Genomic DNA, 57,671 nt, shown 5'->3' with positions numbered 1-57,671 from the left:
AACATTACTGGTAAATCCATGATCGCGATATCGTGGATCAGTTGGTCATAACCACGTTGCAAGAAAGTCGAATAGATAGCTACGATTGGATGATCGCCAGCAATTGCCATACCTGTTGCAAGTGTCACAGCGTGTTGCTCAGCAATCGCCACGTCAAAGTATTGGTCTGGATATTCTTTTGAGAAACGTACCATACCAGAGCCTTCGCGCATTGCTGGCGTAATTGCCATTAGCTTAGGATCTTGGGCCGCCATATCACATAAAAAGTCACCAAAGATCTTTGAGTAAGTTGGCTTACCGCCACTGCTTTTCGGTAGACAGTTATGCGTTGGATCGAATTTAGGAACACCGTGGTAGCCGATAGGATCTTTCTCGGCAGGCTCATAACCTTTGCCTTTCTTGGTCATGATGTGCAGGAATTGAGGGCCTTTGAGCTCACGCATGTTTTTTAGCGTTTTGACGAGTTCATTGACGTCGTGTCCATCAATCGGGCCAATGTAATTAAAGCCGAACTCTTCAAACAGAGTGCCTGGCACTACCATGCCTTTTAGGTGCTCTTCCGTACGGCGAACCAACTCTTTAATAGGTGGAACACCAGACAACACTTTTTTACCGCCTTCACGGATAGAAGTGTACAAGCTGCCAGAAAGTACTTTCGCAAGGTGGTTATTCAGGGCGCCGACGTTTTCTGAAATAGACATTTCGTTGTCGTTCAAAATCACCAACATATCAGGATGAACGTCGCCAGCGTGGTTCATAGCTTCGAATGCCATGCCGGCTGTAATTGCGCCATCGCCAATCACACTGACAATTTTACGACCTTTGCCTTCTTTTTGTGCGCTGATGGCCATGCCAAGACCTGCACTAATCGATGTCGAAGAGTGACCGACAGATAAAGTGTCATATTCACTTTCTTCACGCCAAGGGAAAGGGTGTAGACCATCCTTTTGGCGAATTGTTGGCATTTTATCGCGACGTCCGGTGAGGATTTTATGCGGGTAAGCCTGATGACCAACATCCCAGATCAATTTGTCGATAGGGGTGTTGTAAACATAATGCAGAGCGACAGTTAGCTCCACGGTGCCTAAGCCAGACGCTAAGTGTCCGCTAGATTGGCTCACTGAATTTAGCAGATACGTTCGCAGTTCATCACACAGATTTGGTAATGTTTCTTTCGGAAGGAGACGTAATTCTTCCGGTGTATTTGCTAACGCCAGTGTTGGGTACTTTGAAATATCAAGAGTCATATAAATGCGCGCTTATAGTGTTAATTTTTGCGCTCGATGACATATCGGGCGAACTCTTCGAGTAACTGAGTATTGTATGGGATAGCTTCCAATGCTTGAAGTGCTTCCTGTAACAGAGTGTGAGCTTTCTCAATGGCTCCCTCTAAACCCAGCAGGGAAGGATAAGTGCTCTTATTCAGACCTTGGTCGGAACCTTGAGGCTTACCCAGTGTTTCTGTGTCACTGATGATATCAAGAATATCGTCTTGAACCTGAAACGCCAAACCAATTGCTTTTGAGTAGCGCTCCAAGTGAGGTAGAACCTCAATACCTTTCTCACCAGCAGCTAATGCACCTAATTTTACCGCACAATCTATCAGAGCTCCGGTTTTTTTACGGTGTATCTCTTCCATTTCTTCAAGAGAAACTTGGCGATTTTCTGCGCCTAAATCTAAGGCTTGCCCAACACACATGCCGTTGGCGCCAGAAGAATGCGCCAACGCTTTGATCATGTTGATGCGTTGAGTCTCGGCTGCCGGGTTTAATTGACCATCGGCAATAATAGTGAAGGCGAGAGTTTGTAGTGCATCACCTGTCAGTATTGCGGTTGCTTCATCAAACTTAATATGACAAGTTGGTTGACCTCGACGCAGTTCATCATCGTCCATGGCTGGCAGATCATCATGAATGAGTGAGTAGGCATGTATACATTCGATAGCAGCGGCAGGAGTGTCTAAGTCTTCTGGTTTACAGCCGAGCATTTGACCTGTGATGTAAACCAGAAAAGGGCGAACGCGTTTTCCACCTAGCAAAAGGCCGTATTTCATTGCTTGAATCAATGGCTGCTCTTGATATGGAAGCTGATCGAGCCACAAGTTCAATTGCTGATTGTTTCTTTGTTGAAAAGACGTCAATGTCTGTTGCATCACATTGCTCACTACTGATGGTTATTCTGAATCTGGTTTGAAGTCACTCAGTGGTGCTTCATCATCTTCGCTGAGAAGAATACTTACGCGCTGTTCGGCGTCGCTAAGTTTAGTTTGGCCGGCACGAGCTAAGGCAATGCCTCGTTCAAACTTACGTAGAGCATCATCTAGGGCAAGATCGCCATTTTCTAATTGATCAACCAAGCTATCAAGCTCTTCAATGGTTGCTTCGAAGGTCATGTTTTCTGGTTTCTTGACCGCCATCTTTTTTCTGCCTTAATCAAGCCTTGGAGAAGATGCACGAAAGTTACCTTAGCCTAGTAACTTGGTCAAATTTAACCTTATATAATTGTCACAAAATTAGCGTTAAACGAGCCTAAGCGCTGAAACCCCATATTTTGGTTAAGGTTGTTAAGTCTAATTTGTGATCCATTAGCTAAGATTTTTCTAAAAATTCTGCGCGAGTTGTCGATACAGGTAATAATCCGCCCAATGGCAGTATTTGAGTATAGCGTGAGGAGTGCTTTGTGGATTTAGCAACCCTATTAGGTTTGATTGGTGGTTTTGCATTCGTCATTATGGCGATGGTGCTTGGTGGCAGCATCGGCATGTTTGTCGATGTCACGTCGATCCTTATTGTCGTTGGTGGCTCAATATTTGTAGTACTGATGAAGTTCACAATGGGACAGTTCTTTGGTGCAACAAAGATCGCAGGCAAAGCCTTCATGTTTAAAGCGGATGAACCGGAAGACTTGATCGCAAAAATTGTGGAAATGGCCGATGCGGCACGTAAAGGTGGTTTTCTTGCTCTTGAAGAGATGGAAATTAATAACACTTTTATGCAAAAAGGCATTGATTTGCTTGTTGATGGCCATGATGCCGACGTGGTAAGAGCAGCCTTAAAAAAAGACATCGCGCTTACGGATGAACGACATACTCAAGGCACTGGCGTATTTCGCGCCTTTGGTGACGTTGCTCCTGCGATGGGAATGATTGGTACCTTGGTTGGTCTTGTTGCGATGCTTTCAAACATGGATGATCCAAAAGCGATTGGACCAGCAATGGCGGTTGCACTCTTAACCACATTGTATGGCGCGATCCTGTCCAATATGGTGTTTTTCCCTATTGCGGATAAGCTTTCTCTGCGCCGTGACCAAGAAACGCTAAACCGCCGTTTGATCATGGATGGTGTATTAGCGATTCAAGATGGTCAAAACCCGCGAGTGATTGATAGTTACTTGAAGAACTACCTCAACGAAGGTAAACGTGCCCTTGAGATTGACGAGTAACTTGGAGAGTAGTGATGGATGATGAAGATAACAAATGCGATTGTCCGCCACCCGGTCTCCCGTTATGGATGGGGACATTCGCGGATTTAATGTCGCTACTGATGTGTTTCTTTGTTCTTCTGCTCTCGTTTTCTGAAATGGACGTACTGAAGTTCAAACAGATTGCGGGATCAATGAAATTTGCCTTTGGTGTACAAAATCAACTTGAAGTGAAAGACATTCCCAAAGGTACTAGCATCATTGCTCAAGAGTTTCGACCGGGCCGACCAGAACCAACGCCGATTGATGTCATCATGCAGCAAACCATGGACATCACTCAGCAGACGCTCGAGTTTCATGAAGGGGAGTCTGACCGAGCTGGTGGCACAAAGCGTGATGAAGGCAAGTTAACCGGTGGTCAATCGCCAGAAACGTCAACGCAAAACAATCAATCTTCAGAAGCGGATATGCAACAGCAGCAATCTGAAGAGATGTCGCAAGAGATGGAAACCTTGATGGAAAGCATCAAGAAAGCCTTAGAGCGAGAGATTGAACAAGGTGCCATTGAAGTTGAAAATCTTGGCCAACAGATTGTCATACGCATGCGTGAAAAAGGTGCATTCCCTGAAGGTTCGGCCTTCTTGCAGCCTAAATTCCGCCCTTTAGTTCGACAAATTGCAGAGTTAGTAAAAGACGTGCCAGGCATTGTGCGAGTATCCGGTCATACGGACAACCGACCGTTGGACTCAGAGCTTTATCGTTCTAACTGGGATCTCTCTTCTCAGCGCGCCGTATCGGTCGCACAAGAGATGGAGAAGGTGAGAGGCTTCTCTCATCAACGTTTGAGAGTGCGAGGCATGGCAGATACTGAACCATTGTTGCCGAATGATTCTGATGAAAATCGCGCGCTTAACCGACGGGTTGAAATCAGCATCATGCAAGGCGAACCACTATACAGTGAAGAAGTGCCTGTAATTCAATAACTAGACTTTAGTTTTAAGTCAGTAGAGAGATAAGAAAGCGAGCAGATTGCTCGCTTTTTTTGTTTTTCCAATCCGCTTGGGTGTATAATCTTGCGCCTTAAAAGTGAGCTCAGACTACTTTTTGTGACTGAAACGCGGTTTTACTGCGTAAGAAGCATTGAAGTTGAGTGTCACTCTTTGTTGATTGCGAAACTAACCTGCGAATTAGACTATGAAATTTATTGTAAAGCCCCATCCAGAAATTTTTGTAAAAAGTGAATCTGTGCGTAAGCGCTTCACAAAGATTTTAGAGTGCAACATTCGTAACATCATTAAGAGCCGCACGGAATCTGTCGCGGTATTCAACCGTCGTGATCACATTGAAGTGACCTCTGAGAGTAACGAATTCCACGCTGAAGTTCTTGAGGTTTTGACTCATACACCAGGCATTCACCACGTACTGGAAGTGAAGCAGACCGAATTTAAAGACTTGCACGATATCTTCGAACAAGTACTGGAGCTAAATCGCTCTGCACTCGAAAATAAAACCTTTGTTGTACGTGCGAAGCGTCGCGGTAAGCACGACTTTACCTCTATCGAACTAGAGCGTTATGTCGGCGGTGGTTTAAACCAAGCGATTGAGAGCGCAAGAGTTAAGCTGCAAAACCCAGACGTGACGATCAAGGTGGAAGTCTCGAACGATAAGCTAAACCAAGTGCTGGCTCGTCATAAAGGTTTAGGCGGCTTCCCACTGGGCACGCAAGAAGACGTGTTGAGCTTGATCTCTGGTGGTTTTGACTCTGGTGTTTCTAGCTACCTTCATATCAAGCGTGGCTCAAAAGTACATTACTGCTTCTTTAACTTAGGTGGTCCAGCACACGAAATCGGCGTTAAGCAGGTTTCTCACTACCTATGGAACAAATACGGTTCTTCTGCAAAAGTACGTTTCATTTCAGTTGATTTCGAACCTGTGGTTGCGGAAATCCTAGAGAAAGTCGATGACGGCCAAATGGGGGTTATCTTGAAGCGTATGTTCATGCGTGCAGCAGGCATGATCGCTCAGAAGATGAAGATCGAAGCATTGGTAACAGGCGAAGCGCTCGGTCAAGTATCGAGCCAAACGCTAACTAACCTCCGCCATATCGATAACGTAACGGACACGTTGATTCTGCGTCCACTTATCAACTGGGATAAAGAAGACATCATTAACCTAGCACGCGAAATCGGCACGGAAGACTTTGCGAAGACAATGCCAGAGTATTGTGGTGTTATTTCTAAGAAGCCGACAGTAAAAGCGATTAAAGCGAAGCTAGAAGCGGAAGAAGAGAAATTTGACTTTAGCATTCTTGAGCAAGTAGTTCGTGATGCACGCATGATGGACATTCGTGATATCGCGAAAGAGTCTGAGCAAGCAGCACCAGAAGTCGAGCAGGTTGAAGCGGTAGAAGAGCACGCGGTTGTGCTAGATATTCGTAGTCCTGAAGAGGAAGACGATAACCCGCTCGAAATCGAAGGTGTGGATGTGAAACATATCCCATTCTACAAGTTGGGTACACAGTTTGGTGATTTAGACCAATCTAAGACATATCTATTGTACTGTGACCGTGGGGTGATGAGCCGTCTGCAAGCACTTTACTTGCAAGAGCAAGGCTTCAATAACGTAAAAGTTTACCGCCCATAGTTGACTGATAAAAAGACGTTAAAAGGCGCAAATTGAGACATCAATTTGCGCCTTTTTTGTTTTTGATCGCGTTACAGCTAATCATTACTTAGCATAATGTTGAGGCTTATCGCAAAGCCATACACTTTGTGTTGATATAACGATAATTAATCCGAAAGAAGAGTAATAAAGTGATGTTGCTGCCAGATATACGGATGAGATTTTCGATAGATAAAAAAACACCGCCTAATTTAGGCGGTGTAACAAATTTGACAGACAGGTCAAAAATAAATACAGGAAGTATATGTTTTGTCACAGGGAGTGTCGACAAAACATTATGGTAGAAATCTACCTAACTCGAAATACGAGTTTGCAAACACAACATCGCAACAACGAAGCCAATTGATTTCCAAAGAAATCAAGCCGTTCAGGCTCGTGTTGCGGGGTGAAATATAGAATTTATCTGGCTGTTCGACAACGGACATTTTATAATGTTTCAGATTAAAAAAACTAATCCTATTTGAGGTCCCATATGTCTCGCAGATTGCCTCCATTAAATTCGCTTCGAGTCTTCGAAGCGGCTGCTCGCCATCTCAGTTTTACGCGAGCGGCAGAAGAGTTGTTTGTTACTCAAGCCGCGGTCAGTCACCAGATTAAAGCACTCGAAGAGTTCTTATCGTTGAAGCTCTTTCGTCGCCGTAATCGTTCGCTATTGTTGACAGAAGAAGGACAAAGTTACTTTCTCGACATCAAAGATATTTTCACCTCGATTGCCGAGGCGACAGATAAGGTATTGGAACGTAGTGAAAAAGGGGCATTGACGATCAGTCTACCGCCGAGTTTTGCTATCCAATGGTTGGTGCCTCGTTTGGCCGATTTTAATGCTCAAGAGCCAGATATCGATGTACGTATTAAAGCTGTGGATATGGATGAAGGTTCACTGACTGATGATGTAGATGTGGCTATCTACTATGGCCGTGGGAATTGGCCGGGTTTGCGAGCGGATAAATTGTACCAAGAGTTTCTGATCCCACTTTGTTCACCTTCGTTACTTTTAGGCAACAAACCATTAGAATCTCTAAGTGACCTCAAATTACACACTTTGTTACATGATACTTCGCGTAAAGACTGGAAGCAGTTTGCGCGTCATTACAACATCGAAGGTATCAATGTAAACCACGGTCCTATTTTCAGTCACTCGACGATGGTGCTACAGGCTGCTGCGCATGGTCAGGGGGTTGCGCTTGGTAACAACGTACTCGCCAAGCCAGAAATGGAAGCTGGACGACTCATCGCGCCATTCGACGAGGTGTTGATCTCCAAGAATGCATTCTACGTGGTGTGTCATGAACAGCAGGCAGATATGGGCCGAATCGCAACGTTTAGAGACTGGATGTTAGCGACCGCGAGAAAAGAGCAAGAGGAAGTACTAGATGAGCCAATGGATAGTTGAGGGACCTGAAAGCGGTCCTCTATTTATCTTTGCCCATGGCGCTGGAGCGGGGATGGAACATGATTTCATGGCCGCCGTTGCCAAAGGATTAGTTGAGCAAGGAATTCGCGTGGTGCGATTTAACTTCCCGTATATGATTAAGCGAGCGGAAGATGGGAAAAAGCGTCCACCAGATCGTGCGCCAAAACTGCTGGAAGCCTATGAAGAAGTGATTGCTCACTTTACCTCTCAACCTATTGTCATTGGTGGTAAGTCAATGGGTGGCCGCATGTCGAGTTTACTGGCTGAAAATGAGCTGGTGGCGGGCATTGCCTGTTTAGGGTTTCCATTTCACCCACCGGGAAAGCCAGAAAAGTTCAAAGGCGATCACTTAGCGAATATCGAGAAACCTACGCTGATTCTACAAGGGGAGCGAGACACCTTTGGTAAGCGTGAGGAATTCGATGACTTTGTCCTTTCATCGCAAGTTAAGGTGAGTTTTTTACCCGATGGTGACCACAGCTTTAAACCGCGCAAGAGCTCAGGCCATACCGAGGCGGGTAACATCGAGCTCGCGGTAGAGCAGTTAGCGGCGTTTATCAAAGAGGTGTACCGTGAAAAGTAAGTGGTTACTCTCATTTTCTGGTTTGTCTGGGCTGGTTTCTGTCGCTCTAGGAGCCTTTGCTGCACATGGGCTAAAAGCTCAGTTGGCTCCGTATTTACTTGGCGTATTTGAGACCGGAGTGTTGTACCAGTTTATTCACACGCTGGCGATTGTGTTTTGTGCGGTTTTATTGCTATTGAATTTGGGACAAAAAGCACAAAAATATTTTTTCATTGCAGCGATTTGCTTTATCATCGGCATCTTTTGTTTTAGCGGCAGTCTTTACGCACTGGCGCTGACAGGCATTAAGTGGTTTGGGCCGATTACTCCAATGGGAGGATTGCTGTTCATGATTGGTTGGTGTCTGTTCTTTTTTGCTGCGTTCAATATCAAAGAGGTCTCCAAGTGAAACAACTAATGCTCTATTGCCGTTCTGGCTTTGAGAAAGAGTGTGCTGGTGAAATTCAGGACAAAGCGACACAGTTGGAAGTGTATGGCTTCCCTCGTGTGAAGAGAAACTCAGGTTATGTTGTCTTCGAGTGTTACCAAGATGGAGATGCGGACAAACTTGCGAGAGGTTTGGACTTTAAGTCGTTAATCTTCGCTCGCCAAATGTTTGCGGTAGCGGCTGAGTTTCAATCGCTGCCAAGTGATGACCGCATTAGCCCAATTTTGAATGAGCTAGCAGACATTGAAGCGTTTCCTCGCTGTGGAGATTTGAGAATTGAAACTCCGGATACGAATGAAGCGAAAGAACTACTGAAATTCTGCCGTAAATTTACTGTCCCAATGCGTCAAGCGTTGCGCGGTAAAGGTTTAATGTTGAACAAAGACAACGCGAAGAAGCCAGTACTGCACATTTGTTTTGTGGAGCCTGGCCACTGTTATGTCGGTTATTCTTACACAGACAATAACTCTCAGTTCTTCATGGGTATTCCTCGCCTTAAGTTCCCAGCAGACGCCCCAAGTCGTTCAACGCTTAAACTGGAAGAAGCATTTCACGTCTTTATTCCACGTGAAGAGTGGGATGAGCGTTTGGCTCCAGGAATGTGGGGGGTCGATTTAGGCGCATGTCCAGGCGGTTGGACGTACCAATTGGTGAAGCGCTCGATGTTCGTTCACTGTGTCGATAACGGCATGATGGCAGACAGCTTGATGGAAACCGGCCAGATCAAGCATCATATGGTGGATGGTTTTAAATTCGAACCAGACCGTAAGAACGTAACATGGATTGTTTGTGACATGGTAGAAAAGCCAGCTCGTGTTGCTCACCTTATGGGCCAGTGGCTGTTAAAAGGTTGGGCGAAAGAGGCAATCTTTAACCTTAAGCTGCCAATGAAAGGCCGCTATGACGAGGTGCTGCAAGACCTTGAAAACCTGAAGCAGTTCCTGATTGATAATAAGGTAAAGTTCAGACTACAAGCTAAGCATTTGTATCATGATCGTGAAGAAATCACGATTCATATCCAGTGTCTATCGAACATTTCGCCGTACTAATTCTATCTCCTAGTCATTTGGGGATAGTCCCGAGAATAGAAAAAAGCGCCTTCAAATGGCGCTTTTTTATTGTCTGAGAGCTTTATGGTTTGAAACCATCATCAGACACTATTCCGCTTTATTTGGTCCTGTAAAGCGAATGTCCTGTAAGTTAAAGCCGAGTTCAATGTCGCACTTTAAAGCCGCGACGCGTTTACATAAGCGTGCAGACTCAATGTGCTCGTCTAATTTTTTACGGTATTTCGGTGCGAGGTCTTCACTGGCGTAGGCTGCTTCAATATTCTCAAACTGAGTAAGAATCTCTTTCGCCGCTTTTGGTCCAATGCCCGGAACCCCCGGCACTTGGCTAGAGCTGATCCCCGTTAACCCCCAATAATCGGCCAGTTGGCTCGGTTTTACGCCGAACTCTTTTTCGATAAACGGTTCATCTAACCAACGATGTTGGAAGTAATCACGGATCTGTAGGGTAGGAGAAAGCAGCTGACAGTAGCCTTTATCCGTAGAAACGATGGTGACTTTTTCACCATGACTGGCCACTTTCGTCGCGAGAGTAGCAACCAAGTCGTCCGCTTCATCGCCTTCAGAAAGCAATGAATCAATACCTTGTTCCCACCATGCTTGCTGAATCGCATCTAGACCTTGCATCAGTGGTTCCGGCATTGGTTTTCGATTTTGCTTATAGTCTGGGAGAATCTCAGCTCGCCATCCTCTGTCTTGTTCATGGTGATCGAAAACCGCGATGATGTGTGTCGGGTTGGCTTCTGACAGAATGCGAGTGAGGGTTCTTTGTGTCGTGGTGATGGTTCTTGCTATGTCGGTTGGATCCGGTTGTGCAGAGTGAACACGGCGGATCAGGTTTAGGGCATCAATAATAACAAGATGAATAGACATAATGACTTAGCAATAAAAAAGGGGCGTAATGCCCCTAGTGTAACGAATGCTAGCCTGACTATCGACCACCAATTTCTGGGTGAGCGATGCGATAACACGGTTCGTAGTCTGACCCGCCAGGTAATTTCATTCGGTGTTGTTCGACAAAGTCTTGTAGTAACTTATCGAGCTTTTTCATTAGCACAGGATCACCGTGAATGGTGAAAGGGCCTCGACGTTCGATTTCTCGAATGCCTTCGGCTTTGACGTTACCAGCAACGATACCGGAGAAGGCTTGACGCAGGTTGGCCGCTAAGACTTGAGGTTCTTGATCTAAGCTTAAATCCAATTGCTCCATCGACTCATGAGTTGGATCGAATGGTAACTGGAAGTTAGGCTCGATTTTTAATGACCAGTTAAAGCTATAAGCATCGCCTTTTTCTTTTCGGTGAAGGCGTACAGAGTCCATGGAGCGCTTCATGATACGTGCTACTTCTGCCGGATCGTCAATGACGATCTCGTAATGCTTTTGACCTTCTTCGCCAAGTGTATCGCGAACAAACTCGTCGATAGAGCGGAAGTACTCTTCACTCTCTTTTGGTCCTGTTAACACGATAGGCATTGGCTGATCGGCGTTGTCTGGGTGCATCATAATGCCAAGAATATACAGCAACTCTTCTGCAGTACCCGGACCACCAGGGAAAATCACAATGCCATGCGCCATACGTACAAAGGCTTCCAAACGCTTTTCGATGTCCGGCATGATAACCAGCTCATTCACGATTGGGTTTGGTGGCTCGGCTGCAATAATCGAAGGCTCGGTTAAACCAAGATAACGTTGCTGAGTATAACGCTGCTTCGCATGTCCGATAGCGGCACCTTTCATTGGCCCTTCCATCGCACCAGGGCCACAACCCGTGCAGATATTAAGTTCACGCAAGCCAAGCTCGTTACCGACTTCACGTGTGTATTGATATTCCACGCCATTGATAGAGTGACCACCCCAACACACGACGAGGTTTGGCTCGATACCTGGTGTGAGTGCTCTGGCATTACGCAGAATACCGAACACGAGGTTAGTGATGTGAATTGGGTTCGTCAGGTTGAGTCGTTGTGCGTCTGCTAAATGCATATTGACATAAACAATATCGCGTAACACGGAGAACAGATGCTCTTGGATACCTTTAATTATCTCGCCATCGACAAAGGCGTGCTCAGGTGGGTTAGTCAGCTCAAGCTTAATACCACGCTCGCGGCGCACTACGTTGATATCAAACGACTGGTGTTTATCGAGCAGCTCTTTCGAGTTATCGGTATGACTGCCGGAGTTCAACACCGCTAACGTGCAGTTGCGGTACAGTTGATAAAGTTCACTCGAGGCCGTGTTTTTTAAGCGCTCTACTTCTAATTGAGATAGCAAGTCCATGCTACCAGCGGGGCTTATATGGGTAATCATAACGCCTCCTTGTGTTGCATTATTTTGAGGGAAAGTACCAACTCACCTTTTTGGGTTATACGTATGGTTTGATGAAAGGCAGTTGGCCGATTTGGTTTTATGGTTATTGACTCCCAAGCAACCTCAAGATGGTACATTCGCGTTCTGTAAATGCATCATCTTGAAGTGACTTGGGTTTTTACAGCTTAGCAGACTGAAAGGGAAGAAATGTGATAACTCGTTGAAAATGGGTGGTTATAAAGCGTAAATTGCGCCAATTCTGGTTTGTTTGTTCGCTTTTTGTACGAAATCTAGCTCCAGTTAAGTTGATTTGTTCCACGTTTTTTAGCGTCCGCAAGCATCTTGCCGAGTCGATCGAGTACATACTCTGGTGTATCGGACTCTTTAAAAGAGGTCGACACAGCCGCTAGGGTGATCATGATATTTTGCTCACGGAACTTAAATGGTAATTGGCTAATATCACGCTGGATATGTTTAATGAGATCCAGTGTGTATTCTTCAGATTGTTCTGGAACGAGTAAAATAAACTCTTCACCACCAAAGCGAGCTACCGTCTCAGTTTCTGATACGCGTTTATTAATGGTGCGAGCGATGATCTTCAACGCTTTGTCACCAGCCGTATAGCCATAGCTGTCATTCACCGCTTTGAAGTTATCAACGTCAAACAACACTACACGCAGGTTCTGTTGAGAGCGAATCCAACGGCGATACTCTAGCTCTAGTCGATCATTAAATGCGGTGCGGTTATAGACTTTAGTCAGAGGATCTAGCAACATGCGCTGAGCTTGGTCATCTAAGCGTCGACGATGATCTTGGGTGGTTTCAAACACGGCTTCGAGCTGGTTCTTACTGTAATTCAAACGCTCTTGCAGCGCTTGTTCTCGTTCTTCCGTCATTTTAAGTCGCTCTGTCAGCGACGCCATTTTCGCAAGTAACGGGGCGATTTCTTTTTTTACATCCGCTAGATCTTGAGCTTGGTCGAGCGAAAGTTGACTCAATTCAACCAGACTGTTCATTTCTGTGTTGAGCTCTTGGCGGTGCTCAAAGTAGGTATGATGTTGGTCGACGTTCTGATGAACGGTTTTTAGGTTACTTGCGAGAGAAGTGTTCAGCTGATCAAGAAATTGGCTAGACGCTTCGCGCTCGAACTTTGTTGCTTCGACAACCAATTTCAGCGTTGAGAGCGTAAGCTCAATGAGAGACTCTGCACTCACGCCAAGAAGCAGCTTAGCCCGAATATCGAGCAACCTATCTCCCGTTTCTCCCTCAAAATCCAGCTCGGTGATGGTATGTTGTAGATCGCTGGCTAAGCACTCAAGTTGAGACTTATCAGGATTATTCTCAAACTCACTGAGATGCAAACGCGAGTTGGAAGTGATGATTTTCAGAGCGCGTTCGTAAATGCTCAGTAGCTTAGTGGCTTGATCGGCTTTATTGCTGGCATGAGCTTCTGAGAAACTCATTAAGTTCCGTAGTTCACGTTTTAACTGCGCAGGTAAACCTGTGACACGTTGGAGTGTTTCACCACTGTGTTTGATTTGTTCGTCTAGGTAGCCGTTCTGTTTGTCCATCGTCTTCGACTGCTGTTTGAGCATTCTCTCTAATACCGCTAAACGTGGGATAAGAGTACTGATATCTTTTTGATGTTGCAGCTCTTGTTGGATTTCAAACAGGTAATTGGATACCTGGGTATTCGAACCCTGGCAAGCTGAAGACAATGATGCCACAACGCGTTTAAGAACTTGTTGTTCACGTTTGAATTTGAGTGAAGTATCACGATGTGTCAGTCTGAGTTGGTCAAGTTGACAACTCAGCTGATGAAGCTGCGACTGAATATCGGATTCCAAGATTCCCATGAAGTGACTACGGTTAAGTCCATGTACTACTGACAATTATCCGATAATAACAAAAAACGTTATAGCGTCATTAGTTATTATGTCTAACAGGCGTTTAATTATCCATTTTTTAATATTTTCTTGATGTCGTCCTCATTCTTGTAGGACGAATGGGTCTTAATCAGGCCTTGGCTAATGGCATGCTGACAGGCAGTTCTTATGTTACCCGTTGCAAAGCTCGCGGCGGGTGCGTTATCGATGGCTTTCAAGAAAACCCAGTGGCTTTGCTTATCCTTCAAGCTGACTTCTCGCGCAATGTGAGTCGCAAGCAGCAACAGATCGAGTAATTCCTCGTCGTTAATTGCAGTGTAGGCTCGGGGTAAGAACGGATAATCGCTGATACCCATGCGAATAATACTGTTGACGTTGTGTTGTTGAGCGAACTCATCCACCCAAGTCTGGAATTTCTCGAACATGACTTCGGCAGAAGCATCACGGTCAGCATTCGGTTCTATGTAGAGTAGGTTTGCATCTGAGAAATGGTAAAGACGCGACGGTTTTTCTATCTTTTCCGCTAGGAAGTCACCAAATGCGCGCTCCAGCTCCAGGCCTGCTTTATAACCGTTGTGGACGTACATGCTTCGTAGGAATGGCAAGTCGATCATGACAAAGCGCAGGCGGTCGTTAAGTGGCTCGTGGATCAATTCGCCCATTTGCCATTGCTCGAAAGTTTCGCTCGACTTTTTCAATGAGCGAGACAGCTTCACGTTCAGCATACGCAAGTTACGCAAACGGGAACGAGAGTGAGTGAAGAGATCATTACGCAGTTTTTCGATTTCACTTGCTTGGCGTTGCATGATCACGCCGCGGCGCATAATGAACAAAAACATCACCAACACAGTAATAAACAATGCGAATGAGATTTTCTGGAATTTGCGGTGTTCCCTTTCCACTTGTTCAAGGCGTTCCGATTGGCCGATATAGTGGATGGTTTGTTCAGCAAACTCTTTTTGTTGGCGGAATGCATCCTCACTGATTTGGTTGAGCTGCTTTTGCTCTAAACGCACAAGGTTGGTGTATTTCTTATAAGCCTGCAGAGAAAGTTGGTATTCGCCTGCCTGCTCGTAACCAAGCCCGAGTAAGCGGTAAGACTGCTGCTTAATGAAGTTGTTATTTTCAGGTGACTTTTCAGCAAGTGCTAACGCCAGCTTTGCATTGGTAATGACGTTTTTACTGTCGTTTTGATGATAAGCCAGGCCTGACTGAAGCAACGCTGCCTTTGCTTCAAGCTTAGGAATGTCAGTGTATTCTAAAAGCTCTTTAGAACGGTCTAGGTATTGTTCAGCTAGCGCGTAGTTGTAGAGTTGCAGATAGGTAGCCGCTAAGCTTAAGCGAATCTTAATGATCCGATTAATGTTCTTACTGGTGCTTTCATGGTCCAGCACGTTGAAGTAGTGCACTAAGGCAAGGTTAAACTTGCCTTGGTAAAAATAAATGTCACCCATTTGCTCAAGGACATCCGCTAGGATGGGAGAGCTAGGGTAGGAGTCATAGAAGTCTGCGGCTTGAGATAAGTATTCGATCGCTTTGTCGTAAACTCGACGCTCTTGGAAGAGTCTCGCCAACAGGCGATTAACTTTTGCTAACCTTGCGCCACTGTCACTCTCAATAGATTGCCAATAACCGTAAAGCAGTTCCGACAAAGCCAAATTGTATTTCTTGCTATTCAGATAAAACTCGCCGACGGCTGTGTAATAGTCGATCAAGGCTAAGTCAGATCGGCTGTCTTCAAGCATAGTTTTGGCTTGAGAATACAAACTTTCCGCTTTAATCAGATCGCCACTATGTGAAGCGAGGAGCGCTCTTTGCATCACTAATCGATAGCGGACGCTGTCGGTACGTTGCAATACCGCATCGGCTTCATCGAGTTGCTGCTCAATTTGGTTAAGCGTATCTTCCGCTTTTGAATAGTTTTTGTCGTACATCCAAATCATTTGGTTGCGCATCAGCTGGAGATCTAAATCCATGTACGGCAATTGATATTCTTGCGCTAAGCGCTCGGCTTTGTTTAGGTGTTCGATAGCCGAACGAACGTTACCCATGGCGTAGTCTGCCTGAGCGATAATCTTGTGTGCTTCGATGGTGCTGCTTGGTGTGCGAACGCTACGATCGGTCTCGTCACGAGACATAGCCGAAGGGCTGTCACTCTCTTTGCGTTCCGTTAGCTCACGTTGTGACAAGTAGTTGGTTGCCGCTTGTTTTGCTTGTGATGGCTCTATTTCCGCCAATTGTTGTGCTTCGTTGAGTAACGCGGACGATAAAATGGTCGCGTGAAGCGGCTGTACAAACAGCAAGCAAAGAAAGCCAATCAACTTGAATAGACGCGAACTGTCCCAAAACATCCTTTCGTTCCCTCGAACTGTTTTTAGATATGGCGGATAACGGTAAAAGACTTCAACAAGCCCCTTAAATGCAGGTTGAAGCCATTTGATATAGTAACATGCTTGGACAATAAAAACGTCCGGTAACCCTTTAGATTACCGAACTTATTTCTGTCACTAACGCGATTACTGACGAGCCATGCGGTGGTTGTGATCTGGCTTGTCTTGTTCCGTTGAGCGGTACGGGTTGATGTCCAAGCCACCACGGCGCGTGTAGCGGGCGAATACGGTCAGTTTGCTTGGTTGGCAGTATTTCATTATATCCGTAAAAATACGCTCAACACATTGTTCGTGAAATTCGTTGTGCTCGCGGAAAGATACCAAGTAACGCAGCAGTTTCTCGCGATCTATTTTCGCACCTTGGTAGCGAATTTCTACACTGCCCCAGTCGGGTTGATTGGTGATCAAACAGTTTGACTTCAATAGGTGGCTATGTAGGATTTCTTCCACTTGCTCTTCACCTGCTGCGCCTTCAAGCAAATCGGCATCAAAATCGTAACTGGTGATGTCAATGTCTTGGTCATCAATACATTCGCCTTCCATTGTCACAATAGGTTGATTGGTGTAGTGAGTAACCGGGTTCACCTCGACCAACACCTTTTCACCGGCACATTCAGATAGGTCTTGCGTTAAACGCTCTTCAACTTCTTCCCAGCTTGAAAAACGGGTTTGGTTGTAGCTGTTTAAGTACAGTTTGAAAGACTTCGACTCAATCAAGTTTGCACTGGTGGCTGGAATGTATACTTCGCCAACGGCCACTTGTGGTAAGCCTTTACTATTTAACCAAGAGAGCTCGTACAGCGTCCAAATGTCGTGGCCCATAAAAGGAAGGCTGTCGCCTAACTGAAGGTCATCTCGGTTTAGGCTACGAGGAACTGGTTGCAGCAAGCTTGGGTCGTATTGGTTCGCATACTCGGTCTTTTTACCTAATGTTAGGCCAGCAAGCTCTTTAGCGTCAGAATATTTGCTCATACTTTGTGGTCGTTTTCGATTAGAATGGCGAGAATTTTACTGAATCCGCTGGTCAATTGCCATCCGGCAAACACGGCTATCTGATAAATAAGGAATGAGGAGACCTTCATGACCCAAAACGTTACTCAGGCGCTACAAGAGTTCAGCCTGCGCTACCAACAAGCTTGGCAAGCTAAATATAATGAGTTGCCAAGCAGTGAAGAGCTTGCAGATCTTGTTTCTCCTTGTGTCGAAGAGAAGCGTGATGGAAAGGTGCTTTGGAAAGCGGTCGCACGTGATGAAATGGCCGATTTCACTAATGTGGAAAATGCGATTGAGTTGTCACTGCAAGATGATGTAAAAGCCTTTTATGGTTCTCAATACAGCGCCGATATGGAGGCAACTTGGCAAGGTAATTCGTTGACGCTGCTGCAAGTGTGGAGCGATGATGATTTTGTGCGCCTACAAGAAAATATTCTTGGTCATTTGGTGACGCAACGTCGCCTGAAACTTAAACCAACGGTATTTATCGCGGCGACAGATGAGGAAATGGATGTAATCTCTATTTGTAACCTCACTGGTAATGTGATTTTAGAGCGTTTAGGTACGTCTAAACGCGATCTGCTGGCGGATTCATTGGCTGAGTTCTTGAGCAAGTTAGAGGCCGCTGTCTAAATATGTACGTTGTTGAGTTGCAGTTTGAGTGTTTTGATAACACCACCGTCAGCGCGGTAGACAAAGCCATTAATGGCTTGATGGATGCGTTGCGTTACAACGGCCAAGTACTAGGCCGTGAATTCCCGATAGTGATGGGAGATGGCGAGTTTTATGTTCGTGTCGTTTGCCCAGAGCAAGACAGTTTGCATCCACGTTATCACTCAGATTTTGTCAAAGTGTGCATGAACCGTTTGTCAGACGCATCTTTGCTTGCACCGAAAATGCGTATGCTTGGCCGTGATTTAAATTCAGAACAAGCGGCCGAAGAAGAGACACCTAGCTGGCAAGTGTTGTACACGACTTATGTTCATACGTGTTCGCCATTGCGCAGTGGGGAAACGTTGTTGCCGATTCCTTTGTATCGCAATGAGCCGACGCTAAATGGTGACCATAAAGCCGTCATCAAATGGCAGACAGAATGGCAAGCGTGCGATGAAATCCAAATGGCTGGCGGGTGCCGCGCAGAGCATGCGGCGCTGCACGAGATTTGCGATGTAGACAGCGTGTTGTTCCGCCGCGGTTGGGATTTGCGAGGTCGTATCGAATACATCACCAAGGTTCCAACATACTATTACCAGTATCGCGTGGGCGGTCAGTCGCTGGAGAGCGAGAAAGCGCGCAAGTGCCCAAAATGCGGTGGAGAGTGGCTACTCGATGAGCCACTACATGACATATTTCATTTTAAGTGTGATGACTGCCGAATCGTGTCGAACATCTCTTGGGACCACCTTAAGTAGCGAATTGAAGTTACTTAAATGGGTGGATAGAGAAATAAAAAGGGCTGATGTTTTCACATCAGCCCTTTTATGTTCAGACTATTATTTTCAGTACGGTTTAGAAAAGTGGGATTACCAACCTTTCACTACGCCGCCTTTGAATAGCTCTTTTGCCGCTTCGTAAACTTCTTCCGTTTGGTAAGCTTTTACGAAGTTTTGTACGTTTTGCGCATTAACATTTTCTTCGCGAGCAACAATTAGGTTTACGTATGGTGAGTCTTTATCTTCAACAAACACACCGTCACGCTCTGGCGATAGGTCGATAGAGCTTGCGTAAGTGGTGTTGATGATAGATAGCGTTACGTCATCCAATGAACGTGGAAGTTGTGGCGCTTCTAACTCAATGATTTCGATATTTTTAGGGTTGCCTACGATGTCACGTACTGTAGCGAGTAGACCAACGCCATCACGTAGCGTAATCAACCCTTGTTGCTCAAGAAGCAGTAGTGAGCGACCTAGGTTTGTTGGATCGTTTGGAACTGCGATGCGTGCGCCATCTTGGATTTCATCGATTGACTTCACTTGCTTAGAGTAACCAGCAATAGGGTAAACGAATGAGTTACCCGCGATAGCCAGTTTGTAGCCGCGGTCTTTCACTTGTTGGTCTAGGTATGGTTTATGTTGGAACGCATTCGCGTCTACTGAACCATCATCCAGAGCGGCATTTGGCGTTACGTAATCGGTAAATGTTACTAATTCAACGTCTAGGTTGTACTTTTCTTTTGCTACTTTAGCTGCAACTTCGGCAACTTGTGCTTCAGCACCAGCAATAACGCCAACTTTTACTTTATTTACGTCTACTTCTTTGTCGCCACAACCCGCTAGAACAAGAGCAGAAGCGGCCGTTGCTACAGTCAAAAGACCTTTAAGGCTAAATTTCATCTTTATCTCCTTATAATTTGTATTTTCAATGCTTATCTGTGGTCTACACGGCGCACCACTGCGTCACCGATAGACTGAATAATCTGTACTAGAACAATCAGCATCACGACAGTCACAGCCATGATAGTTACATCGTAGCGGTGGAAACCGTAACGGATGGCTACGTCGCCGAGGCCGCCGCCGCCTACCGTACCCGCCATGGCCGAGTAGCTAACGAGAGTGACTAAGGTGATCGTTACTGAGTTAACAATAGTCGGCATTGCTTCAGGTAGTAGAACTTTTGTGATGATCTGTGTTGGTGTCGCCCCCATTGATTGTGCCGCTTCCACCAAGCCTGTTGGTACCTCTAACAAAGCACCTTCAATAAGACGGGCAACAAACGGAATGGCACCAATAGTCAGTGGGACGATTGCTGCGGTTGTACCGATAAAGGTTCCAACTAGCATTTTTGTCACTGGAATAATCGCAACCATCAGGACGAGGAATGGCACAGAACGACCAATGTTAACGACAGCGCCTAAGCTGCTATTTAGTTTGGTGTTTTCAAGTAGGCCGCCTTTCTTCGTAATATGGAGGATTACGCCTAATGGAATACCCACGGCAAAGCCGACTAATCCGGCAACCGCAACCATGTAAAGCGTTTCCCACGTTGCACCTAAAAGTAGTTTGCTGTTTAAACTCAGCCATTCAGAAATCGTATTAAAGGACATAACCAAGTACCTCTACTTTTACGTTGTGCTTACGCAGGTATTCCAATGCTGCGTTGTCATCTTCTTCGTTACCAAATAGCTCTGCGACCATCATGCCGAATTTCACGCCGCCAGCGTAATCAAGATCGGAGCTCAAAATACTCACATCAATATTGTATTTACGAGAAATTTGCGACATTAACGGTGCATCGACGGTTGCGCCAGTAAACTCTAAGCGAACCAACGGGTAGCTGCCATCAACACGCTCAGCTTGCAGACGTGCTTGGTAATCTTCAGGAATGGATAGATCCAACGTTGAGCGAATGAATTGGTGCGCCAGCTCCGTTTTAGGGTGCGCGAAAATATCGCCAACGGTGCCTTTCTCCACCAACTCACCACCACCGATGATCGCCACTTCGTGACAGATGCTTTTTACCACTTCCATTTCGTGGGTGATCAGTAGAATCGTGATGTTGAGTTTGCGGTTGATCTCTTTCAATAGCTCAAGGATAGATTGAGTTGTTGCAGGATCCAGTGCGCTAGTGGCTTCGTCACACAGTAGTACGCTTGGATCGGATGCCAATGCGCGAGCAATCGCCACACGTTGTTTTTGACCGCCACTTAGGTTGGACGGATAGCTTTCGTGTTTGTCGGCTAAGCCAACAAGTTTTAGTAACTCAGTGACTTTTGTTGTGATTTGCGATTTGTCTTTGCCTGCCAGTTCCAGTGGTAGCGCCACGTTATCAAACACAGTACGAGACGAGAGCAGATTAAAATGCTGGAAGATCATGCCGATGTTACGGCGCGTTTCGACCAACTGCTGTTTGCTGAGTTTTGTTAAATCAATGCCATCAACGATGATGAAGCCAGATGTTGGTGCTTCTAACATGTTTACGCAGCGGATCAGCGTACTTTTACCAGCACCAGATGAACCGATAACACCGAAGATGGTGCCCTTGGCGATGTGTAGGTTAATGTCTTTCAGGGCAAGGATTTCCTTACTGCCTTGGTAGAACACTTTATTGACGTTTTTTATTTCTATCATGTTTCAACCTGCCCAAAGATACGGGGAACTTCGCTGTCAAAAACGGCCTTTGACAGAACTTAATGTTGAGCTTTATCTCACTTCTCAGTTGATGCTATGGGTTAAGCAGAATGAAGTCAATAGATATTTTTACGTCTAGACGTCTAAATGTATGGATGTTCTGTTTTGAAGAGAATGAGGAGTAAGTTACGAGGAGAAGATAAGTGGAGAGACCCCTCAGAATTACCGATTCTTGCCCAACAAATCAACTGTTTTGTCGAGGCCTAGAACGAATTAGATAGTGTTGAAGTTTATAAGGTATGTAATAATCTGATTAAACCGAGTTAATAGAGAAATATGTTTTGGCAAAACCTGCTGTTTTTATCGATCGTGATGGCGTGATAAACGTTGACCACGGCTACGTTCATGACGAACATGATTTTGAGTACATTGATGGTGTGTTTGAAGCGACGAAAGCGCTGAAAGATCAAGGTTACCTCTTAGTGCTAGTGACGAATCAATCGGGCATCGCACGTGGTAAATTCAGTGAAGACCGTTTCTTGTCTCTGACTCAATGGATGGACTGGAACTTTGTTGATCATGGTGTTGAGTTTGATGGTATCTACTACTGTCCGCATCACCCTGAGCATGGCATTGGCGATTACAAGCAGGATTGTGATTGCCGCAAGCCTAAACCTGGTATGTTTATCTCTGCTCGCGACTTCTTGAAAATCGACATGGAAAAATCTGTGATGATTGGTGATAAAGCCGAAGACATGATGGCAGCAGAAGCCGCGGGCGTTGGTACCAAGATTTTGGTTCGCACAGGTAAGCCTATTACTGAGCAAGGTGAAGCATTGGCAACGGTTGTGCTTGATAGTGTTGCTGACGTGCCTGCATATCTAAAGAAATAATCTGCACAATTCGCATATTTAAGGGAAGCGTTTGCTTCCCTTTTCTCTTATTACTGTTAAAGTTCAGTCACCTAAGCATTCATCCATTCTAGTTTGATCACTTATGAGCAAAAAACTCACCATTCTTGATATCGCGAAATTGGCAGGCGTTGGCAAATCAACAGTAAGCCGTGTGCTTACCAACGATCCAAAAGTGAAACCTCAAACGCGAGAGAAAGTAGAGCAAATCATTCGTGAATCTGGTTATGTACCGTCCAAATCTGCGCAATCAATGCGTGGCGGTAGCCAAAAAGTTATTGGTGTTATCATCTCCCGTCTAGACTCACCATCAGAAAATCGCGCCGTTGGTACAATGCTCAATGCATTGTATTCCGCTGGTTATGATGCGGTGATCATGGAGAGTCAGTTTGACCGAGACAAAACCAATGAGCACTTGAGTGTGCTTAAGCGTCGCAATGTGGATGGCGTGATTGTATTTGGCTTTACTGGATGCGATGAGCAAGCCTTAGCCGAGTGGGGCAATCGCATTGTGGTGATTGCGATGGATACCGATAACGTCTCTTCCATCAATTATGATAACCAAGGCGTGATAGACATGGCTTTGTCTCACCTTGAGCAGCAATCTTTATCTCGCATTGCTTATATTGGTGTTGATCCTGAAGACAAAACCACTGGCTTAGCTCGTCTAAATGCTTATAAATCGTGGTGTAAACGCAAGCAACTTACGCCTTGCTTCCAAACCGGTAAGCTTAGCCATGAAAGTGCTTATCAGTTGGTGGACCACGTTCTGAAAGCAGACACGCAAGCCATTGTGTGTGCCAGCGATACCATTGCATTGGGCGTAATCAAGCGTCTTCAAGAGTTAGGTCGTGAAGACGTGGTCGTGACAGGCGTGGGTGGTAACGAGTTGCTTTCTTTCCTTTTCCCTAAAGTATTTAGTGTCGATCCTGGTTATACCCTTGCGGGTGAAAAGTCCGCTAAAATGCTGATTAATCAATTAAATGGCGATGAAGAAGTCGTTCACTTCACTCAACAACCTATTTGCCGCTAATCCACACTACAATGATTTGCTCTAAAATTATACTGTGATCATTCTCAATTAATGGGACTGTTCCCATTTTGTTTTTTGTCTTTGAGTGGCAATATTAAAATTAAGAAATGGGAATGTTCCCATTTATAAAAAAATAAAATGATGAATCGAATGTATCCAATACAGGGTGGACAAAGTTATGAGTAAGATTGCGCGTAAAGACGTGGAGCGTCTTATTGAGCTGGTCGGGGGGCCGGACAATATTGCCAGTGTAAGCCACTGTTTAACTCGCTTGCGTTTTGTTCTAAACGATACGGACAAAGCAGACACAAAACAGTTAGAAGCATTACCGATGGTGAAGGGCTGCTTTACCAACGCAGGTCAATTCCAAGTCGTCATCGGCACTGAAGTTGATGAGGTTTACAAAGTACTGATCGAGTTAAGCGGTAAAAGTGAAGCGAGCAAAGACGAATCCAAGAATGCTGCTCGTCAAAACATGAATATCGTTGAGCGTGGTATTTCCCACCTTGCAGAAATCTTTGTACCACTGTTGCCTGCGATCATTACTGGTGGTTTGATTCTTGGTTTCCGTAATGTGATTGGCGACATCAAAATGTTTGATGGTCAAACCCTAACGGAAATCAGTCAGTTTTGGGCGACTGTTCATTCATTCCTATGGTTAATTGGTGAAGCAATTTTCTTCTTCCTACCCGTTGGTGTGTGTTGGTCGACCGTGAAAAAGCTCGGCGGTACACCGATTCTGGGTATCACGCTTGGTGTGACATTGGTTTCGCCGCAGTTAATGAACGCCTACCTGATTGGTAAGCAAGTACCTGAAGTGTGGGACTTTGGGTTGTTTGCTATTGAGAAAGTGGGCTATCAGGCGCAGGTGATTCCCGCGATGTTAGCAGGTATCGCACTGGCGTTTATCGAAACACGCTTAAAACGCATTATTCCGTCTTACCTTTACCTAGTGGTCGTACCGTTTGTTTCTATCATTGTGTCTGTGATTCTTGCGCACTCAATCATTGGTCCATTTGGTCGCATGTTGGGTGATGGCGTAGCATTCGCAGCAAAAGCAGCCATGACGGGTGACTTCGCGATGATTGGTTCAACCATCTTCGGCTTCTTATACGCGCCACTTGTGATCACAGGTATCCACCACACAACCAACGCCGTTGACTTGCAGTTGATGCAAGAATTGGGTGGCACGCCGATTTGGCCTTTGATTGCACTATCGAACATTGCTCAAGCATCGGCAGTGGTTGGCATCATTATCATCAGTAAAAAGCAGGATGAGCGTGAAATCTCAGTGCCTGCGGCGATTTCTGCCTACCTTGGCGTAACAGAGCCGGCGATGTACGGCATCAACTTGAAATACAAGTTCCCAATGTTGAGTGCGATGATCGGTAGTGCATGTGCTGCTGCTATCTGTGGTAGTGCGGGCGTCATGGCGAACGGTATCGGCGTAGGCGGCTTGCCGGGTATCTTATCTATCCAACCGCAGTTCTGGGGCATCTTTGCTCTGGCGATGTTAGTCGCGATGGTGGTACCTGCCGCATTAACATTACTTCTTTATAAGCGTGCACAAGCCAAAGGTGAGCTTGAGGCGGCAAACGCGTAATTCAATTTGAGGCAGTGACTTGGCTGCCTTCTCCTATTTTTCTTTTCAAATTTTAAGTTTCCGATTACTGGTAAGTGAGTGTTAGAAATGGCTATGACCAAGCATGATGAGAGCTGGTGGAAAACCGCAACCATCTATCAAATTTACCCAAAAAGCTTTTGTGACAGCGGCAGTAAAGGCACGGGCGATATTAAAGGGATCATTTCTAAACTGGATTATCTAAAACATCTCGGTGTGGATGCGATTTGGCTGACGCCAGTGTATCAGTCTCCAATGGTTGATAACGGTTACGATATCTCCGATTACTACGCGATCAATCCAGAGTTCGGCACTATGGAAGATTTCGATACCCTGTTGGCAGAGGCTCATCAGCTGGGCATTCGAATCATCATGGACATCGTGGTCAACCATACTTCGACTGAGCATCATTGGTTCCAATCCGCATTAGGGGACAAAAACAGCCCATACCGTGATTACTACATCTGGAAAGATCCGGTTGATGGCGCAGAGCCCAACAACTGGCAATCGAAGTTTGGAGGCAATGCTTGGGAATTGGATGAAGTGACAGGGCAGTACTACTTGCACCTTTTTGCTAAAGAGCAGGCGGATTTGAACTGGGAAAACCCAGTGGTGCGTGAAGAAGTCAAAGAAGTCATCAGCTTCTGGGCAGACAAAGGCGTGGATGGTTTCCGTCTTGATGTCATCAATCTGATTTCTAAACAACAAGATTTCCCAAGCGATGATATTGGCGATGGCCGTCGTTTCTATACTGATGGTCCTCGCGTGCACGAATATCTGCAAGAAATCAGCGAAGCCGTGTTCCAAAAGTACGGCAGCGTGACGGTGGGTGAAATGTCTTCCACCACGCTAGAGCACTGCCAGCAATACTCTTCGCTAGACGGCAAAGAGCTATCCATGGTGTTCAACTTCCACCACCTGAAAGTGGATTATCCGAATGGTGAAAAATGGACCAAAGCGCCGTTTGATTTCATTCAGTTAAAGCAGATCTTCAACCATTGGCAAACGGGCTTGAATGGCAAAGGGTGGGGCGCACTGTTCTGGTGTAACCACGATCAACCTCGTGTGGTCAGCCGCTTAGGTGATGATAAACAATACCGCGTCGAGTCGGCGAAAATGCTGGCGGCGTCTGTACATATGATGCAAGGCACGCCGTATGTTTATCAAGGAGAAGAGATTGGTATGACCAACCCAGGTTACACTGAGATCAGCCAGTACCGCGACGTAGAAAGCACCAACATGTACGACATCATGGTTAACCGCGATGGTGTATCACACGAGGAGATGATGGCGATTTTGGCGCAGAAGTCGCGTGATAACTCACGTACGCCAATGCAATGGAATAGCCAAAAGCACGCTGGTTTTACCGAAGGCACACCGTGGCTTGAAGTGGCGCAGAATTACTCTGAAATCAACGCAGAAGCAGCGGTTGCTGATTTGAACTCGGTGTTCTACTTCTACAAACGTTTGATTGAGCTACGTAAACAGGTTCCGGTGATCACCGATGGCCGTTATGAAGATTTATTGCCAGATCATCAACGCATTTTTGCTTACGCTCGCCAGAACGACAAACAAACGCTGCTGTGTATCAACAACTACTACGCTGAAGAGGTGGAATGCGTTCTGCCAGAGCGTTTTGATATGAGTAAAGCGAAAAACTTGCTATCTAACTATCAAAACTCAGCGAGTGCAGTCGCGTCAAACCATCAAGTATTACGACCTTACGAAACTCGTATTTTATTGATAGAAGAATAAACTCGGGTGTCACCCCCTAAGATTGATGTTCGAGATAAAGGCTTTGGTGTGCTCCCCAAAGCCTTTTTTATTGAGATGCGAGATACTTGTGGAGTACAGGCTTATTTTGTTTCAATTGCTGTTAGCAGCACTTTCTCTTCATTGACTTGTACTTGTTGTACTTTTAGCAGTTCGATTTGCTCAATCAGACCTAAGCTCGGGTTAAACCAACGTTCTGCCGAAGTGGCGAACTCCATTGAGTCCATATCATCGCAGTTTAGGTTGTAAGTATTCTCTTCCGTCAGGTACGCCGCTTCAATTTTCTTGCTTGAAATTGAGAACGTTTTACGTAAGCCAGTCTCTCGGATTTGCTGCTGCCAAACCACTTGGCAAGATGCTGTCATTGGCAGGTTTTGCACCCACTCATGCTCTTCAAAACTGTCTAGTAGGTTGTGAACTGCGTAGCCTGTTAGAGTGGTTTGCAGAGATATGGTCTCTTCACCGATATCAATGTTCGGGCTTTTCTCTTTTACGTCGTCACCGTTGAGACGGAAAATAGGGCTGCTGTGCATCAGCATGGCAACAAACTGCTGGTTAATGGAATAAGCGTCGGTGACTTCATGAAGTGCGCCATCAGAGCCTGCAAAATAAAGCGTATTGCTCTCTTCATCGTCGTTGTACTGTTCGTCAGAATAGTAGAACTGTTTGGCGCCGTAGTTCACCAAGTCATTAACCAACTGGACCATTGCCTCGCTGTTTGGGATTTGTGCCAATGCTGCCAATATTTGCTCGCTATCCATCGCTTGAAAGCTCAGCTTCATGTCACCTTCAGATTGGCCATCCAAGCTAAACGAGTAGCTAAGTTGTGTGTTTGTCTCGGGAGCGAAAATGGAGTTTTGAATCGCGATGTCGAAACTTTCTTGAGGCACTTTGTTTGGATTAGCGCTGCCAGAAGACGAACCTCCGCCACAGCCGTAAAGAGCCAGAGTTGCGGCTGCGATAAGCGTCATTTTGTTTAGCATGGTTTACATTCCTGATTGATAAGGCCGCTTCATGTTGGGCCGTTGCTTGAATGCGAGCATGCTAAGTTCAGTGAGATAAAAAGGGCAAAAAACAAAAGCTAATAGCGCTTAACGAAAGCTTAATTTTATATTTAGGTCTTTGTTTTATTTGGGCTTATTTCGTTAGCTACGTTGGTGCAATACTCATTGATGAGCGCTTTCCATCGGCTGATAATTTCTTGATCGGTCAAACTGACATGCAAAGTTTTCCATGGTTGAAGGCAAGTTTCTTTCGATTCTGATTGAGAAAGACGTTCAAATAATGTCTCGGAGGGTAAAACGCGCAGCAGTGCCACCAGTGATTCCATGTAGTTGAGACGGAACTGTTCAAGTTTGTTTTGCTTATAAGCGATGTGAGACACAAACGTATAAATCAGCGCGTTTTGAATGCGTGAGTCGCCATCTGGAGTAGTCAACAGAACTTTTGCTCGGTCTAGGTTACCTAGTTTGAAATGCAACACGCCCAACCAGAGGCTTAGCTCATCTGGCAAAACATCGAACGACGACTGAACTTGCGTCAAATACGCTTCCAGCTTTTGAGGCTCTTGCTCGTATAACGCGAGATGCCTTGCGGTTGTGATAGCTGCAAACTCATCAGCTTGTTGGAGAGGTTGGTTAGAAAAGACATTCTCAAACAGCATTTTTTGGTGAACGTCTGACAGCTGCCATGTGCTTGCCGAAGGTGCAGGCAAGTTGAAGTATTGCGCGACATCTGAGTGAATTTGGAAGATATCCGATTGTAGGTCGGATAAGTGCAGTGTGTATTCGTTGCGAAACGCCAGTTTCCCTGTCGCAGGATAAATAAGGTTCATCTGAGCTTTCAAGGTGCCTTGCTCTGCGCCGTCTTTTAACTCTATGTTGAGTTCGTAATCACTGGTCTGCATGTTTCGCGCGCCAGGGAAATACGGCGTATGACCGATAGGATCAAGAAAGTAACTGGGAGCGTCTTGGTTGGCGATGTCGGTGTATGGATATTCGACCTGTTGTTGCAGCAAGATGGCTTTGACCAGTATGCGATATTTTCTTGCTTGGGAGCCAATCGCATCGACACGGTTGAGCAGCAACTCGACTTTGGGGATAAGTAACTGATGACGTGTTTGCTGCGTTGAAATCTCTTGGCGTTGCCATAACAAGCTTGCGAGCGTCACGCTACAAACCACAAGTACGGCACATAAGCTATAAGCCAAAATCAGCTTGATGTTCTTACGGTTCGCAACTTGAGCTGTAATAGCACGTCGATGGTTTTTCGCTGGTGGCACTAAACGGATATTCGCTGGGTTTAGAAAGTAACCTTTGCGAGGATAAGTGACCAAGAGCTTAGTCGCATCGTACTCGGGGAGATGCTGTTGTAGCAGCGCACGTAAGGTGCTAATGCGGTTAGTGAGTACATTCTTAGAGATGAATTTGCTCTGCCAAATGGTTTCGATAATGGTATCGGCAGAGAGCGGATGTCCCACGCTTGTTAGCAGCAGCTCTAATAACTCAATGGTACGAGGTTCGAGATCAATCGCGACAGTGTCTTGATGAAGAGTTTGTGTCTTCGGATTATAGACCAACTCGCCAATCGCAATACAACTGTGAGTTTGTTTGGCTTGTTGCAAAAAATCGCGCATACCGCACCGCGTTATTTGGAAATGGCGAAATATTATATAGCGATTGGAGCGCGAAATCTTATAAATTGCGCTCCAATTATCATCAAAAGTTTATGAACCGTAGGTCACGGAATAGCGATGAGGCTTGTGGTTCATCGCTAACACGACATTCAGTGCAAACGCGCCCAAAATCGAAAGACCAATTACTTCTGGAGTGACAAAGAAGAATGACGCAAACAGGATGCACGCATCGATTGCCATTTGGCTTTTGCCAACTGAAATGCCAAATTTGTCCTGAATAAATAAACACAGCACGTTAAAGCCACCTAAGCTGGAGCGATGTCGGAACAAGATCAGCATACCGAGTCCCATTAAAAGCCCACCTGCGACGGCACAATAAACTTCATTTACCGATTCGAGCGAGATTAGCAAATAAAGATGATCGGCAAAGATAGAAACCAAAGCGCCAGAAATGGCACTATTAATGGCGAAATGACGGCCGAAGCGTTTCCATGCTAGCAAGTAAAAGGGACTGTTTGCTAAAAAGTACAGCACACCAAACGTAAAAGGTGTAAATTGGCTAATAAGCAGAGCCAATCCTGTCGTCCCCCCTGTTAGGAGGTTTGCGGATTGGAGAAAGAAAACGCCTTGAGCTACCAAAAAAGTACCCGTGAGAATCGCTATCCAGTCTTCTTTTAATGAGTGTTTTTCCATCAATGTTGCAGTCATTAGTGATAAATAAGGCGTGCATAGTAGTAAAAAGATGATCTTTTCGGTAGCTAGAGGGTAAAATTTACGGTAAACCTATGTAATTGCTGTTTTACAGGGTGTAAAGCACAAAATTGACAGGCAATAGATCGTCGTTATGCAATTGCAATGCGGGCGTGATACAGATTGCTTGCCATCATGAAAAAACTGCATGAGAAAAATTGTAAATTTCTCTTTATGACCCAGATCAAATTATGTAGAATGCGCGCCATTAGGGTGACGAAAACGTTTGCGTAGGGTCATTCAACAGTTTTTTTGCAACTTTCAGTACTAATCTGAGTCAGGAGATACAGATGCTTAAGCGTGATATGAACATCGCAGATTACGATGCGGAACTGTTCGCAGCTATCCAGGAAGAAACTCTTCGCCAGGAAGAACACATTGAACTTATCGCTTCTGAAAACTACACAAGCCCACGTGTAATGGAAGCGCAAGGTTCTCAGCTAACGAACAAATACGCTGAAGGCTACCCAGGCAAGCGTTACTACGGCGGTTGTGAGTACGTAGATAAAGCGGAACAACTTGCTATCGACCGTGCATGCAAACTGTTCGGTTGTGAATACGCGAACGTACAGCCTCACTCAGGTTCTCAAGCAAACAGCGCGGTTTACATGGCGCTTCTTAACCCAGGCGATACAGTTCTAGGCATGAGCCTAGCGCACGGTGGTCACCTGACTCACGGTTCTCCAGTAAACTTCTCTGGTAAGCACTACAACGTTATCCCTTACGGTATCGATGAAGCGGGTCAAATCAACTACGACGAGATGGAACAGCTAGCGCTTGAGCACAAGCCTAAGATGATCATCGGTGGTTTCTCTGCTTACTCGCAAATCGTTGATTGGAAGCGCATGCGTGAAATCGCTGACAAAGTAGATGCTTACCTTTTCGTTGATATGGCGCACGTAGCGGGTCTTATCGCAGCAGGCGAATACCCAACACCTGTTCCACACGCTCACGTAGTAACAACAACAACACACAAAACACTAGCAGGTCCTCGCGGTGGTCTTATCTTGTCAAATGCTGGCGAAGATATGTACAAGAAATTGAACTCAGCAGTGTTCCCTGGTGGTCAAGGTGGCCCTCTAATGCACGTTATCGCTGGTAAAGCAGTAGCGTTCAAAGAAGCGATGGAGCCAGAGTTCAAAGCTTACCAAGCTCGCGTAGTGAAAAACGCAAAAGCAATGGTTGGTCAATTCCAAGAGCGTGGCTACAAAATCGTATCTAACGGCACAGAAAACCACTTGTTCCTTGTGGACCTGATCGACAAAGACATCACTGGTAAAGATGCAGACGCGGCACTAGGTGCAGCAAACATCACAGTGAACAAAAACTCAGTACCAAATGACCCACGCAGCCCATTCGTAACGTCTGGTATTCGTGTAGGTACGCCAGCGATCACTCGTCGTGGCTTCACTGAAGAAGACGCAAAAGAGCTAGCAAACTGGATGTGTGACGTTCTAGATAACATCGGCAACGAAGAAGTTATCGAAGCGACTAAACAGAAAGTGCTCGAAATTTGTAAGCGTCTACCGGTTTACGCCTAACTATTCTTCATAGAATGAGTCAATTTCGGTGTCGAACATACTCACTTGCTCGCGCAAACTCCGTGTGTTCTCCTAGAACTCGACTCATCTATTTTGAACATTGATATACTAAAGGTCCTCAATTGAGGGCCTTTTTGTTTGTCTGGCGTTTGGAATGAGATATAGCGAAGAGTGTGTGATAAGGAGATGGCTACCAACACTGTCCCTTTTCAATATATCCAAACCACGTCATTCCGACGAGCCTAGGCGAGATCAGGAATATTGTTGAGGCACACTCTTTTACTCAGAGTTTCCCTAAAAATCATCAGTACGTTGGAAACTGATTCTCAATCACGCTCGTTCCTCGCTGTTCAGAATGACAGTGGTAGAATGGCTTTTTATCATCATTTGCCAGATACAAAAAAGGTTGGCACTGAGCCAACCTTTTCTCTTCAAAATAAGCGAGTGCTTATTTAATCTCGATGCCTTGAGCCTGCATATCAGCATGGTAAGAAGAGCGAACAAATGGACCACACGCTGCGTGCGTGAAGCCAAGCTCTAGTGCAACTTCTTTTAGCTCGTCAAACTCTGATGGCGGAACGTAACGCTCTACTGGCAAGTGGTGACGGCTTGGCGCTAAGTACTGACCTAGAGTCAGCATCGTTACGCCGTGTGCGCGTAGATCTTTCAGTACTTCGATGATTTCTTCTTTGGTTTCACCAAGACCCATCATCAAACCAGATTTGGTCGGTACATCTGGATGCTGCTCTTTGAACTTCTTAAGAAGCTCCAGCGACCACTTGTAGTTTGCACCTGGGCGAGCTTTACGGTAAAGACGTGGCGCTGTTTCTAGGTTGTGGTTGAAGACATCTGGCGGGTTATCTTTCATTAGATCAAGCGCTACGTCCATACGACCACGGAAGTCAGGAACCAGAGTTTCAATCTTAATATGCGGGTTCAACGCACGGATCTCGCGGTTACAGTCGGCAAAGTGCTGTGCACCACCATCACGCAGATCGTCACGGTCTACAGAAGTGATTACTACGTATTTCAGCTTCATATCGGCGATGGTTTTCGCCAGTTTTTGAGGCTCTTCTGCTTCCGGTGGTAATGGGCGGCCATGAGCAACGTCACAGAAAGGACAACGACGAGTACAAATGGCACCTAGGATCATGAAGGTAGCTGTACCGTGGTTAAAACATTCCGCTAGGTTAGGGCAAGATGCTTCTTCACATACGGAGTGAAGTTTATTCTTGCGCATCGCCGCCTTGATGTCTTGAATTCGTTGGCTGTCGGCTGGTAGCTTGATCTTCATCCAATCAGGCTTACGTAGCACTTCTTTCTGCTCTGTAGGCATGTTCTTTACGGGAATCAATGCCATTTTATCGGCGTCACGATATTTAACGCCTTTTTCCATCTGGATTGGTTTGCTCATGCTTTATTACCTTGAGAAGGTGCTTCTGTGCTGAATTCTACTTGCTCATAGTCGAGCAAAGTAACGAGTTCTTCTATTAATTGTTTTTCTACGGCTTCTACATTGTCTGGGCCGCCAAATTGGCTGACCTGAACCATTTCCATACCTTCATAACCACAAGGATTAATACGCAGAAACGGTGTTAAATCCATATTTACGTTCAAGGCTAAGCCATGAAACGAGCATCCTTTACGAATGCGTAAACCGAGAGAGCATATTTTTTTACCGTCAACGTAAACGCCTGGTGCGTCAGGTCGCGCGGCCGAATCGATATTGTATGCTTTTAGCGTGTTGATCACGAGGTTCTCGATAGTGGTAACGAGATCTCGTACACCTAATTTTTTGCGGCGTAAGTTGATCAAGAAATAGGCGACCAACTGACCAGGGCCATGATACGTAACCTGGCCTCCGCGATCACTTTGTACAACAGGAATGTCACCAGTGTTAATAAGGTGCTCAGCTTTACCTGCCTGACCTTGCGTAAATACTGGATTATGTTCTACCAACCAGACTTCATCAGGGGTTTCTTCTGTGCGTTGGTCGGTGAACTCATGCATCGCCTTCCATACAGGCTCATAGTCTTGGCGGCCAAGTCGTTTTACAACAAGTTGGTGTTGCATGGGAATTCCTGTTGCTAATATATAAAGTTTTTGGATTATAAACCGGATAACCCTGATGCTCTACCGCTGAGTAACAGATTTTTAACTGAAAGCGATGTAAAGTTTTGTTATCTGGTTGATAAATAAAAAGAAAGCAGCCGAAGCTGCTTTCAAAAAAAATTTAATCTATCAAAAAATTATAGAACCATGCGCACGATGTCAATTTCACCTAACTCTTTGTATAGCGTCTCAACTTGCTCGATAGACGTTGCAGTGATGTTGATTGATACCGAGTGGTAGTTGCCCTTAGCACTTGGTTTAACGGTCGGGCTGTAGTCACCTGGAGCATGGCGCTGAATAACTTCAAGAACAAGCTCTGGAAGTTCAGGCTTTGCATGACCCATTACCTTGTAAGTAAATGAACAAGGGAACTCAAGCAGGTCTTTTAATTTTGCATCAGAGTTGATGGTTAGCATATCGATAACTCCAGTAGATATTCGTTGCGGTGCGAAATAGTACAGTCAAATTAGGGGGAACTCAAGACGAGGATCTCAAACTTAAAAAGCCGCCCTTTCAGGCGGCTTTGCGAATAAGTTTGCTACTCTAACGTTCTTCTTAGAAGAAGCTCTTGAATAACAATACGATGTAATCCCACATGCGGCTAAATAGACTACCTTGCTCTACGGTTTCTAGTGCCATTAGTGGGTATTCGGCAATATCTTCACCATCGATCTGATAGTATAGCTTACCAACTACATCACCTTTATTAATTGGGGCTTCTAGCTCTTTTTCAAGAACGAAGCTGGCTTTTAGGTTTTTCGCTTCACCACGTGGTAGTGTTACGTAAGTATCTTGGTCAAGGCCCAACGCTACAGTGTCTTTGTTACCCATCCACACTTTTTCTTCAACGAACGTTTCACCTGCTTTGTGCGGTGCTACTGTTTCGAAGAAACGGAAGCCGTAGCTTAGTAGCTTTTTGCTTTCTGACTTACGAGCATTGGCATCTTTCGTGCCCATAACGACCGCAACCAAACGCATTTGGCCTTCAGTTGCTGAACTTACTAGGCTGTAACCCGCATTGCTTGTGTGACCCGTTTTGATGCCATCAACGTTCATGCTCTTATCCCAAAGTAGACCGTTACGGTTGTATTGGGTGATGCCGTTGTAAGTAAATTTCTTCTCTGAGTACACGCGGTACTCATTTGGTACGTCACGGATCAGGGCTTTACCTAGCAATGCCATGTCGTATGGTGTCGAGTACAGCTCGGCGTTATCTAGACCATGAACGTTGGCAAAGTGCGAGTTCGTCATACCTAGTGTGTTGGCCCAAGCGTTCATTAGGTCAACAAACGCATCTTCTGAGCCTGCAATGTGTTCAGCCATTGCTACACAGGCATCGTTACCAGACTGGACGATGATACCGCGGTTTAGGTCACGTACTTTTACAGTTGTGCCCACTTCAATGAACATTTTTGATGATTCAGGGAAGTTTTTCGCCCATGCATTTTTACTGATGGTGACATCGTCATCTTCTGAGATATTACCACGCGCTAGTTCTTGGCCGATTACGTAGCTGGTCATCATCTTAGTCAGACTGGCTGGAGACAACTTTGTGTTCATCTCTTTCTCTGCCAGCACTTTACCTGAATGGTAATCCATCAGTACGTAGCCCTTCGCCGCGATTTGAGGGGCATCTGGAACAACGATAGGTGATGCAAGAGCAGATTGAGCGAAAGTTGCAGAAAGGGCAACCGAAGAAACGAGAATAGATTTCACAAACTTATTTTTATTCATGGTAATTCAAATTTTTGGGTTAACTGCGGACATCTTATCAGAATCCCCAGCTATGTAAGAGGGGATCGAGGAGAAATTCATGACACTAGGTCATTTGGCAGTGTTGTGTTTTTTAATAAATGCAGACGAATAGCCGAGCAACTTTACTTTATCTAGAGTGGCTTGCGTCAGGGAATAGTCAGTAAATGGCCCTAACAACAAGCGATAAGACTCTTTCGCATTTTCTAGGAAAGTTTCTGTATCCAGTTTTTGACCAAGCTCTGTCCCTAAAGTTCGTGCGCGTTCTTCACTTTTTGATGATGCCACCTGAATAACGTACTTAGGGTGCGCTTCTAAAGATTTTTTATCCGTGGGCTGATTGATACTGATTACTTCAATTTCCACGTTAGCTGTACCTGTTTTTATCACATCTAACTTATGTGCTGCGGCATAGCTTAAATCGATAATACGGCCATCGTGAAACGGACCTCGGTCATTAACTCGTACTACGGTGGTTTTGCCGTTGTCAGTATTGGTAACTTTTACGTAACTTGGTAACGGTAGCGTTTTATGCGCAGCCGTCATTGAGTACATGTCATAGATTTCGCCATTAGAAGTCAAATGACCTTGGAACTTCTTCCCATACCAAGATGCGCGGCCTTTTTCTTTAAAGCCTTTGGCATCGCGAACTATTTTGTAGTCTTTGCCACGCAAGTGGTAATCTTTGTTCCCACCTAGGCTGTACGGTTCATATTTAGGGTGCGCATCCTCGATGTGTTCGACTGAAAGCGGTGTATCCGGTGCAACATCGGATTCGAGTTCGTAACGGCCTTCTTGTTCTTTTTGGCTAGTTGATGAACAGCCTGCCAAAATAAGAGCAGAGAAAACCAAGGAATATAAAGCGCGTTTTTGCATGTCTAGGTCGCCTTAGAGAATGCTTTTCGGTGCGTATGAATTGACATCAGAATACCAAAGCCAGCCATCAAAGTTACCATTGATGTGCCGCCATAACTAATGAGTGGCAACGGTACACCTACTACAGGTAGGATGCCACTTACCATGCCAATATTTACAAAAATATACACGAAGAAGCTGAGTACAATACTGCCTGCCATCATTCGTCCAAATGCAGTTTGCGCTTGGCTGGCGAGGTATAAACCTCGTCCAATAATAAATAGATAGATGGCTAAAAGGCAAAGGAAGCCAATCATACCCCATTCTTCAGCAATTACTGCAAAGATAAAGTCAGTGTGTCGTTCAGGAAGAAATTCCAGTTGTGATTGAGTGCCTTGCAACCAACCTTTGCCTGAAATACCACCAGAGCCAATCGCGATTTTACTCTGAATAATGTGGTAGCCCGCACCAAGCGGATCTGACTCTGGGTTAAACAGAGTACGTACGCGAACTTTTTGGTATTCGCGCATCAAGAAGAACCACAAAATCGGAATGAAACCACCGAGTGCGATGGCGGCACCAGCGATGATTTTCCAACTAATGCCCGCGAGGAAGATAACAAAAATACCGGAAGCGGCGATTAGAATAGAGGTCCCTAAGTCAGGCTGTTTTGCAATGAGGATGGTTGGCAAGCAGACCATAATCAGTGCAACGATGAGTGTTTTTAGCGTTGGCGGAAGGGGCTGTCGACCAACATAGCGTGCCACCATTAATGGCACCGCGAGCTTCAATAACTCGGAAGGTTGAAAGCGCACAAAACCGAGGTTAAGCCAACGTTGTGCGCCTTTAGATGCTTCACCGAAAAACAGCACGCCAAAGAGCAGTATGACGCCGCCGACGAACATCAAAGGTGCCAAGCTCTCGTATGTTCGTGGAGAAAGCTGCGCAAGAACGATCATCACAACGAGTGAAAGCACCATCCGCATAGCTTGGCGATCCATCATCAGTAAACTTTGGCCACTAGCGCTGTACATGATCACTAGGCCAAACCCCATCAGCGCCAATATGCCAAGTAGGAGTGGTAAGTCGATATGGAAGCGTTCAAACAGGGCGCGATTTTTACCTGTAGAGGGATCCATCTTCATTACTGTTTTACCTCTTTCTTCGCATTGTTATCAGGCTCAATTTCTTCTGGGCCAAGTACGACTCGATCAAAGATCTTTCTCACTACTGGGGCTCCGTTGCTAGAACCACCGCCAGCGTTTTCTAGCACTACAGTGACGACCACTTTTGGATCGTCAAATGGTGCAAAGCCAGTAAATAACGCATGGTCACGTAAGTGTTCGGCGATCTCATCTGCGTTGTACTCTTCGTTTTCACCCAGACCGAAGACCTGTGCAGTACCTGATTTACCCGCTGTTTGATAACTCATTTTGTAGAATGAGCGTCGAGCTGTTCCGCGCGTGCCATGGTTTACACGACGCATACCTTCTTTCGCCATATCCCAGTACTTTTTCGGTACATTCTTGATTGGCGGGTAAGTCACGTATTCTGTTGTTTGTTGTTCTTCGAAGTCGTTGCCGTTCTCTATCGTCGCTTTTAGTAAGTGAGGTGCGATCACTTCTCCCTCATTTACTAATACGGAGGTCGCTTTGGCGATTTGCATTGGTGTTGCTGTCCAATAACCTTGGCCGATACCCACAGGGATCGTATCGCCTTTGTACCACGGGGTTTTATGGCGAGACATTTTCCAGTCACGAGTCGGCATATTCGCCTTACTTTCTTCGTAGATATCGATGCCAGTGTAATCACCAAAACCGAACATCATCATCCAATTCGAAATACGGTCAATACCCATGTCATAAGCGATTTGATAGTAGAAGGTATCAACAGACTCTTCGATCGACTTAATGATATCGACGCGTCCGTGTCCCCAACGCAACCAGTCACGGAATGGGCGAGTGTTGGAGTTTGGTATGCGCCAATAACCTGGATCATTTCGCGTAGTGTTCGGTGTGACGACACCTTCTTGTAGCGCGGCTACCGCCATAAATGGTTTGATGGTAGACGCGGGTGGATAAATGCCAAGTGTGGTTCGGTTGACCAAGGGACGGTTTTTATCGTTCAAAAGGGCGCGATAGTCTTTACCTGAGATTCCGTGCACGAACGAGTTAGGATCGTAGCTAGGGCTTGAAACCATAGCCAGTACGCCGTTGTCTCTAGGATCGATCACTACAGCACTGCCTCTGCGGCCATCCAATAATTGGTGTACGTACAGCTGCAAGTTGATATCAAGGTTTAAAACGATGTCTTTTCCGGGTACAGGTGGAACGTACTTTAACGTACGAATTACTCGGCCGCGGCTGTTTACTTCGACTTCTTGATATCCGGCCGTACCGTGTAAGAGGTCTTCGTAGTATTTTTCGATACCCAGCTTACCAATGTCGCGAGTGGCTTGATAGTTTGCGTCTTTTTCTTCTCGGATCAGGCGCTGCATGTCGCGATCATTGATTCGAGAAACGTAACCAATCACGTGGGTTAATACTTCGCTGAAAGGGTAATAGCGCTTTAAGGTCGCACTTATTTCTACACCAGGAAAGCGGTACTGATTGACGGAGAATACCGCTACTTGTTTTTCGTTCAGTTGGGTAAGCAGTGGGACTGACTTAAATCGACGAGTCCGTTTACGCTCTTGGTGGAAACGTTCAATCTGATCTGGGGTAATTTCCAGAATGGTTTGTAGTTCTTGGATGGTTGCATCAATGTCTTTAATTTTTTCTGGAGTCAGTTCTAAGTTAAAGACGGGACGGTTCTCTGCCAGTAAAACACCATTTCGGTCATAAATCAGACCTCGGTTAGGCGCGATAGGAACCACTTTGATACGGTTATCGTTCGAGCGGGTTTGATAATCTTGAAACTGGTTCACCTGAATGTTGTACATGTTGGCGACCAGAGCTCCCATCAAGAGAACAATGCCGATAAAAGCGACAATAGCGCGGCTGGCAAACAGACGCGCTTCGGCTTGATAATCTCGGATTTGACTGCGGCGCTTACGAATCATTAACGCTTGGCTCTAAAGTTAAACAACGATTATTCGCGGTGGTAAGGATGGTTCGCGGTGATGCTCCACGCTCGGTACAAGCTTTCTGCCATTACGATACGCACTAAAGGGTGGGGTAGCGTTAAGGCAGACAATGACCAGCTTTGGTCTGCTGCAGCTTTGCATGCAGGAGCGAGTCCTTCAGGACCGCCGATTAAGATTGATACATCACGGCCATCTAATTTCCAAGCTTCTAACTGCTCAGCAAGTTGAGGAGTGTCCCATTTTTTACCTGGGATATCTAACGTGACGATACGGTTGCCTTTTGGTACCGCAGCGAGCATCGCTTCCCCTTCTTTTTGCAGGATGCGAGCGATATCGGCATTTTTTCCACGTTTGCCAGCAGAGATTTCAATCAACTCCAATGGCATATCATGTGGGAAACGGCGACGATATTCTTGAAAGCCTTCCTCAACCCATTTTGGCATTTTTGTGCCAACAGCAATTAGTTGAATTTTCAAAAGATTAACCCCAGAGTTTTTCTAGCTGGTAGAGTTCGCGGTGCTCTTCTTGCATCACGTGAAGCATGGCGTCGCCCATATCTAGGACTACCCATTCACCTTCGTTTTCACCTTCCATTCCTAGTGGCTCAAGACCGGCTTTTTTCACTTCTGTTGCAACGTGGTCAGCGATGGATGAAACGTGGCGTTTGGATGTGCCAGTACAGATGATCATGTAATCTGTCACGCTTGATTTATCTTCCACATTTAGGACGATAATGTCTTCCGCTTTCATGTCGTCGGCTTTATCAGCTAAAAAGTCTTTCAGTTCTTCGCGAAGCACTCGGTTTTCCTCGGTTTGTCTCTTATCTCTACAGTGTTTTACATTCTTGCTTGCAAAACAGGTCGCGCACTATATCACGCTTTGATTTTTAAATTGCCAGCTTAATATCAGGAGAGCAGGTTTCTAAGCTCAACTGATGAATAGTTGGCCATACAGACTCGTCATATTGAGTTTTGGCTTTTATCTCTGCTTGAGCCAACAAGGAGAGCAATGCACAAATACGACTCGCCGATAAGCGGGTCAGTGCTGCGTTATAGAGTGGACGCTTGTTTTGCCAAACTCGATATTTCTCAAATACCTGGTTCATTCCCATTTGAGTTAAGTCTTGATGCATATTTAAAAGTTGGCTCAACTCTTTTTGTACACTTCGAATCAAGATCACGGTCTCGACCCCTTCCGCCTCAAGTTGGCGAAGAATACGTTGTGCACGGTTTGCTTTACCTGCCAGTAAGGCGTCGATCCAGTTAAACGTAGTAAAGTGATTATGGCGACTTAGGGCTTCCTCTAAACGTATGATGGTCAGCTCACCATCCGGGTAGAGTAGGGCCAATTTCTCTAAGCTTTGTGACAATGCAAACAGGTTACCTTCATGCCATTGAGCCAACATTTGCAGTGATTGTTGATCGGGTTTTAGGCCCAACGTGCGGCAACGTGCCTGAATGAACATAGGTAAGCGTTGTAGATCTGGCGACAAACAGCTTACCCAGTCGCCTTTTGAGCTTAATGCTTTGAACCATTTCGCATTTTCTTGGGCTTTGGTCAGTTTGCTACCAACAATGGCGAGCATGATGTCATCATGCAGCATATCACACAGTGTTTGCAGCTCTTTGCTGACGGCGGTTGTCACGCCACTTTCTGGGATTTCAAGCTCGATCAATTGACGGTTTGAGAACAGGCTCATCGCTTGGAAGCAATCGTAAACTTGATTCCAGTCGATGCTTGCGTCTACCGCAAAACGGTGTTTTTCCTCAAAACCTTGTTGAAACGCTGCCTTTTGGATTGCTTGGCGGCTCTCTTGAATCAGTAACGGCTCATTCCCAAAGATTAGGTAAACTTGTTTAACGTGTTTAGTTAAATGATCCGTTAATTTATCGGCATAAATTCGCATAGTGATTAAGAGTTTGTATTCGCTGGCTCAGAGATTTGTCCAGCTTCATATTCGGCGCGAATACGACCCAACTGGCGCATCATCTGTTTTGCAGCTTGCAAGCGCATCTCGTCTTCAATTACGTCACGTTCAACAGATTTTGCAAGTGCCGTTAACGGGTTGTCTAGGTAGTTGCGGTTTACTGTTGTCGTAAAGTTTTTAGAGCCATAGCCAGGAATCGTCACACGGTATTTTACTACGTATGTCAGCTCTTTTTCTGCTGCACGGCTATTTTGATACAGAGACAGTGTACGCTCATCGATAGTCGCTTCCGTCAAATGAAGGTTGGGTACAGTCGATGATGGTTGAACAAGTTCAACTTTGTTCAGTTCGAGTTGAGAGCGTACATAGCGAGTCAATTCACTGTATTCATCGTAGCTGGAGAAAGACATAGTGTGCAGCCCTTCCGGTACGGAATACTCGCCGCGAAGGTGAAAACCACAGGCAGAAAGAAGCCCCGCTAATACCAATACCACTGGTAGTTTAATCAAAGAGAAAAAGCGCATTGATTGTATTCATCCTAAATTGAAGGGGTTATTTACCTTAAACCACTCATGTGAATGGTTTGAGGTAAATAAACAGGGTAGCGAACTACCCTGTTTAATGACTCTTGGTTAACAAATAAGTTCGCTAAACAGAGACAAATTGCAAGCTGTGATTAGTTTGCAACGATGTTCAGCAGTTTACCTGGAACGTAAATGACTTTACGAATAGTCAGGCCATCAGTGAACTTAACCACGTTTTCGTCGTTTAGACCAAGCTGTTCGATATCGTCTTTAGAGATATCCGCTGGGACTGTTAGCTTCGCACGTAGCTTACCGTTAACTTGAACAACGATAGTTTTTTCGTCTTCAACTAGCGCTTTTTCGTCAAACGTCGGCCATGCCGCGTTATCAATGTCTGTTTCACCTAGTGCTGCCCATAGCTCGTATGAGATATGCGGAGTGATAGGGTAAAGCATGACAACAATAGCTTTCAGTGCTTCGTCAAGAATTGCACGATCTTGCACAGATTCTTGAGGCGCTTTCGCTAGTTTGTTCATCAGCTCCATGATCGCTGCGATCGCGGTGTTGAATGTTTGACGACGAGCGATATCGTCCGTCACTTTCGCGATAGTTTTGTGAACGTCACGGCGAAGTGCTTTTTGATCACCAGAAAGCGCTGCGGTATCTACTGTTTCTGCTGCGCCTTTCGCTGTGTGCTCTTTCACTAGTTTCCAAACACGTTTTAGGAAGCGGTTCGCACCTTCTACGCCAGACTCTTGCCATTCAAGTGTCATGTCCGCTGGAGACGCGAACATCATGAATAGGCGTACTGTGTCAGCGCCGTACTTGTCTACCATTTCTTGAGGGTCGATACCGTTGTTCTTAGACTTAGACATCTTGATCATGCCTGAGTGCGTTACATCGCGACCTTCAGTGTCTTTAGCAGAAGTAATGCGGCCTTTACCATCACGTTCAACGGCTACGTCTGTTGGAGCTACCCACTCTTTACCGCCTTTCTCGTTCTCGAAGTAGAACGCGTCTGCCAGTACCATGCCTTGACACAGTAGCTGCTTGAACGGTTCGTCAGACGTTACATAGCCCGCGTCACGTAGCAACTTGTGGAAGAAGCGTGAGTACAGTAGGTGCATACAAGCGTGCTCGATACCGCCGATGTACTGGTCTACTGGTAGCCAGTAGTTTGCTTTTTCTGGATCTAGGATGTCGTCTGCTTGCGGTGAACAGTAACGCGCGTAGTACCAAGAAGATTCCATGAACGTATCGAACGTATCTGTCTCACGTAGAGCAGGTTCGCCGTTGAATGTGGTCTTCGCCCATTCTTTATCTGCTTTGATTGGGCTGGTTACGCCGTCCATTACCACGTCTTCTGGAAGAATCACTGGTAGTTGGTCAGCGGGTACTGGGTGAACTTCACCGTCTTCAGTCGTTACCATTGGGATTGGTGCGCCCCAGTAACGTTGACGAGATACACCCCAGTCGCGTAGACGGAAGTTTACAGTCTTAGTGCCTTTGCCTTCTGCTTCTAGCTTTGCTGCAATTGCATCGAACGCCGCTTGGAATTCTAGGCCGTCGAACTCACCAGAATCGAATAGTACGCCTTTCTCAGTGTATGCTGCTTCAGAGATGTCTAGCTCGCTGCCATCAGCAGGCTTGATAACTGGCACGATGTCTAGACCGTACTTCGTTGCGAACTCGTAGTCACGTTGGTCATGCGCAGGTACTGCCATTACCGCGCCTGTACCGTAGTCCATCAATACGAAGTTTGCTACGTATACTGGTACTTCACGGCCGTTCAATGGATGAATAGCAGTAAGGCCAGTAGCCATACCTTTCTTCTCCATTGTCGCTAGCTCAGCTTCTGCAACCTTGTTGTTCTTACATTCGTCGATAAACGCTGCAAGCTCTGGGTTGTTCTCTGCAGCAAGAGCTGCAAGAGGGTGGCCGGCTGCGATGCCCACGTAAGTCACACCCATTAGCGTATCTGGACGTGTCGTGTAAACTTCTAGGTCTTGTTGACCCTTAACTTCAAACTTCAGCTCAACGCCTTCAGAGCGGCCAATCCAGTTGCGCTGCATGGTTTTCACCATTTCAGGCCAACCTTCAAGCTTGTCTAGGTCGTCTAGTAGCTCTTGAGCGTACTCAGTGATTTTGATGAACCATTGAGGGATTTCTTTTTGCTCTACAGGCGTATCACAACGCCAGCAACAACCGTCTTCAACCTGCTCGTTTGCAAGAACAGTTTGGTCGTTAGGACACCAGTTAACAGAAGACGTCTTTTTGTAAACTAAACCTTTCTCGTAAAGTTTAGTGAAGAACTCTTGTTCCCAGCGGTAGTACTCCGGTGTACATGTTGCGAATTCACGGTTCCAATCGTAACCAAAGCCTAGAAGCTTAAGTTGGTTCTTCATGTATTCGATGTTTTCGTAAGTCCAAGGTGCTGGCGCAGTTTTGTTTTTTACTGCTGCGTTTTCTGCAGGTAGACCGAATGCGTCCCAACCGATTGGTTGCATCACGTTTTTGCCTTGTAGGCGTTGGAAACGAGATACTACATCACCGATAGTGTAGTTGCGCACGTGACCCATGTGCAGTCGACCACTTGGGTATGGGAACATGGATAGACAGTAGAATTTTTCTTTATTTGGGTCTTCACTTACAACAAAGGTTTTGTTGTCATCCCAGTGCTTTTGAACTTTTTGTTCAATATCTTGTGGGTTGTATTGTTCTTGCATCGATGGTATCCGTTATCTTGGAATTTGTGAGTTCGGTTAGAACAGACTTAAATAGATCGTCATAGAATACCTAAAGCTAGGGATCACAACAATAGCCAATCTGTACCCATGCGCCCTTAAGTGACGCAGGTAGGAGAAAGATGGAGGTCAGTTATGCCTAAACGTAAAACAGGTTATGAGGAAATGCTCGAGGATGTGATTGAAACCTTGAAGCACAGTCCGGAAGAAGTTAACAAAGCGATTGAGACGTCGGGCAAAGTGGTGGATGCTGCTAATGACTTGACCAAAGATGAATTGGCTTTAATCAAAGCGTACCTTAAAGCAGACTTAAAAGAGTTTTCAGAGAGTTACGAGGATAGCAAAAGCGGACCGTTTTACTTAACGATTGCGGATTCGATATGGCAAGGGCTGTTAGAGATAACAGACCGAACTAAAGTTGAGTGGGTTGAGTTGTTCGATGACTTAGAGCATCAAGGGCTATATGAAGCAGGAGAGGTGATAGGCTTAGGTACTTTGGTCTGTGATGAGTGTGGTCACAAGACAACGTATAACCACCCAACTGTAATCATTCCGTGTATTAAATGTGGTCACAAAGGCTTTACTCGCCAGTCATTAAAGCCATAAATGGCGCGTAACGACTGTATAATGTAATGAATAAAAAAGAGGCTTGGTCGCCTCTTTTTGGTCTTTTCTACTTTCAAGCTGTTCTTAATACCAATCGTAGTAAATAACTGGTCATTCTAGCTTGTTAAAATACTCGATAACTGCGTTAAGAATTTTGATTGTAGAATAACTACTTATCGAAAATTTTTGCCTTGTTCTCAAGCATTTTTCCTACGCTATTTCTGATCACTTATTTACTGTGATTGGTATAACTCTGTTTTCTTCTTAAGCCGAAAGCCAGCGCTAAACTTAACCCAACCCAAATATACAATGGCCAAGTACCAACGATTCGATATGGCGTTTTCCCATCGGTTGGGGTGAGCTCTGCGCGCAGTACTGCAGTTTCAAACTGCGGTACTTGCTCAACGATTTTACCCTCGTGATCGGTTACCGCTGTTAATCCGTTGTTAGTCGAGCGGATGAGCGGTTTACCTAATTCTAAGGCACGCATACGGGCGATCTCCATATGCTGAAGAGGACCGATAGAGTGACCAAACCATGCATCGTTCGAAAGCGTTAGAATGAAGTCTGTTTCGTCAGTCACATTTTGACGCACTTGCTCATTAAAGATGATCTCATAGCAAAGCGCTGGTGCCATGTGCATGCCATTCGCAACGATGTTGGGCTGCACAAAAGCCCCACGGCTAAACGACGACATCGGCAAGTTAAAGAATGGCGCTAATGGGCGCAGAATATCCTCAAATGGAACAAACTCACCAAACGGTAATAGGTGATGCTTATGGTAGCGTTCGCTCAAGTCGAAACTGTAGTCACCGTATGGTGTGATGCCAAGGGACAGAATACTGTTGTAGAACTGTCGATCCTCAGCTTGGTTGACGACACCAGTGATGATTGCGCTATTATTCATTTTTGCTGCGCTGTCAATATTGCTCAAAAATGAAGGCACTTCAATTTCAAAAGCAGGAATTGCAGCTTCTGGCCAGACGATAATATCAGCGTCCCAGTTTTCACGAGTGAGATCGGCGTATTTCATGATGGTTGGCCAACGTTGGCTTGGCAGCCACTTAAGGTTTTGGTCAACGTTACCTTGAATCAGCGCGAGCTTAGTCGTGTCTTCTGGCCGAGGTGTTACCCAATCGTAGTTTCGAATCCCAAAGCCTGTGCTGAGTAATACCGCAGGAATAATCACCATCAGCCACTGTTTATGAACCCAAGCATAGGCTAATGCCCCCGCACTAATAAGGATAAACAGAGTGAGCAGTTCCACGCCACCGATAGGCGCAAAGCTTGCTAGTGGAGCATCAATCTGGCTGTAGCCTAGCCATAGCCACGGGAAGCCGGTCATCACCCAACCACGCAACCAATCGCTGATTAGCCATAAAGCGGGCGCAGCGAGAAGCGCTTTTGTGAGCGTAAATTGAGGAAAGAGTTTGTTGTTGAGCCAAGCAAATAAGCCGGAATAAACAGCCAAGTAGGCGACAAGCAAGCCCATTAAAAATAAATTAGCAATCAGTGGCATGCCACCAAAGCCGGAGATACTGACGTACACCCAGCTAACGCCAGTTGCAAATTGACCTAACCCCCAAGCATAGCCAATCCACAGTGCGCGTTTCGGTGTTTGGTTAGCAAGAAGAATCAGTAGAATAGCTGGGCTAAGAATGGCAACAGGCCACAACTGGTAAGGTGCAAAAGCGAGCGTAGTAGAGGCGCCAACAAAAGCGGCCACTAAGGGCCGCTTGAGGCGATGAAAGAGTTCATTCATCATTATAATTTTCTGAGATTCCCAATGGGTATCGCGTTACTCTTGAGTGGCTTCAACCAGGGTTTCTTCGTCTGGGATCGTCACTTGGAGTTGAATGACACGACGGTTATCGGCAGCGGTGACTTTGAAGTTGTAACCTTCAATTTCAACCAGTTCACCACGAGAAGGTAAGTGACCAAAGGCAGTCATGACCATGCCACCAACGGTATCTACTTCCTCATCGCTGAAGTTAGTTCCAAATGTCTCATTAAACTCTTCGATGGTTGTCAGCGCTCTGACAGCAAACGTATGCTTGCTAAGCTTACGAATGTCTGTCTCTTCGCTTTCATCGAATTCATCTTCGATATCCCCGACGATTTCTTCAAGGATATCTTCAATGGTCACAAGACCAGAAACACCACCGAATTCATCGACAACAATGGCCATATGATAACGTTCTTCACGGAACTCTTTCAGCAGTCGATCAACGCGTTTACTTTCCGGTACCACAACGGCTGGTCGAATAACTTCTTCGATATCAAATGGATTACTGCCTGAGCCTAAGTATTTAAGTAAGTCCTTCGCAAGAAGAATGCCTTCCACATGGTCTTTATCTTCGCTGATCACAGGGTAGCGAGAGTGTTGAGCATCGGTAATCAAGGCAACCAAGGTATCAAGGTCGTGAGTACGCTCAACCGTAACCATTTGCGAACGCGGGATCATAATGTCACGCACGCGCATTTCGGAGATTTCCATAACACCTTCAAGCATATCGCGGGTGTCATGGTCAATCAGGTCATTGACTTCAGAGTCACGGATAACATCCACAAGCTCTTGGCGATCTTTTGGTTCGCCCTGAAATAATTGACCTAGACGTTCAAAGAAGGACTTTCTACTCGGACCTTCTGCCTTTTCTTTCTTATCTTCGTTAGAAGAGGGAGAATTATCTTCGTTCATTGTTTCTCAATTAAGTAACGCTATCAGAAGTGTGATAGCACACATAGAGAGGCGAACACGAGAATCATTTTGGTGGTTCGCCTTTCCCTGCTGAATAGCCAATGGCTACTCTTTTTCAGCAATGTAAGGGTCTTCATAGCCCATACCTTGCATGATTTCGGTTTCGAGGGACTCCATCTCTTCGGCTTCGTCATCCTCAATATGATCATAACCTAGCAGATGCAAGCTGCCATGTACAACCATATGCGCCCAATGTGCTAACAGAGGCTTGTTCTGTTCAATTGCCTCTTTTTCAACGACTTGGCGGCAAATAATTAAGTCGCCAAGTAAATCTATTTCCATACCCGGAGGAGCTTCAAATGGAAAAGACAGCACATTAGTCGGTTTATCTTTACCACGATACTCATGGTTAAGCGTGTGACTTTCTTGTTCATCCACAATGCGAATGGTCACTTCGGCTTGTGGCTGGAAGAGAGGAATCGTCTTATCTAGCCACAATTGGAAATCTTGCTGCGAAGGCAGCCCTTCTTCATTTTCGACTGCCAGTTGCAGATCAAGTTCAATCGCCATGATTATTCCTTAGTGGAAGCAACTTGTGCATTCAGTTCAGCTTTTGCTGCTTCTAGTAACTTCGCATCGCGTTCTTCACGACGACGCTTCTCGAACTCTTTACGCTCTTTCTGGTCTTGTGCTTCCCACTTCTCATACGCGTTAACGATACGAGCAACCACTGGGTGACGTACAACGTCGTCTGCTAAGAAGAAGTTAAAGCTGATGTCGTCGACTTCGCTTAATACTTCAATAGCATGACGAAGACCTGATTTTGCACCACGAGGTAAGTCGATTTGCGTGACGTCACCAGTGATAACTGCGCGAGAGTTAAAACCAATACGCGTTAGGAACATCTTCATCTGCTCAACCGTGGTGTTCTGACTCTCATCAAGAATGATGAAAGCGTCGTTTAGAGTACGACCACGCATGTAAGCAAGAGGGGCTACCTCAATCACGTTACGTTCAATCAGCTTCTCTACGCGCTCAAAGCCCAACATTTCAAATAGGGCATCGTATAGCGGACGTAGGTATGGGTCGACTTTCTGGCTTAAGTCACCAGGTAGGAAGCCCAGTTTCTCACCGGCTTCAACCGCAGGGCGCGTCAATAGAATACGACGGATCTCTTGGCGCTCTAGTGCGTCAACTGCTGCAGCAACGGCAAGATAAGTTTTACCTGTACCAGCTGGGCCAATACCAAAAGAAATATCATGCGTGACCATATTAACCAAGTACTGCGCTTGGTTTGGCGTACGTGGTTTGATCACACCTTTCTTGGTTTTGACGAAGACTTCTTTACCATGCTCGATATTAGACTCAGTATTCTGCTCAAGAACACCAGACTCTTTAATCGCTAAATGGATCTGTTCAGGCTCAATGTCTGGGATCTCACCTCGTACAGGTGCGGTATCAACATACAGAGTTTTCAGGATATCCAGCGCAGCTGATGCGGTATGAGGTTTACCGACAATTGTAAAATGGTCACTACGGTGGTTAATTTCAACGCCTAGACGACGTTCTAAATGCTTGATGTTGTCATCGAATGGACCGCACAGGCTAGCAAGTCGGCGGTTGTCGGAAGGTTCTAGGTTAATTTCTAGAGTTACGATTTTATTACTCAATGTTGCCTCTCATTTTTTGCCACTTAATGAGAGCCTGATAACGACCAGGCTCTCCATGGCTATTTATACGAGCTTATGGCGTAAAAGTAGCTACACCCAGCTCATCTTCGCGACGTGTTTTCGCCATCATCTGCGTTGGGGAAATCACACTACGAAGATCCATGTCTTTTTCAGTACGTACTAGCTCACCACGCAGTGAGTTCGCAAATACGTCTACGATCTTCACATCAACGAACTGACCAATTAGGTCTGCACTACCTTCAAAGTTTACTACACGGTTGTTTTCTGTACGAGCGCGTAGTTCCATTAGGTTTTTCTTCGAAGGACCTTCAACTAGAACACGTTGTTCTGTGCCAAGCATTAAGCGAGAGTAACGCATCGCTTGAGCATTGATAGTTTGCTGTAGTTCGTAAAGGCGCTCTTTCTTCACTTGTTCTGATACATCACAAGGGTAATCCGCTGCTGGCGTACCTGGACGTGGAGAGAAGATGAAGCTGAAGCTCATGTCAAAGTCTACATCTTTGATTAGCTTCATTGTGTCTTGGAAGTCTTTGTCTGTCTCACCAGGGAAACCAACAATAAAGTCTGAACTGATTTGAATATCAGGACGAGCTTTACGCAGTTTACGGATGATCGACTTGTACTCGATAGCGGTGTGAGGGCGTTTCATCATAGTTAGGATACGGTCACTACCACTTTGCACAGGTAAGTGCAGGAAGCTCACAAGCTCTGGCGTATCTTCGTAAACCGCGATGATGTCGTCAGTGAATTCTAGCGGGTGGCTCGTTGTGAAACGAATACGGTCGATACCATCGATAGACGCAACCAAACGAAGCAGTTCTGCAAATGAACAGATTTCACCGTCGTGTGTTGGACCGCGGTACGCGTTTACGTTTTGACCCAGTAGGTTTACTTCACGTACGCCTTGTTCAGCAAGCTGTGCGATTTCGAACAGCACATCATCCATTGGACGGCTTACTTCTTCACCACGAGTGTACGGTACGACACAGTAAGTACAGTACTTCGAGCAGCCTTCCATAATAGAAACGAATGCTGTCGCGCCTTCCGCACGAGGCTCTGGTAGGCGGTCGAACTTTTCGATCTCTGGGAACGAAATGTCCATAACTGGTGCGTCATCCGACTGAGATTGTTTGATCATCTCAGGTAGGCGGTGCAGAGTTTGTGGGCCAAAAATAACGTCGACGTATGGTGCACGTTCACGAATATGGTCACCTTCTTGCGTTGCTACACAACCACCTACACCGATAACTACGCCAGGTTTTTTATCTTTTAGTGTTTTCCAACGGCCTAGCTGGTGGAAAACTTTCTCTTGCGCTTTTTCACGGATCGAACAGGTGTTAAGTAGAAGTACGTCTGCTTCCTCTGGCTCTTCCGTCAGCTCGTAGCCGTTTGCAGCATTAAGCAGGTCGGCCATTTTTGATGAATCGTATTCGTTCATCTGGCAGCCCCAGGTTTTAATTAGCAGTTTCTTACTCATCTCACTTTCGCTCGTTCAGTTGTACTTAAATTGGAGAGCTATTGCTCAAATTATAGCCGCCATCACGGCGGTAAGCGGCGTATTGTACTGCTTTAAAAAGCACCTGACTAGTGATCTGGCTAATTCTCTGCAAAGCCTGATGAAATCTAGTTTTTCGCCCTATGCAGAACAAGGTTTTTTGTTAAACAATTTTGTAAAAATAGCCATGGAAAGTACAATAAAAAACGCCAATTAATCAGCACGATGAAGAGTAAAAAATGAACAAGTATGACATCGCCGTGATCGGTGGCGGTATGGTTGGGGCAGCCGTCGCTGTTGGATTTGCCAAGCAGGGCAGAAGCGTTGTCTTGGTTGAAGGTGCAAAACCCAAAGCTTTTGATGCCGCTCAGGCGATGGATATTCGCGTATCTGCGATTTCGCACCAGTCGGTGGAGTTACTTGATTCACTCGGCGCATGGTCAGAAATTAAAAGTATGCGAGTTTGCCCTTATCGGCGTTTAGAAACTTGGGAGCACCCGGAGTGCCGTGCTCGTTTTCACTCTGATGAACTGTCATTGGAGCAGCTAGGTTATATCGTTGAAAACCGCCTAATCCAATTAGGTCTTTGGCAAGTCTTCTCTCAGTATGACAATCTAACCGTGATGTGTCCCGAGCGATTAAAAGACATTGAGTTTGCAGATGTAAACCTTGTGACACTAGAAAGTGGGGTGCAGTTTGAAGCTAACTGGGTAATTGGTGCTGATGGTGCAAACTCTAAAGTTCGTCAATTGGCTGGAATTGGTGTGACTGCGTGGGATTACCGACAACACTGCATGTTGATTAACGTGAAAACAGAATTGCCACAGCAAGATATCACTTGGCAACAATTTACTCCTTCAGGCCCGCGTTCATTTTTACCTTTGTGCTCTTTGACTAATGAAGACGGTCAAGAAGTAGGCCAAGGTTCGTTGGTTTGGTATGACTCGCCAAAACGCATTAAACAACTGTGTGCGATGGGTAAACCTCAACTAAGGGAAGAAATCTTACGTCATTTCCCTGTTGAATTGGGCGATATTGAAGTTTTACAGTTTGGCTCATTCCCACTCACTCGTCGTCATGCGCAAAGCTACTCAAGCAAAAATTGCGTATTAGTAGGTGACTCTGCTCATACGATCAATCCGCTTGCAGGGCAAGGGGTAAACTTAGGCTTCAAAGATGTAGACGTTCTCCTTTCGGTAACAGAACACCAAGAACAGCTGGAAGATGCCTTACTCGCGAAATACGAACGTGCACGTCGACCTGACAACTTACTCATGCAGACTGGCATGGACTTTTTCTATAAAGGTTTTAGCAACGACCTTGGGCCATTGAAGTTTGTACGTAATGCTGCATTGAAGTTTGCTGAAAACTCAGGACCGATCAAGGCTCAAGTACTGAAATACGCTTTAGGTATGTAGTAAGTTACTCAATCCACAGATAGAAAAAAAGCGATCCATGAGCTCGCTTTTTTAATTCGGCAAATCTAATGATTTCCCGAGTCCAGAACCAAAAAAAGAAAAAACCCAGCAAAATCATGCTGGGTTTTCCGATAATGGTGCGGAAGGAGAGACTTGAACTCTCACACCTTGCGGCGCCAGAACCTAAATCTGGTGCGTCTACCAATTCCGCCACTTCCGCAACTTGATCTGTAGATATCAAGATAATTGGTAAAATCTCAATATCGTTGTGTATGGCAGGGCTACCTGGATTCGAACCAGGGAATGGCGGCATCAAAAGCCGCTGCCTTACCGCTTGGCGATAGCCCTACAGCGTAAATAGTCAAAGACTACTTAACCTCTCTTATCGAGAGAAAGAATGGTGCGGAAGGAGAGACTTGAACTCTCACACCTTACGGCGCCAGAACCTAAATCTGGTGCGTCTACCAATTCCGCCACTTCCGCGTATTCTGATAGTGTAGATTAATTTAAGATGGTGCGGAAGGAGAGACTTGAACTCTCACACCTTGCGGCGCCAGAACCTAAATCTGGTGCGTCTACCAATTCCGCCACTTCCGCATCTTAAATCTACGTGACTGATAGCTTATGCTAGCAATCCAATCAATGGTGGCTACGACGGGATTCGAACCTGTGACCCCATCATTATGAGTGATGTGCTCTAACCAGCTGAGCTACGTAGCCATTTTAAACTTTTGATCAAGAATGGTGCGGAAGGAGAGACTTGAACTCTCACACCTTGCGGCGCCAGAACCTAAATCTGGTGCGTCTACCAATTCCGCCACTTCCGCAACTTATTCTATAGTTATCAAGGTAATTAGTAAAAACCTAAATAACGTTGTTTATGGTGGCTACGACGGGATTCGAACCTGTGACCCCATCATTATGAGTGATGTGCTCTAACCAGCTGAGCTACGTAGCCATTTTAAATTTTTGATCAAGAATGGTGCGGAAGGAGAGACTTGAACTCTCACACCTTGCGGCGCCAGAACCTAAATCTGGTGCGTCTACCAATTCCGCCACTTCCGCAACTTGATCTGTAGATATCAAGATAATTGGTAAAATCTCAATATCGTTCCTGTATTTCAAGGAAAATAATGGCAGGGCTACCTGGATTCGAACCAGGGAATGGCGGCATCAAAAGCCGCTGCCTTACCGCTTGGCGATAGCCCTACTTTGCTCTAATAAAAGAGACTTCAATAATGGTGCGGAAGGAGAGACTTGAACTCTCACACCTTGCGGCGCCAGAACCTAAATCTGGTGCGTCTACCAATTCCGCCACTTCCGCAACTTGATCTGTAGATATCAAGATAATTGGTAAAATCTCAATATCGTTGTATATGGCAGGGCTACCTGGATTCGAACCAGGGAATGGCGGCATCAAAAGCCGCTGCCTTACCGCTTGGCGATAGCCCTACATTGCTCTAATAAAAGAGACTTCAATAATGGTGCGGAAGGAGAGACTTGAACTCTCACACCTTGCGGCGCCAGAACCTAAATCTGGTGCGTCTACCAATTCCGCCACTTCCGCAACTTATTCTGTAGTTATCAAGGTAATTGGTAAAAACCTAAATAACGTTGTTCATGGTGGCTACGACGGGATTCGAACCTGTGACCCCATCATTATGAGTGATGTGCTCTAACCAGCTGAGCTACGTAGCCATCTTTTGGAGCGAGACAATATAAACCTTCACGCTCTCAGTGACAACCCCTTTTATAAAGGAATCTCACTTGAATAATGGCAGGTCTACCTGGATTCGAACCAGGGAATGGCGGCATCAAAAGCCGCTGCCTTACCGCTTGGCGATAGACCTGCAGGCAATAGTCACAATGACTATTCAAAATATGGTGCGGAAGGAGAGACTTGAACTCTCACACCTTGCGGCGCCAGAACCTAAATCTGGTGCGTCTACCAATTCCGCCACTTCCGCATCTATTCCTAATTGCTCTGATAAAAAGAACACTTAGGAATGGTGGCTACGACGGGATTCGAACCTGTGACCCCATCATTATGAGTGATGTGCTCTAACCAGCTGAGCTACGTAGCCAAAACCATATTTTTTGCTCTCAACGCTTTGTTGTCTTGTCGTTGGGAACGGCGCGCATTATGCGAAGTTGAGTGAGATCCGTCAACAGTTTTTTTTAATAAATTTCGGAAAAAACCTCGTTCGCTTCCTTTTTAAACAAAGAGGCGTGTTTATGATCTAAAACTGGAAATAAATTAGCTCGCAGTTAGGTAATTTATTTTTGCTCATTTACTTAAGGTATTAAAAAAGCCAGCTTAGCAGCTAGCTTTTAGTGTAAATGAAGTGTTTAAAATTCATTCATTTAATTAAACATTGAAGCGGAAGTGTACAACATCACCATCTTTTACGATGTAGTCTTTACCTTCTAGACGCCATTTACCTGCGTCTTTTGCGCCATTTTCACCATTGAATTGGATGAAATCGTCGTAACCGACTACTTCTGCACGAATAAAGCCTTTCTCGAAGTCAGTGTGGATCTTACCTGCAGCCTGAGGCGCAGTTGCACCAACAGGGATTGTCCACGCACGTACTTCTTTAACACCTGCCGTGAAGTAGGTGTGAAGAGTCAGTAGCTCGTAACCAGAGCGAATTACACGGTTCAGCCCCGGTTCTTCGATCCCCATATCCGCTAGGAATTCTTCGCGATCTTCATCTTCTAGTTCAGATAGTTCAGATTCGATAGCTGCACATACCGGTACAACGACGTTGTTTTCTTTTTCTGCGAACTCGCGAACCGCATCTAGATATGGGTTATTTTCGAAACCATCTTCGTTTACGTTTGCAATGTACATAGTTGGCTTCAGTGTAAGGAAGTTTAGGTAGCCGATTGCTGCTAACTCTTCTTTAGATAGCTCAACTGTGCGTGCCATGCCGCCTTCAGTTAGTACTGGTAACAGTTTTTCTAGTACTGTTAGTTCAAATTTTGCGTCTTTATCGCCGCCTTTTGCCTTCTTCGCGTTACGTTGAATCGCGCGCTCACAAGAATCAAGGTCAGCCATTGCAAGTTCAAGGTTGATCACTTCGATATCTTCGATAGGTGAAACTTTACCTGAAACATGAACAATGTTTTCGTTTTCAAAACAACGTACAACGTGGCCAATCGCGTCTGTTTCACGGATGTTAGCTAGGAATTTGTTACCTAAACCTTCACCACGTGATGCACCAGCAACAAGACCAGCGATGTCCACGAACTCCATCGTCGTTGGAAGAACTCTCTGTGGGTTAACGATCTTAGCTAGTGCGTCTAGACGTAGATCTGGCACAGGAACCACACCAGTGTTTGGTTCAATGGTACAGAACGGGAAGTTTGCTGCTTCGATACCCGCTTTAGTTAGTGCGTTGAACAGAGTTGATTTACCTACGTTAGGTAGACCAACGATGCCACATTTAAAACCCATGATAGTAACCTTATTCAGCTTTGAACGTGTGGAGGCGATTTTGTGCTTTAGATAGGCCATCCTTAATCAGGATATCTAGACAACGAACAGCCTCATCAGCTGCTGCATCTAAAAGCTCTTGCTCTTTAGCTGGCGCTTTACCTAATACAAAACCCGCCACTTTATCTTTGTGTCCCGGATGACCAATGCCAATGCGAAGACGATAAAAATCTTTGTTATTGCCCAGTTTGCTAATGGTGTCACGCAGACCGTTGTGTCCACCGTGACCCCCACCTTTTTTAAACTTAGCGACACCTGGCGGTAAGTCTAGCTCGTCATGAGCGACCATGATCTCTTCAGGTTTAATTTGATAAAATTTCGCAAGCGCTGCGATCGATTTACCTGATAGATTCATGAAAGTGGTTGGGATAAGCAAACGGAGATCCTGGCCATTGACCATAATGCGTCCTGTTAGACCAAAAAACTTTGGTTCGTTCTTCAGTGTAACGTTGTGAACGCGTGCTAACTCTTCTACAACCCAAGCGCCCGCATTGTGACGAGTTCTGGCGTATTCTGGTCCTGGATTAGCAAGACCAACAAGAAGTTTGATTTGTTGACTCAAGGTTAGGATCTCTCTGGAATCTCAAAAAGCGCAGTATGATAGCACAGAATTCTCGCAGTGGGCGACCAAGGGATTTTCTGGTTATCAGTACAAATAAAAAAACACCCCAAAGAGGGGTGCTTTTGAAATCAGTGTAACTGAAATGTTCGGATTAGTTGAACATTGCAGAGATTGACTCTTCGTTGCTGATACGACGAATCGCTTCAGCTAGCATGCGAGATAGGCTTAGTGTTGTCACTTTGCCTGTTGCAGCCATCTCTTTAGATAGAGAGATAGAGTCAGTTACGATAACTTGGTCAAGAACTGAGTTCTTGATGTTGTCCGCAGCGTTGCCTGAGAATACAGCGTGAGTAGCGTAAGCGAATACACGCTTAGCACCGCGCTCTTTTAGTGCTTCAGCTGCTTTACATAGTGTGCCACCTGTGTCGATCATGTCATCAACGATCACACAGTCACGACCTTCAACATCACCGATTAGGTTCATTACTTCAGAAACGTTTGCACGTGGACGACGCTTATCTACGATTGCGATGTCGATGTCGCCTAGTGCTTTTGCTGTTGCGCGAGCACGAACAACGCCACCTAGGTCAGGAGATACCACAACAGGGTTATCTAGACCGCGAGCCTGCATATCTTCAAGTAGCACTGGCGTGCCGAAGATGTTGTCTACAGGTACATCGAAGAAGCCTTGAATTTGCTCTGCGTGTAGGTCGATAGTTAGAACGCGGTCAACACCAACGTTAGATAGGAAATCAGCAACAACTTTTGCAGTAATTGGCACACGCGCAGAACGTACACGACGGTCTTGGCGAGCGTAGCCGAAGTAAGGGATAACTGCAGTGATACGGCCTGCTGAAGCACGGCGCATTGCATCAATCATAACAACCAATTCCATTAGGTTGTCGTTAGTCGGTGCACAAGTGGATTGAATGATGAAAACATCGCTACCACGAACATTCTCATTGATTTGAACTGCAACTTCGCCATCAGAAAAGCGAGAAACAGATGCATCACCAAGAGAGATGTAAAGACGATCAGCAATACGTTGGGCTAGTTCAGGTGTTGCGTTACCAGCAAATAGCTTCATATCAGGCACAGTGGAAACCTCGGGTTTGCGTCCAGTTTAAATAGGTCGGTGTGAGGCTGATTGGTATTCAGCCAAAGTCTCTTTTAATGGCGAAATATTGCGCCCTTGAGCGACA

51 protein-coding genes and 16 tRNA genes (2 of these 67 cut by a window edge) are annotated in these 57,671 nt (G+C 45.6%); 16 read left to right on the top strand and 51 right to left on the bottom strand.

The window, feature by feature from the left end; translation table 11 throughout:
• The 3 genes in view from dxs to xseB are tightly spaced (at most 21 nt apart) and all read right to left on the bottom strand, a layout consistent with a single transcriptional unit that may run on beyond the window.
• A protein-coding gene (dxs, locus tag B7360_RS06310; protein ID WP_085342981.1) for a 1-deoxy-D-xylulose-5-phosphate synthase crosses the window boundary here: on the bottom strand, window positions 1–1,247 show its 5' portion. The gene continues 619 nt to the left of window position 1, outside the view; the window shows 1,247 of its 1,866 coding nt (coding positions 1–1,247); its start codon is at window positions 1,245–1,247; its stop codon lies beyond the left edge, outside the window.
• A 20-nt stretch (window positions 1,248–1,267) separates the two neighbouring features.
• Window positions 1,268–2,152: a (2E,6E)-farnesyl diphosphate synthase gene (ispA, locus tag B7360_RS06305; RefSeq protein WP_005391389.1), complete on the bottom strand. Its 885-nt coding sequence runs from the start codon at window positions 2,150–2,152 to the stop codon at window positions 1,268–1,270.
• A 21-nt stretch (window positions 2,153–2,173) separates the two neighbouring features.
• Window positions 2,174–2,416 carry an exodeoxyribonuclease VII small subunit gene (gene xseB, locus B7360_RS06300; protein ID WP_005381566.1) on the bottom strand — a complete coding sequence of 81 codons (243 nt, stop codon included), beginning with the start codon at window positions 2,414–2,416 and terminating at the stop codon, window positions 2,174–2,176.
• Between the two features lie 263 nt (window positions 2,417–2,679).
• On the opposite strand from xseB, the gene pomA reads away from it, so the two are divergent.
• The 7 genes from pomA to rlmM all read left to right on the top strand — a co-directional run bounded on the left by pomA (window position 2,680) and on the right by rlmM (window position 9,575).
• Window positions 2,680–3,441 carry a flagellar motor protein PomA gene (gene pomA / locus B7360_RS06295; RefSeq protein WP_005381564.1) on the top strand — a complete coding sequence of 254 codons (762 nt, stop codon included), beginning with the start codon at window positions 2,680–2,682 and terminating at the stop codon, window positions 3,439–3,441.
• Window positions 3,442–3,455: 14 nt separating this feature from the next.
• Window positions 3,456–4,403: a flagellar motor protein MotB gene (locus B7360_RS06290; RefSeq protein WP_074190973.1), complete on the top strand. Its 948-nt coding sequence runs from the start codon at window positions 3,456–3,458 to the stop codon at window positions 4,401–4,403.
• Between the two features lie 211 nt (window positions 4,404–4,614).
• Window positions 4,615–6,063, top strand: a complete 1,449-nt coding sequence (thiI, locus tag B7360_RS06285) for a tRNA uracil 4-sulfurtransferase ThiI (protein ID WP_031780206.1) — start codon at window positions 4,615–4,617, stop codon at window positions 6,061–6,063.
• A 511-nt stretch (window positions 6,064–6,574) separates the two neighbouring features.
• Entirely contained in the window at window positions 6,575–7,495 is a 921-nt protein-coding gene (locus tag B7360_RS06275) for a transcriptional regulator GcvA (RefSeq protein WP_005391378.1), read from the top strand.
• Entirely contained in the window at window positions 7,476–8,099 is a 624-nt protein-coding gene (locus B7360_RS06270) for an alpha/beta fold hydrolase (RefSeq protein ID WP_065645098.1), read from the top strand. Before B7360_RS06275 ends, B7360_RS06270 begins: the two co-directional genes overlap by 20 nt.
• A complete protein-coding gene (locus tag B7360_RS06265; RefSeq protein ID WP_005391376.1) occupies window positions 8,089–8,487 on the top strand; it encodes a DUF423 domain-containing protein in 399 nt (132 codons plus the stop codon). The genes B7360_RS06270 and B7360_RS06265 overlap by 11 nt, the downstream gene beginning before the upstream one ends.
• Window positions 8,484–9,575 carry a 23S rRNA (cytidine(2498)-2'-O)-methyltransferase RlmM gene (gene rlmM, locus B7360_RS06260; RefSeq protein WP_005391375.1) on the top strand — a complete coding sequence of 364 codons (1,092 nt, stop codon included), beginning with the start codon at window positions 8,484–8,486 and terminating at the stop codon, window positions 9,573–9,575. The genes B7360_RS06265 and rlmM overlap by 4 nt, the downstream gene beginning before the upstream one ends.
• A gap of 108 nt (window positions 9,576–9,683) precedes the next feature.
• Here rlmM and xni read toward each other — a convergent pair whose 3' ends face one another.
• The 5 genes from xni to queF form a co-directional block, all read right to left on the bottom strand.
• Window positions 9,684–10,466: a flap endonuclease Xni gene (xni, locus tag B7360_RS06255; protein WP_005391374.1), complete on the bottom strand. Its 783-nt coding sequence runs from the start codon at window positions 10,464–10,466 to the stop codon at window positions 9,684–9,686.
• 58 nt (window positions 10,467–10,524) lie between these two features.
• Complete coding sequence (gene ppnN, locus B7360_RS06250; protein WP_085342979.1) at window positions 10,525–11,901, bottom strand: nucleotide 5'-monophosphate nucleosidase PpnN; 1,377 nt, start codon at window positions 11,899–11,901, stop codon at window positions 10,525–10,527.
• Between the two features lie 290 nt (window positions 11,902–12,191).
• Window positions 12,192–13,757, bottom strand: a complete 1,566-nt coding sequence (locus B7360_RS06245) for a diguanylate cyclase (protein WP_053808743.1) — start codon at window positions 13,755–13,757, stop codon at window positions 12,192–12,194.
• A gap of 98 nt (window positions 13,758–13,855) precedes the next feature.
• The gene (locus B7360_RS06240; RefSeq protein WP_085342978.1) at window positions 13,856–16,138 is read right to left on the bottom strand and encodes a hypothetical protein; all 2,283 of its coding nucleotides are present in this window, start codon (window positions 16,136–16,138) and stop codon (window positions 13,856–13,858) included.
• A 165-nt stretch (window positions 16,139–16,303) separates the two neighbouring features.
• Window positions 16,304–17,149 carry an NADPH-dependent 7-cyano-7-deazaguanine reductase QueF gene (queF, locus tag B7360_RS06235; protein WP_085342976.1) on the bottom strand — a complete coding sequence of 282 codons (846 nt, stop codon included), beginning with the start codon at window positions 17,147–17,149 and terminating at the stop codon, window positions 16,304–16,306.
• A gap of 108 nt (window positions 17,150–17,257) precedes the next feature.
• Between queF and syd the strand changes: the two genes are divergently transcribed.
• Window positions 17,258–17,803: a SecY-interacting protein gene (gene syd, locus B7360_RS06230; RefSeq protein WP_085342974.1), complete on the top strand. Its 546-nt coding sequence runs from the start codon at window positions 17,258–17,260 to the stop codon at window positions 17,801–17,803.
• 2 nt (window positions 17,804–17,805) lie between these two features.
• A complete protein-coding gene (locus B7360_RS06225; protein WP_048626099.1) occupies window positions 17,806–18,582 on the top strand; it encodes a Zn-ribbon-containing protein in 777 nt (258 codons plus the stop codon).
• A gap of 111 nt (window positions 18,583–18,693) precedes the next feature.
• Here the strand turns inward: B7360_RS06225 and B7360_RS06220 are convergent, their stop codons facing one another.
• Genes B7360_RS06220 through metN form a run of 3 tightly spaced genes read right to left on the bottom strand, consistent with a single transcriptional unit; the run spans window position 18,694 to window position 21,237 of the window.
• On the bottom strand, window positions 18,694–19,503 hold the full coding sequence (locus tag B7360_RS06220) for a MetQ/NlpA family lipoprotein (protein WP_005391357.1): 810 nt from the start codon (window positions 19,501–19,503) through the stop codon (window positions 18,694–18,696).
• Between the two features lie 32 nt (window positions 19,504–19,535).
• Window positions 19,536–20,213, bottom strand: a complete 678-nt coding sequence (locus tag B7360_RS06215) for a methionine ABC transporter permease (protein ID WP_005391355.1) — start codon at window positions 20,211–20,213, stop codon at window positions 19,536–19,538.
• On the bottom strand, window positions 20,203–21,237 hold the full coding sequence (gene metN, locus B7360_RS06210) for a methionine ABC transporter ATP-binding protein MetN (protein ID WP_085342972.1): 1,035 nt from the start codon (window positions 21,235–21,237) through the stop codon (window positions 20,203–20,205). Before metN ends, B7360_RS06215 begins: the two co-directional genes overlap by 11 nt.
• Before the next feature lie 341 nt (window positions 21,238–21,578).
• On the opposite strand from metN, the gene gmhB reads away from it, so the two are divergent.
• The 4 genes from gmhB (at window position 21,579) to treC (ending at window position 26,557) form a co-directional block, all read left to right on the top strand.
• Window positions 21,579–22,130 carry a D-glycero-beta-D-manno-heptose 1,7-bisphosphate 7-phosphatase gene (gmhB, locus tag B7360_RS06205; protein WP_005391350.1) on the top strand — a complete coding sequence of 184 codons (552 nt, stop codon included), beginning with the start codon at window positions 21,579–21,581 and terminating at the stop codon, window positions 22,128–22,130.
• Window positions 22,131–22,233: 103 nt separating this feature from the next.
• Window positions 22,234–23,181 (top strand): trehalose operon repressor TreR, encoded by a 948-nt coding sequence (treR, locus tag B7360_RS06200; protein ID WP_085342969.1) that lies wholly within the window; start codon window positions 22,234–22,236, stop codon window positions 23,179–23,181.
• A gap of 178 nt (window positions 23,182–23,359) precedes the next feature.
• Window positions 23,360–24,784 carry a PTS trehalose transporter subunit IIBC gene (gene treB, locus B7360_RS06195; protein WP_005391342.1) on the top strand — a complete coding sequence of 475 codons (1,425 nt, stop codon included), beginning with the start codon at window positions 23,360–23,362 and terminating at the stop codon, window positions 24,782–24,784.
• 87 nt (window positions 24,785–24,871) lie between these two features.
• A complete protein-coding gene (gene treC / locus B7360_RS06190) occupies window positions 24,872–26,557 on the top strand; it encodes an alpha,alpha-phosphotrehalase (RefSeq protein ID WP_085342968.1) in 1,686 nt (561 codons plus the stop codon).
• Between the two features lie 101 nt (window positions 26,558–26,658).
• Here treC and B7360_RS06185 read toward each other — a convergent pair whose 3' ends face one another.
• The 3 genes from B7360_RS06185 to B7360_RS06175 all read right to left on the bottom strand — a co-directional run bounded on the left by B7360_RS06185 (window position 26,659) and on the right by B7360_RS06175 (window position 29,903).
• Entirely contained in the window at window positions 26,659–27,558 is a 900-nt protein-coding gene (locus tag B7360_RS06185; RefSeq protein ID WP_085342966.1) for a hypothetical protein, read from the bottom strand.
• A gap of 131 nt (window positions 27,559–27,689) precedes the next feature.
• On the bottom strand, window positions 27,690–29,210 hold the full coding sequence (locus tag B7360_RS06180) for a winged helix-turn-helix domain-containing protein (RefSeq protein ID WP_085342964.1): 1,521 nt from the start codon (window positions 29,208–29,210) through the stop codon (window positions 27,690–27,692).
• Between the two features lie 90 nt (window positions 29,211–29,300).
• Window positions 29,301–29,903, bottom strand: coding sequence for a YitT family protein (locus tag B7360_RS06175; protein ID WP_031780204.1), 603 nt, complete (start codon window positions 29,901–29,903; stop codon window positions 29,301–29,303).
• A gap of 347 nt (window positions 29,904–30,250) precedes the next feature.
• Between B7360_RS06175 and glyA the strand changes: the two genes are divergently transcribed.
• Entirely contained in the window at window positions 30,251–31,501 is a 1,251-nt protein-coding gene (gene glyA / locus B7360_RS06170; protein ID WP_005391333.1) for a serine hydroxymethyltransferase, read from the top strand.
• A gap of 448 nt (window positions 31,502–31,949) precedes the next feature.
• Here glyA and lipA read toward each other — a convergent pair whose 3' ends face one another.
• From lipA to leuS, 12 genes are all read right to left on the bottom strand, one after another.
• Window positions 31,950–32,915: a lipoyl synthase gene (lipA, locus tag B7360_RS06165; RefSeq protein ID WP_005391329.1), complete on the bottom strand. Its 966-nt coding sequence runs from the start codon at window positions 32,913–32,915 to the stop codon at window positions 31,950–31,952.
• Complete coding sequence (gene lipB, locus B7360_RS06160) at window positions 32,912–33,574, bottom strand: lipoyl(octanoyl) transferase LipB (RefSeq protein ID WP_005391320.1); 663 nt, start codon at window positions 33,572–33,574, stop codon at window positions 32,912–32,914. The genes lipA and lipB overlap by 4 nt, the downstream gene beginning before the upstream one ends.
• Window positions 33,575–33,750: 176 nt before the next feature.
• On the bottom strand, window positions 33,751–34,029 hold the full coding sequence (gene ybeD / locus B7360_RS06155; RefSeq protein ID WP_005384135.1) for a DUF493 family protein YbeD: 279 nt from the start codon (window positions 34,027–34,029) through the stop codon (window positions 33,751–33,753).
• A 139-nt stretch (window positions 34,030–34,168) separates the two neighbouring features.
• Window positions 34,169–35,347: a serine hydrolase gene (locus B7360_RS06150; RefSeq protein WP_012842069.1), complete on the bottom strand. Its 1,179-nt coding sequence runs from the start codon at window positions 35,345–35,347 to the stop codon at window positions 34,169–34,171.
• A gap of 90 nt (window positions 35,348–35,437) precedes the next feature.
• The gene (locus B7360_RS06145) at window positions 35,438–36,241 is read right to left on the bottom strand and encodes a septal ring lytic transglycosylase RlpA family protein (protein WP_085342963.1); all 804 of its coding nucleotides are present in this window, start codon (window positions 36,239–36,241) and stop codon (window positions 35,438–35,440) included.
• Between the two features lie 2 nt (window positions 36,242–36,243).
• Window positions 36,244–37,365 carry a rod shape-determining protein RodA gene (gene rodA / locus B7360_RS06140; protein ID WP_005391317.1) on the bottom strand — a complete coding sequence of 374 codons (1,122 nt, stop codon included), beginning with the start codon at window positions 37,363–37,365 and terminating at the stop codon, window positions 36,244–36,246.
• Complete coding sequence (gene mrdA / locus B7360_RS06135) at window positions 37,365–39,281, bottom strand: penicillin-binding protein 2 (protein ID WP_012842067.1); 1,917 nt, start codon at window positions 39,279–39,281, stop codon at window positions 37,365–37,367. The genes rodA and mrdA overlap by 1 nt, the downstream gene beginning before the upstream one ends.
• Window positions 39,282–39,310: 29 nt before the next feature.
• Entirely contained in the window at window positions 39,311–39,781 is a 471-nt protein-coding gene (rlmH, locus tag B7360_RS06130) for a 23S rRNA (pseudouridine(1915)-N(3))-methyltransferase RlmH (RefSeq protein ID WP_017821762.1), read from the bottom strand.
• A 4-nt stretch (window positions 39,782–39,785) separates the two neighbouring features.
• Window positions 39,786–40,103: a ribosome silencing factor gene (rsfS, locus tag B7360_RS06125; RefSeq protein WP_005373015.1), complete on the bottom strand. Its 318-nt coding sequence runs from the start codon at window positions 40,101–40,103 to the stop codon at window positions 39,786–39,788.
• Between the two features lie 88 nt (window positions 40,104–40,191).
• A complete protein-coding gene (gene holA / locus B7360_RS06120) occupies window positions 40,192–41,211 on the bottom strand; it encodes a DNA polymerase III subunit delta (RefSeq protein WP_085342962.1) in 1,020 nt (339 codons plus the stop codon).
• 5 nt (window positions 41,212–41,216) lie between these two features.
• Entirely contained in the window at window positions 41,217–41,756 is a 540-nt protein-coding gene (gene lptE / locus B7360_RS06115; RefSeq protein WP_085342960.1) for an LPS assembly lipoprotein LptE, read from the bottom strand.
• Window positions 41,757–41,908: 152 nt separating this feature from the next.
• Complete coding sequence (leuS, locus tag B7360_RS06110) at window positions 41,909–44,482, bottom strand: leucine--tRNA ligase (RefSeq protein WP_085342958.1); 2,574 nt, start codon at window positions 44,480–44,482, stop codon at window positions 41,909–41,911.
• Between the two features lie 153 nt (window positions 44,483–44,635).
• On the opposite strand from leuS, the gene B7360_RS06105 reads away from it, so the two are divergent.
• Window positions 44,636–45,106, top strand: coding sequence for a zinc ribbon-containing protein (locus tag B7360_RS06105; protein WP_005373024.1), 471 nt, complete (start codon window positions 44,636–44,638; stop codon window positions 45,104–45,106).
• A 229-nt stretch (window positions 45,107–45,335) separates the two neighbouring features.
• On the opposite strand, the gene lnt is transcribed toward B7360_RS06105, so the two are convergent.
• The 5 genes from lnt to miaB all read right to left on the bottom strand — a co-directional run bounded on the left by lnt (window position 45,336) and on the right by miaB (window position 50,972).
• On the bottom strand, window positions 45,336–46,871 hold the full coding sequence (gene lnt, locus B7360_RS06100) for an apolipoprotein N-acyltransferase (RefSeq protein ID WP_085342957.1): 1,536 nt from the start codon (window positions 46,869–46,871) through the stop codon (window positions 45,336–45,338).
• Window positions 46,872–46,904: 33 nt separating this feature from the next.
• Window positions 46,905–47,804 carry a CNNM family magnesium/cobalt transport protein CorC gene (gene corC, locus B7360_RS06095; RefSeq protein WP_005384118.1) on the bottom strand — a complete coding sequence of 300 codons (900 nt, stop codon included), beginning with the start codon at window positions 47,802–47,804 and terminating at the stop codon, window positions 46,905–46,907.
• 105 nt (window positions 47,805–47,909) lie between these two features.
• Entirely contained in the window at window positions 47,910–48,374 is a 465-nt protein-coding gene (gene ybeY / locus B7360_RS06090; protein WP_005391311.1) for an rRNA maturation RNase YbeY, read from the bottom strand.
• Window positions 48,375–48,376: 2 nt separating this feature from the next.
• Complete coding sequence (locus B7360_RS06085) at window positions 48,377–49,474, bottom strand: PhoH family protein (protein ID WP_005373033.1); 1,098 nt, start codon at window positions 49,472–49,474, stop codon at window positions 48,377–48,379.
• A gap of 73 nt (window positions 49,475–49,547) precedes the next feature.
• A complete protein-coding gene (gene miaB / locus B7360_RS06080; RefSeq protein ID WP_005391310.1) occupies window positions 49,548–50,972 on the bottom strand; it encodes a tRNA (N6-isopentenyl adenosine(37)-C2)-methylthiotransferase MiaB in 1,425 nt (474 codons plus the stop codon).
• 257 nt (window positions 50,973–51,229) lie between these two features.
• On the opposite strand from miaB, the gene B7360_RS06075 reads away from it, so the two are divergent.
• The gene (locus B7360_RS06075) at window positions 51,230–52,408 is read left to right on the top strand and encodes a 2-octaprenyl-3-methyl-6-methoxy-1,4-benzoquinol hydroxylase (protein ID WP_085342955.1); all 1,179 of its coding nucleotides are present in this window, start codon (window positions 51,230–51,232) and stop codon (window positions 52,406–52,408) included.
• A gap of 135 nt (window positions 52,409–52,543) precedes the next feature.
• Here B7360_RS06075 and B7360_RS06070 read toward each other — a convergent pair.
• From B7360_RS06070 to ispE, 20 genes are all read right to left on the bottom strand, one after another.
• Window positions 52,544–52,628, bottom strand: a tRNA-Leu gene (locus B7360_RS06070).
• A gap of 53 nt (window positions 52,629–52,681) precedes the next feature.
• A tRNA-Gln gene (locus B7360_RS06065) sits at window positions 52,682–52,756 on the bottom strand.
• Between the two features lie 50 nt (window positions 52,757–52,806).
• Window positions 52,807–52,891: transfer RNA gene (locus tag B7360_RS06060), tRNA-Leu, on the bottom strand.
• Window positions 52,892–52,920: 29 nt separating this feature from the next.
• Window positions 52,921–53,005 (bottom strand) — tRNA-Leu (locus B7360_RS06055).
• Window positions 53,006–53,051: 46 nt separating this feature from the next.
• A tRNA-Met gene (locus B7360_RS06050) sits at window positions 53,052–53,128 on the bottom strand.
• A gap of 22 nt (window positions 53,129–53,150) precedes the next feature.
• Window positions 53,151–53,235: transfer RNA gene (locus B7360_RS06045), tRNA-Leu, on the bottom strand.
• A 54-nt stretch (window positions 53,236–53,289) separates the two neighbouring features.
• Window positions 53,290–53,366, bottom strand: a tRNA-Met gene (locus B7360_RS06040).
• A 22-nt stretch (window positions 53,367–53,388) separates the two neighbouring features.
• A tRNA-Leu gene (locus B7360_RS06035) sits at window positions 53,389–53,473 on the bottom strand.
• A 69-nt stretch (window positions 53,474–53,542) separates the two neighbouring features.
• Window positions 53,543–53,617 (bottom strand) — tRNA-Gln (locus tag B7360_RS06030).
• 30 nt (window positions 53,618–53,647) lie between these two features.
• A tRNA-Leu gene (locus B7360_RS06025) sits at window positions 53,648–53,732 on the bottom strand.
• A 53-nt stretch (window positions 53,733–53,785) separates the two neighbouring features.
• Window positions 53,786–53,860, bottom strand: a tRNA-Gln gene (locus B7360_RS06020).
• A gap of 30 nt (window positions 53,861–53,890) precedes the next feature.
• A tRNA-Leu gene (locus tag B7360_RS06015) sits at window positions 53,891–53,975 on the bottom strand.
• Between the two features lie 54 nt (window positions 53,976–54,029).
• Window positions 54,030–54,106: transfer RNA gene (locus B7360_RS06010), tRNA-Met, on the bottom strand.
• A gap of 77 nt (window positions 54,107–54,183) precedes the next feature.
• Window positions 54,184–54,258 (bottom strand) — tRNA-Gln (locus B7360_RS06005).
• Window positions 54,259–54,290: 32 nt separating this feature from the next.
• Window positions 54,291–54,375, bottom strand: a tRNA-Leu gene (locus tag B7360_RS06000).
• Between the two features lie 40 nt (window positions 54,376–54,415).
• Window positions 54,416–54,492 (bottom strand) — tRNA-Met (locus tag B7360_RS05995).
• Between the two features lie 284 nt (window positions 54,493–54,776).
• Window positions 54,777–55,868 (bottom strand): redox-regulated ATPase YchF, encoded by a 1,092-nt coding sequence (gene ychF / locus B7360_RS05985; RefSeq protein ID WP_005393178.1) that lies wholly within the window; start codon window positions 55,866–55,868, stop codon window positions 54,777–54,779.
• Window positions 55,869–55,878: 10 nt separating this feature from the next.
• The gene (gene pth, locus B7360_RS05980; RefSeq protein WP_005384112.1) at window positions 55,879–56,469 is read right to left on the bottom strand and encodes an aminoacyl-tRNA hydrolase; all 591 of its coding nucleotides are present in this window, start codon (window positions 56,467–56,469) and stop codon (window positions 55,879–55,881) included.
• Window positions 56,470–56,620: 151 nt separating this feature from the next.
• On the bottom strand, window positions 56,621–57,565 hold the full coding sequence (locus B7360_RS05975) for a ribose-phosphate pyrophosphokinase (protein ID WP_005393176.1): 945 nt from the start codon (window positions 57,563–57,565) through the stop codon (window positions 56,621–56,623).
• Between the two features lie 27 nt (window positions 57,566–57,592).
• Window positions 57,593–57,671 carry the final stretch of a 4-(cytidine 5'-diphospho)-2-C-methyl-D-erythritol kinase gene (gene ispE, locus B7360_RS05970; protein WP_005393173.1) on the bottom strand. Its footprint extends 794 nt past the window's final position, so the window shows 79 of its 873 coding nt (coding positions 795–873); its start codon lies off the right edge, out of view; it ends in the stop codon at window positions 57,593–57,595.

This window comes from Vibrio sp. ArtGut-C1 (assembly GCF_002105475.1).
GTDB classification, from domain to species: Bacteria; Pseudomonadota; Gammaproteobacteria; order Enterobacterales; family Vibrionaceae; genus Vibrio; species Vibrio diabolicus.
This window is presented reverse-complemented; position numbering and strand designations above follow the sequence as displayed.

Excerpts from the sequence above, each read along its gene's own strand:
- ispA (WP_005391389.1), bottom strand. The coding sequence starts at position 2,152 with ATGCAACAGACATTGACGTCTTTTCAACAAAGAAACAATCAGCAATTG.
- xseB (WP_005381566.1), bottom strand. The coding sequence starts at position 2,416 with ATGGCGGTCAAGAAACCAGAAAACATGACCTTCGAAGCAACCATTGAA.
- B7360_RS06290 (WP_074190973.1), top strand. The coding sequence starts at position 3,456 with ATGGATGATGAAGATAACAAATGCGATTGTCCGCCACCCGGTCTCCCG.
- thiI (WP_031780206.1), top strand. The coding sequence starts at position 4,615 with ATGAAATTTATTGTAAAGCCCCATCCAGAAATTTTTGTAAAAAGTGAA.
- B7360_RS06275 (WP_005391378.1), top strand. The coding sequence starts at position 6,575 with ATGTCTCGCAGATTGCCTCCATTAAATTCGCTTCGAGTCTTCGAAGCG.
- B7360_RS06270 (WP_065645098.1), top strand. The coding sequence starts at position 7,476 with ATGAGCCAATGGATAGTTGAGGGACCTGAAAGCGGTCCTCTATTTATC.
- xni (WP_005391374.1), bottom strand. The coding sequence starts at position 10,466 with ATGTCTATTCATCTTGTTATTATTGATGCCCTAAACCTGATCCGCCGT.
- ppnN (WP_085342979.1), bottom strand. The coding sequence starts at position 11,901 with ATGATTACCCATATAAGCCCCGCTGGTAGCATGGACTTGCTATCTCAA.
- B7360_RS06245 (WP_053808743.1), bottom strand. The coding sequence starts at position 13,757 with ATGGGAATCTTGGAATCCGATATTCAGTCGCAGCTTCATCAGCTGAGT.
- B7360_RS06240 (WP_085342978.1), bottom strand. The coding sequence starts at position 16,138 with ATGTTTTGGGACAGTTCGCGTCTATTCAAGTTGATTGGCTTTCTTTGC.
- queF (WP_085342976.1), bottom strand. The coding sequence starts at position 17,149 with ATGAGCAAATATTCTGACGCTAAAGAGCTTGCTGGCCTAACATTAGGT.
- syd (WP_085342974.1), top strand. The coding sequence starts at position 17,258 with ATGACCCAAAACGTTACTCAGGCGCTACAAGAGTTCAGCCTGCGCTAC.
- B7360_RS06225 (WP_048626099.1), top strand. The coding sequence starts at position 17,806 with ATGTACGTTGTTGAGTTGCAGTTTGAGTGTTTTGATAACACCACCGTC.
- B7360_RS06220 (WP_005391357.1), bottom strand. The coding sequence starts at position 19,503 with ATGAAATTTAGCCTTAAAGGTCTTTTGACTGTAGCAACGGCCGCTTCT.
- B7360_RS06215 (WP_005391355.1), bottom strand. The coding sequence starts at position 20,213 with ATGTCCTTTAATACGATTTCTGAATGGCTGAGTTTAAACAGCAAACTA.
- metN (WP_085342972.1), bottom strand. The coding sequence starts at position 21,237 with ATGATAGAAATAAAAAACGTCAATAAAGTGTTCTACCAAGGCAGTAAG.
- treR (WP_085342969.1), top strand. The coding sequence starts at position 22,234 with ATGAGCAAAAAACTCACCATTCTTGATATCGCGAAATTGGCAGGCGTT.
- treB (WP_005391342.1), top strand. The coding sequence starts at position 23,360 with ATGAGTAAGATTGCGCGTAAAGACGTGGAGCGTCTTATTGAGCTGGTC.
- treC (WP_085342968.1), top strand. The coding sequence starts at position 24,872 with ATGGCTATGACCAAGCATGATGAGAGCTGGTGGAAAACCGCAACCATC.
- B7360_RS06185 (WP_085342966.1), bottom strand. The coding sequence starts at position 27,558 with ATGCTAAACAAAATGACGCTTATCGCAGCCGCAACTCTGGCTCTTTAC.
- B7360_RS06180 (WP_085342964.1), bottom strand. The coding sequence starts at position 29,210 with ATGCGCGATTTTTTGCAACAAGCCAAACAAACTCACAGTTGTATTGCG.
- B7360_RS06175 (WP_031780204.1), bottom strand. The coding sequence starts at position 29,903 with ATGGAAAAACACTCATTAAAAGAAGACTGGATAGCGATTCTCACGGGT.
- glyA (WP_005391333.1), top strand. The coding sequence starts at position 30,251 with ATGCTTAAGCGTGATATGAACATCGCAGATTACGATGCGGAACTGTTC.
- lipA (WP_005391329.1), bottom strand. The coding sequence starts at position 32,915 with ATGAGCAAACCAATCCAGATGGAAAAAGGCGTTAAATATCGTGACGCC.
- lipB (WP_005391320.1), bottom strand. The coding sequence starts at position 33,574 with ATGCAACACCAACTTGTTGTAAAACGACTTGGCCGCCAAGACTATGAG.
- ybeD (WP_005384135.1), bottom strand. The coding sequence starts at position 34,029 with ATGCTAACCATCAACTCTGATGCAAAATTAAAAGACCTGCTTGAGTTC.
- B7360_RS06150 (WP_012842069.1), bottom strand. The coding sequence starts at position 35,347 with ATGAATAAAAATAAGTTTGTGAAATCTATTCTCGTTTCTTCGGTTGCC.
- B7360_RS06145 (WP_085342963.1), bottom strand. The coding sequence starts at position 36,241 with ATGCAAAAACGCGCTTTATATTCCTTGGTTTTCTCTGCTCTTATTTTG.
- rodA (WP_005391317.1), bottom strand. The coding sequence starts at position 37,365 with ATGAAGATGGATCCCTCTACAGGTAAAAATCGCGCCCTGTTTGAACGC.
- mrdA (WP_012842067.1), bottom strand. The coding sequence starts at position 39,281 with ATGATTCGTAAGCGCCGCAGTCAAATCCGAGATTATCAAGCCGAAGCG.
- holA (WP_085342962.1), bottom strand. The coding sequence starts at position 41,211 with ATGCGAATTTATGCCGATAAATTAACGGATCATTTAACTAAACACGTT.
- lptE (WP_085342960.1), bottom strand. The coding sequence starts at position 41,756 with ATGCGCTTTTTCTCTTTGATTAAACTACCAGTGGTATTGGTATTAGCG.
- leuS (WP_085342958.1), bottom strand. The coding sequence starts at position 44,482 with ATGCAAGAACAATACAACCCACAAGATATTGAACAAAAAGTTCAAAAG.
- B7360_RS06105 (WP_005373024.1), top strand. The coding sequence starts at position 44,636 with ATGCCTAAACGTAAAACAGGTTATGAGGAAATGCTCGAGGATGTGATT.
- lnt (WP_085342957.1), bottom strand. The coding sequence starts at position 46,871 with ATGATGAATGAACTCTTTCATCGCCTCAAGCGGCCCTTAGTGGCCGCT.
- corC (WP_005384118.1), bottom strand. The coding sequence starts at position 47,804 with ATGAACGAAGATAATTCTCCCTCTTCTAACGAAGATAAGAAAGAAAAG.
- ybeY (WP_005391311.1), bottom strand. The coding sequence starts at position 48,374 with ATGGCGATTGAACTTGATCTGCAACTGGCAGTCGAAAATGAAGAAGGG.
- miaB (WP_005391310.1), bottom strand. The coding sequence starts at position 50,972 with ATGAGTAAGAAACTGCTAATTAAAACCTGGGGCTGCCAGATGAACGAA.
- B7360_RS06075 (WP_085342955.1), top strand. The coding sequence starts at position 51,230 with ATGAACAAGTATGACATCGCCGTGATCGGTGGCGGTATGGTTGGGGCA.
- ychF (WP_005393178.1), bottom strand. The coding sequence starts at position 55,868 with ATGGGTTTTAAATGTGGCATCGTTGGTCTACCTAACGTAGGTAAATCA.